Source organism: Saccharibacillus sacchari DSM 19268 (assembly GCF_000585395.1).
In the GTDB taxonomy this organism is placed as follows: domain Bacteria; phylum Bacillota; class Bacilli; order Paenibacillales; family Paenibacillaceae; genus Saccharibacillus; species Saccharibacillus sacchari.
Window position 1 is genome coordinate 2,371,444 of the sequence record NZ_KK073875.1, and the last position, 52,329, is coordinate 2,423,772.

Sequence of the window (52,329 nt, forward strand, 5' to 3'; positions counted from 1 at the left end):
GCCGGAAGAATATGTGGGCGAAGCTTACGGAACGGAAAAAGCCGCTATGTGGATTACCTATTCCGACGACCTCATCCACTGGGACGAACCGAAGCTGCTTGCCAAAGCCGAAAAAATGCCGCCAGCGTTCGTCCTGAGCCAGGATCAAACTCTCCATTAAGGTGGCGACCGAAGTCGCCGTTTAAAAGAAAGCACGATGTGCTCGTTTAAAACGTTGGCGATTCTTGATTGCTCAAGAATCTATATTCTCACGACGATCTTCATCATCGCGACTCACTTACTGTTCAGTTTTCAAGGAGCAAACCGTGTTCATTTGTTTCTTTTGTTCGGCGCCGTTTGTCTCAGCGGCGACTTTTATATCCTATCACAGTTTCAAGCAGTTCGTCAAGCACTTTTTTTAAATTCTTTTTCAGCGCTGATGTTATTGGTTGAAGTTGCGAGGCCTTCGTTTGGAAGAGCCGTTTATTAATGTAGCATGCGAGCATATAGCGAGTCAACACTTTCTTTGCAAATAATCTGATATTTATGCATTTTACTGTGAAAACACGCTTTATTCTTAGCTACAATACATGGATTATACATTGAAAGCGCTCTTCTGTCAGCTATATTCAGCGAATCTACGCAAAAAAGCACCCGCAGCGTTATGGCTTGCGAGTGCTTTTCCTATATCCTGCTGATTAAAGTTCTCGACGTCCTTCCAAAGCTTTGGAGAGCGTTACCTCATCCGCATATTCCAGATCGCCGCCCACAGGAAGACCGTGCGCAATTCTCGTTACCTTAATCTCGAACGGACGAACCAGACGCGAAATGTACATCGCCGTCGCCTCGCCTTCGATATTCGGATTCGTTGCCAGAATCAGCTCTTGCACCCGCTCGTCACTAAGCCGGGTCAACAACTCCTTCAAACGGATGTCGTCGGGACCGATTCCTTCCATAGGAGAGATCGCGCCGTGCAGCACATGATAATAACCGTCGAACTCTTTGGTTCTTTCCATCGCAACAAGGTCTCTAGGGTCCTGAACAACGCAGATAACGGAAGCATCGCGTGTCTTGTCTTGGCAGATTCTGCACGGATCGGTATCGGTAATATTCCCGCATACGGAACAGTAATGAAGATTGCGTTTAACACTGACTAATGCCTTGGCAAAGTCGATCACGTCGTCTTCCTTCATACTTAATACATGAAAGGCCAGCCTCGCAGCCGTCTTCGGCCCGATTCCCGGCAGTCTGGAGAACGCTTCTATTAACTTGGCAATCGGCTCCGGATAATACAAGGCCACACTTCCCTTTTACAAATAGTTTAGAACAGACCCGGGATCTTCATACCGTTAGTGAATTTGCCCATATCTTTGTTTGCCAGTTCTTCGGCTTTGGTCAATGCATCGTTAACAGCGGTCAGAATCAAGTCTTGCAGCATTTCAACATCGTCCGGATCTACCGCTTCAGGTTTGATGTTGATCGCGATGACTTTTTTATGACCGTTGACTTCTACATTCACGACGCCGCCGCCCGAAGTGCCTTCGACTTTTTTCGTGCCGAGCTCTTCTTGAGCTTTCATCATTTGCTCTTGCATCTTTTTAACCTGTTTCATCATTTGGTTCATGTTGTTATTCATCGCAATCTCTCCTTAATAGTGGACCTCGACTTGACTGCACATATCGAATGCGGCGAGCCGGGCGGGATTTATTCTTTGATGACAACCAGATTTTCCCCGAATAGATTCAATGCTTCGTCTACCCAAGGTTCTTTGCTGCCGGACTCCTCTTCCTGTTCGAGCTCCAGCACTTCAGACTTTGAAGAACCGGCAGACTCGGTCGATTCGTTCCAATCCTTTTGCATAATCGTGAGCAGTTGCCATTGGCCGCCCAGGAAATCGGACAGAACCTGCTCGACGACTTGACGATTGGCCTGTTTTTCGATCGTTTCGCGGTGGATGTCATTTTTAAAAGCAACCAGCACGGAATCATCCAATGCGGACACCGGCTCGCCGTTGGTGAACCAAGCGTGAACGGTGACCTTCTCTTCTTTTACCCGTTGCAAGACTTGATTCCACTTGCCGCGAATGTCCTTGAACGAGTCGTCGTCTTTACGCGCCAGATATTGATCCATATGCGGCGGCAGCTTGGCCATGCGAGAGACGCGCGGCGCACTCTGGCGGGTCGCTGGACGATTGCCGCCCGATTCCGCTCCGCCGGAAGCAGATACGCCATTGCGCATCGCCTGCTCCAGCTTTTTCTCCAGATCGGCAATTCGGCCTTCGAGACGCTTCACGGCCTGAGAATCTGCGGGAGGCGAACTTGCGACAGCACCATCTTGCACCGAAGCTTCGGCACGATCACCGAGACTCACCAGGTTCAGCAGCGCCACTTCGAACAGCATTTGCGGATTGGCCGCATACTTCATCTCATTCTGGTACCGGCTCAACGTATCAATAATACGGAATAACTGCTCTTTGGTAAAACGCTCCGCTACTTCATGAAAAGATGCGGCATCGAGTACGCGCTCCGTCATATGCTCGGCGTTCGGTACCATTTTGATCATCAGCAGGTCGCGGAAGTAGAATAGAAGGTTCTCCATGCATTTGTCCGCGCTTTTGCCTTCCTGCATCCAACTCTCGACCGTTTGCAGTACGCCTCCGGCGTCTTTCGCAGAAAGGGAATCAGCCAAAGCGGAAAATTGCTCGGAAGCGATCCCGCCGGTCATGCCCAGCACTTGCTCGTAGGTGACTTTGCCTTCGGTGAATGCGGAAATCTGATCGAGTACGCTCAGCGCATCCCGCATTCCGCCGTCGGATAACCGCGCAATGTACTGCAGCGCGCTTTCCTCGGCGTCGATCTGTTCTTCGCGGCAAATCTCGCTCAAACGACCCGTTTGCTCTTCAAGCGACACGCGCCGGAAGTCAAAACGCTGACAGCGCGAAATGATCGTCGCCGGCAGCTTATGCGGTTCCGTCGTGGCCAAAATAAACATCGCATGCTCCGGAGGTTCTTCCAGCGTCTTCAACAGAGCGTTAAACGCTTCCGTCGTGAGCATATGAACTTCGTCGATAATATAAACTTTACGCCGAACTTCGGTCGGAGCATATTTGATCTTGTCGCGCAGGTCCCGAATCTCTTCCACGCCCCGGTTGGAGGCGGCATCGATCTCGAGTACGTCCATCACCGCTCCGGCCGCGATCCGTTTGCACGTCTCGCATTCGTTGCACGGTTCCGGAGCAGGTCCTTTCTCGCAGTTGACGGCTTTGGCCAAAATCTTCGCGGCACTCGTCTTGCCCGTTCCCCGCGGTCCGCTGAACAAGTAGGCATGGGATACCCGCTGTTCACGGATGGCATTCTGCAGCGTGCGGATAATATGCTGTTGCCCCACCATGTCCCCGAAGGACTGAGGCCGCCAAGCCCGGTAAAGCGCAATATGTTCCATTAGCGGCTCCTTCTTTTTTGGACTATCGTCTTCCCTTAATTATACTATATTTCCGGCCCGATAAAAACGACGCTCAGGTCTTTTCCTCCGATAAAAAAAGAAAAACACCTCTGCCTGCGGCAAAGATGTCGGTCGTATGAAAATTTAAAAGTTAAACCGTGCACCTACCTTCGATACGATGCCATCCAAGCGGCACCTCTACACAACAACTCGGGCTAGGCCACCCTCCGGCACAAAAGCTTGTCTGCTTATGGCTGCTTCCTTCCGGACCTGACCAGGTTCACAGGTGCTCATTGCGGAGGACCCAACCGTCAACATTATGTGTAAAGACCAAACCTTACAGGGCAAGACCTCGAGTAGGAATTCAACCTCGCTATAGCGGATTGCGAGTTACAGGGCACCGCTACCTCCCCATCTAGCACGGCATTCCATATTATACGGGATAAAAAGAGAAAACGCAAACAGGCCGGCATGGTCGCTGCCGGCCGCGGCGCGGGTCCGGTTTCGATCGGCGCTTCCCTTGGTTTCCGTCCCGGAGATTCATTGATCTCCGGGTAAAAGGAAATCCAAAAGTCGCTTCGATTCGAAACCGGACCCGCGCCGCCGTTTCCGACCCCCTCTTTTTATTGAGGGGGCGGAAACTTAGATGAAGAAGCCGGGCGGTTATTTCCCGCGCGGCTTCTTCGTCTTGCTTTGAACGCGCAGCTTCATAAGAAATTCTCGAATAGGATTTAATTCGCCAACCTACCCGCGAGCATAAGTTCGTTCTGGAGCGACTTCGGCTTTGCTTCACCCAACCTTGAGACGAATTTGTCTCAAGGCTGTGAAGCGAAACGAGCGGAGCGGAAGAATGAACTTATTCGAGCCCGCAGAATCAAGTGAGCCTTATGCTAGCCCACCGACACGCGGTTTAACACGCCGTTGACTTTCAGGAGGTACATGCGTGTACGAGCCGATCACGACGTTCGGCAGCTCTTCGCGGAAAATCTCCAGCATTTGCTTCATGCCGAGCAATTCGCTGCGGGCAGGAGGAATCAGCTCCATGTAGCTTTCCGGGTCGATGTTCAGGTTGCGCATCTGGATCAGCTTCAGATCCGTACGGCGCGCGAATTCGATCATGGCTTCGATCTCTTCTTCGCGGTCGGTGACCCCCGGGAAGATCAAATAATTGATCGACGTATAGACGCCCTGCTGCGCGGCATAGATCATCGACTTCTCGACGTTTTTGAGATTATAGGCACGCGGCTTGTAATATGCGTTGTAGTGATCGTCGAGTGCGCTGATCGTACTGACGCGCATCAAATCGAGACCGGCATCGACAATGCCGCGAATATGGTCGGTCAGACCCGCGTTCGTATTGATGTTGATATAACCCATATCGGTACGCGAACGGACTTCGCGCATCGCTTCGATGATGATCTTGGCTTGGGTGGAAGGTTCGCCTTCGCAGCCTTGGCCGAAGCTGATGATCGATTCCGGCGTCGTCAGGTGCTCCATCATGATCTGCACGATTTCGTCCGTCCGCGGACGGAAGTTCATGCGGGTCTGGGGCGCGACGAAGCCGCTGTCGTCAGGCTGTTCGGAAATGCAGCCGAAACAACCCGCGTTGCAGGAATACGACACCGGAACGCCGCCTTCCCAACGTCCGAGGAACGTATTGGAGGACGTCAGGCATTCGTAGCCGAGCGCGCAATTCGACAAATGCTCGTACAGACGGTTTTCCGGATATCTCTCAACGAAGTCGTGGACTTTTTTGTTGAGTTCTTTTTTGTCGCAGTTGTCCGGGTTCCATTTCTCCGGATCGTCGCATTGTTCAGCCGTTACGTAGAAACCTCCGTCTTTCCAGACGACGGCGGAATAACCGAACAACGGCAATTTATATTCTTTATCCGTCTTCACGTAGCCCGGCAACGCCAGACGCGTGAAGCCCTGAGGAAGCAAAGCACCGACGGCTTGCATACCGTCCAGCGCAACCATTTCTCCGGTATCGGGGTCAAGAGCAACCGGCTTGGTGCTCGGAAGGCTGACCAAAGTTGCACCTTCAGGGAGCGGAATCAGTTCATCGTCCATAATTTCCATAATCATATCAGCACTGCGTGCCAGCGACAGCAGCTCGGGGTGATCGTATACGTTGCCGTTCTCATCGGCGTAAACCAAATGCATGGGTGAGGTCTCCTTTTAGCGGGCTTGCGATATTTATTTGGTTGTTACAGGGGCGGAAGCGGTCCGCGCCGGGCGCCGTGTCACGCCGGAAGACGAATTCCCGTTGCTTTTCGAAGAGGATGCGGAAGAGGGCTTGGTACTCCCTTTTTCTTCGGTTGCATCCAACGCCGCGATAAATTCCGCATTGTTTTTGGCGTTTTTCATCTTTTTAAGGAAACCTTCGATAAAGTCGAACGAGTCGTTCATATTTTTACGTACATGCCAAACGGCATCCAGTTCTTCTTTAGACAGCAGCATTTCCTCGCGACGCGTACCGGAACGACGAATATCGATGGCCGGGAAAATCCGACGCTCCGCCAATTTCCGATCCAAATGCAGTTCCATATTGCCAGTTCCTTTAAATTCTTCATAGATAATATCGTCCATTCTGGACCCCGTGTCAATCAGAGCCGTAGCCAGAATCGTCAAGCTGCCGCCTTCTTCAACATTGCGCGCAGCACCGAAGAATCGTTTCGGACGATGGAAAGCAGCCGGGTCAATACCCCCGCTAAGCGTACGGCCGGATGGCGGAATAACCAGGTTGTAGGCACGAGCAAGCCGCGTAATGCTATCGAGCAAAATCACGACGTCTTTCTTATGTTCCACCATGCGCAGGGCACGTTCCAATACCAACTCCGCTACCTTGATATGATTCTCCGGCAGTTCATCGAAAGTCGATGCCACAACTTCGCCTTTGACGGAGCGCTGCATATCGGTTACTTCTTCAGGGCGTTCGTCGATAAGCAGGACAAACAACTCGATATCGGGGTTGTTGTCGGAAATGCTGTTCGCGATCTCTTTGAGCAGCTGCGTTTTACCCGCTTTTGGCGGCGCCACGATCAAACCGCGCTGACCGAGACCTACAGGGGCAATCAGATCGACGATTCGGGCGGACAAGCGATTTTGCGTCGTTTCGAGCGGCAGTTTTTTCTCGGGATAGAGTGCGGTAAGCGCAGGAAAATGCAGACGTTCCGCAGCCGTAGCCGGATCGAGCCCATTGACGGCATTGACTTGAAGCAAGCCGAAATAACGCTCGTTTTCCTTGGGGGCACGGCATTTTCCGGACACGAGATCACCGCTGCGAAGATCAAATTTGCGAATCTGCGAAGCCGAGATATAGATATCTTCCGTGCTTGGCAGGTAGTTGATCGGACGCAAGAATCCGTATCCTTCGGGCAGCACTTCCAGTACGCCCTGCATAAACATCAAGCCGCTTTTTTCGGCTTGCGCACGTAAAATGGCGAAAACCAATTCTTTTTTCTTCATCTGGCTGTAGTACGTAATCTGATGCTGCTTGGCCAGTTTGTAAAGATCAGTCAGTTTCATAACTTCCAAATCGGAAAGTTGCAAATCCATGTAAGATAACCACCTATTCAATTTTATATTGGAAAGCTCCGCGCCACTCTCTCGGGAGTTCTAGCCGGAAGCCGAACGTTCAGAAATCAATGTGCAAAGGAAGATCTTGTCCTGAAATAAACGTGACAGTTTATTAGTCAAATAATCGATCTATATTTAAACGAAGAAATACATTCTCTCGTTACTTTCATCTGGACAAATATATTCTCTTGGGCTGATTGGTGAGTTGCGCGAATTGCTTGAATAAACGTTGTCAATCGAATTTGGGTTCGGATTGGTTCCGAACGAATAGGAGTAAGGTGTCTGGAAATGAGGGAAACGAAGATTAGACTTCCATTTACGATAAGCATTACCCAATTAGGAAAAAGTTGATTCGAAAACGTCCGAAAAAGGTACGGACGCGGCCGTTTGGCCGCGCCTGTATCAAATATCAGGTTGTCTGGCGCCAAACGTCAGCACCCAGACTGCGAAGATTCGTTACCAGGTTGTCGTAACCCCGATCGATATACTCGACTCCTTCAATCTCGGTCACGCCGTTTTCAACAGTTAATCCGGCAATGACAAGAGCTGCTCCGGCGCGCAAATCGGCAGCCTGAACTTTGGCTGCATTTAATTTGCCGCCTTCAATAACCGCAGAGCGGCCTTCAACACGAATTTTCGCGCCCATGCGAACCAACTCCGGCACATGCTTAAAGCGATTGCTGTAAACAAAGTCGCTAAGCACGCTTGCGCCGTTCGCCTGCGTAAGCAGACTGGTCATCGGAGATTGCAGATCGGTCGGAAAACCCGGGTAAACCAAAGCTTTGACATCAACATGCTGATAATCCGGACCTCCGATAATACGGATGCTTTCGTCCATTTCTTCAACCGTGACGCCCATTTCTTGCAACTTGGCCGTGAGCGCCTCCAGATGCTTCGGAATCACGCTGTCAATCAATACGTTGCCCCGCGTGGCAGCAGCGGCAATCATATAAGTACCGGCCTGAATGCGGTCGGGAATAATCGAATGTCGGCAGCCATGCAGTTCCTGAACGCCTTCGATACGGATGGTCTCCGTACCCGCGCCTTTGATGCTGGCTCCCATGGAGTTGAGTAATGTCGCTACGTCTATGATTTCAGGCTCTTTCGCCGCGTTTTCGATAATTGTGGAGCCTTTGGCTTTGGCAGCCGCCAGCATGATGTTGATCGTCGCGCCTACGCTTGCGACGTCCAGATAGATTTTGGTGCCGCGAAGACCTTCCGAGTGCAGATGGATCGCCCCATGCTCATTAACCGCGGTTGCGCCGAGTGCCTCGAAGCCTTTGATATGCTGGTCAATCGGACGAGGCTCGAAGTTGCAGCCGCCCGGAAGCCCAATTAGCGCTTCGCCAAACTTGCCAAGCAGAGCACCCATCATATAGTAGGAAGCTCGCAGTTTTTTAACGGGTCCGTTAGGCATCGGAATCGATTTGACTTTCGATGGATCGATTCGCATCTGGCTGCCTTCCCAGGATACGCGTGCGCCGAGTCCTTCAAGGATCTCAGCATACACCGCTACGTCGCTGAGCAGCGGGAGATTGTCCAATATCACTTCGGAATCTGCAAGCAGCGCTGCTGGAATAAGCGCAATCGCACTGTTTTTTGCACCGCTGATCGTAACCGTCCCTTGGAGCGGACGACCGCCGGTGATCATTAATTTCTCCATAAGTTCAAAGGTCCCCCTACTTGATGTGCAGCCATTCGAAGAAGACTGAAAATTGTGATGACACGGAATTTAAAACAAAATGGAAAGACACCGCTTGAGACGGTGACCTTTCCATAATGAATGAGTGCTTCGGATTTTGCAATAAAAATCGACATTACGCGCAAAAAGTGCGTGATATCGTCCTAAGCGGATGCTTAGGCTTTGTTGCTGGAACCGAATTCTTTGATTTTGCCGATGACCGTAGCTTTGATTGCATCGCGGCCCGGTACGATGAACGTACGTGGGTCGTAAGCTTCAGGCTTGGCAGCCAGAACTTCGCGAACGACTTTAGCGAAAGCGATTTGGTTTTCCGTGTTTACGTTGATTTTCGACGTACCCAGGGAGATCGATTTTTGGATGTCATGAGTCGGGATCCCTGTTCCGCCGTGCAGAACCAGTGGAAGGTTAACCGCGTCGCGGATTTCTTCCATCTCTTTGAAGCCCAGGTTTGGTTCGCCATGGTAAGGACCGTGTACGGAACCCAGTGCAGGAGCCAGCGTGTCGATGCCGGTTTCCTTCACGATGCGTACGCATTCGTTCAGGTCCGCATACTGGATGCCGCCGATTACGTCGTCTTCTTGTCCGCCAACCGTGCCAACTTCAGCTTCTACCGAAGCGCCTTTAGCGTGTGCGTACTCAACGACTTTTTTCGTCATTTCGATGTTTTCTTCGATCGGGTGGTGCGAACCGTCGATCATAACGGAAGTGAAACCAGCGTCGAGAGCTGCTTTACACTTGTCGAAGCTCGAACCGTGGTCGAGGTGGATTGCAACAGGAACGGTGATGTTCATGTCGATCAGCAGACCTTCAACCATTTTCACGACTGTATTGAAACCGCCCATATGACGAGCCGCGCCTTCGGATACACCGAGGATTACCGGAGATTTTTCTTCTTCGGCTGCGCCCAGGATGGCTTGTGTCCATTCCAGGTTGTTGATGTTGAACTGACCTACCGCGTATTTTTCCTCGAGAGCTTTGTTCAACATGTCTTTCATCGAAACTAATGGCATGATGGTTCCTCCTAAATTAAATGTTGGATTTCTTTCTAGTGCCGACATCCATACTTGTTCATTATAGCACTCTCGGTTGAAATACTAAACAGGCAGGTTATAAAGTTAAAAGTATTTTGAGTGTCGGGGGGATGTGCGTTAGGGAAGCGGGGGCGCTGCGGGGGAAATTCGTTTAAGGCGCTGTCTCACCCGGAAAGTTGAATTGGATTTAACTAAGGAATCTTTCCGGGTTCAAAGGCGTCTTAAACTGAATTTCCCCCTCCGCTCGGTGCTTCGCTAGAGCACAAGATTAGGTATGGATAATAAAAAGAACGCCGAAATTAGCGTTCTTAGAGTGTCGAGAAAGTCCAACGTGGCTGGAAGCGAGAAGACGGAGAGAGAAATTCAGTGAAAGACGCCTTTGAACTTGGAAAACAACCACTTAAATTTCAATCCAGTTTTCCAAGTGAGACAGCGTCTTGAACGAATTTCTCTCGGAGTCTTCTCGCTTCCCCCCGCCACCGTGACTTTCCCGATTCACTCGCCGCGCAAATAGCGGCCCACGGCCAAGCGCATTTCGTCGATGTCGAAAGGCTTGGTGAAGTGCATCAGGGCGCCTTGGTCTTTGGCTTCTTTGATCATGTCGAGTTCGCCGTAGGCGGTCATCATGATGACCTTGATATCGGGATCTTGGGCTTTGATGTGGCGGAGAATCTCCAGGCCGTCCATGCCCGGGATTTTCATGTCCAGCAGGACAAGGTCGGGGCGGTCGGTTTGGAGCAAGGCCAGCGCTTCTTTACCGTTGGCGGCTTGATAGGTTTTGTAGCCTTCGCTCCCGAACACTTCGGTTAGCAGCATGCGGATTCCGTTTTGGTCGTCGACGATTAAAATTTTATGTTCGCTCATCTTGGCTAATCCTCCCCCGGTTTCTTTCTGCGATCGGCCCGATGTTCGGGCGTCGAGCGTGCTTTATGTGCGCAGGAGCTTACGCTCGCTGTCGTTTTTGGACTTCAGAGGTTTAATTCGACTTTTAATGGCGGTTTCCTGCTAATTCCAGCAGGAAGTCCGAATATTTCCCAATATCGGACGAACACGGGGAGAATAACACAAAAAGAAAGACCCGGCAGATGCCGAGCCTTTCTTGAAATATGAAGATTTTAGTCGATCGTGTACGTGATCGCCGCTTTGACGAATTCGCGGAACAGCGGTTGCGGACGGTTCGGTCTCGACGTGAATTCCGGGTGGAATTGCACGGCCAGGAACCATGGGTGATTCGGCAGTTCGACGATTTCGACCAGACGGCCGTCCGGCGAAGTACCGGAGATCACGAGGCCTGCCGCTTCGATCTGTTCGCGGTAAGCGTTGTTGAACTCGTACCGGTGACGGTGTCTTTCGTAAACCAGTTCGTCGTCGTAGCATTCCATTGCCAGCGAACCTTCAACGAGTTTGCAAGGATACAAGCCCAGACGCATGGTGCCGCCCAGATCTTCGATGTCTTTTTGTTCGGGCAGAAGGTCGATTACAGGGAATGTCGTAGTCGGATCGATCTCCGAGCTGTTCGCGCCTTCCATGTTAGCCAGTGCGCGCGCATATTCGATAACCGATACCTGCATGCCGAGGCAAATACCGAAGAACGGTACGTTATTCTCGCGCGCATAACGGATCGCCGTAATTTTGCCTTCGATGCCACGATCGCCGAAGCCGCCCGGCACGAGGATGCCGCCGAGTCCGCCGAGCTTTTCTTCAACGTTCTCGTCCGTGATTTCTTCCGCGTCCACCCAACGGATTTTTACGTCCGCGTTAGCGTCGAAGCCGGCGTGCGACAGCGATTCAACCACGCTCAAATAAGCATCGTGCAGCGCGACGTATTTACCGACGATCGCGATTTCAACCGTTTTTTCCAGCTTGCCGATCCGTTCAACCAGTGCTTCCCACTCGGTCATGTCCGGCTGCGGCGTATCCAGCTTCAGGTGCTTCACGACGATCTCGTCCAGACCTTCGGCGCGCAGGTTCAGCGGTACTTCGTACAGGGTCGACGCATCGCGGCATTCCACGACGGCATCTTTGTCCAGGTCGCAGAACAATCCGATCTTCGCTTTCGTGTCTTCGGACAGTTCATGCTCGGTGCGGCAAACGATCACGTTCGGCTGAATTCCGATACTGCGCAGTTCTTTTACGCTGTGTTGGGTCGGTTTTGTTTTGATTTCGCCGGCAGCCTTGATGTAAGGAATCAGCGTAACGTGAATATACATCACGTTATCGCGGCCTACGTCGCTGCGAAGCTGACGAATCGACTCCAGGAACGGCAAGCTCTCGATGTCGCCTACCGTACCACCGATTTCGGTGATGACGACGTCGGAACCGGACTCGCGTCCGGCACGCATGATGCGTTCCTTGATTTCGTTCGTGATATGGGGAATAACCTGTACGGTTCCGCCCAGGTATTCGCCGCGGCGCTCTTTGCTGATGACCGACGAATACACTTTACCCGTCGTTACGTTACTGTTCTTCGACAGGTTGATATCGATGAAACGCTCGTAGTGTCCAAGGTCAAGGTCCGTTTCCGCGCCGTCGTCCGTTACGAATACTTCACCGTGTTGATACGGGCTCATCGTCCCTGGGTCAACGTTAATGTAAGGATCGAATTTCTGGATGGTCACTTTCAGGCCTCTATTTTTCAAAAGTCTGCCGAGTGATGCCGCCGTGATGCCTTTGCCGAGCGACGATACGACGCCGCCCGTTACGAAGATATACTTAGTCACTGTAAAAAACCCCCTGTACGATGATTATGGTTGAATCTTTAAACGTTCCGACGCTCAATTTTACCGATCGGGATGGCATTACTGCCTCGTCAACGCTAAAGGTAGGTTGATATTTGCATGAATCACACCTAAAACGCGTGCGTTTCAGGCGAACATCAACCCCTGATTAAGAGTTGGCAAGGCATTACGTATGGAAATACCCCTATAAAAAACAAAAAAAGTGACACCCGTGTCCACGGGGCACTTTTTATCGTCTTTCCAATATAAATCCGTACTTAAATCAAAAGCCCAAGCAATAGTTTACCTTCTCGCCCGAGGGCTGTCAAGCAGGGAAAGCAGGCATTTTCAGCTTGTTTTCCCGCCTGATCAAAAGCCGAACGGGAAGAGAAAAAGAACGCCTTAGCGCTCGTTTTCTTCCTCGCCGTCGAACTCTTCTTCCTCTTCTTCTTCCTCGTCGAGATCTTCGTCATCCATCTCTTCGCCTTCGATCTCTTCTTCTTCGTCTTCGATCTCGTCGTCCACGATGACGTCTTCGTCCGAATCGTCTTCGTCGGCATCGAACAGATCGTCGTCTTCATCGTTCGCTTCGTCATCCGGCTCGGAATTGAAGGAAGTATCTTCGTCCAAATCGTCGTCGTCCTCGTCGTTGATAATGCGCGGACGCTTCGCGCTGACAACCGGATCTTCGGATTTCTCCAGCGGGTACCAACGTTTCAATCCCCACAGATTCGTGCCTACGCAAGCAAAACGGCCATCAATGTTGATCTCCGTGTACAATTGAGCAATCATGTTTTGCGCTTCTTCGTCAGTCATGCCGCGTTGGCGACCGACTTCCTTCATCAGATCCGGATAGTAGTAAGGTTCGTTGGCTTTTTTCAAAATCAAAAAGGCCAGATCGACCATAGGCATTTCGCGGATTTTTTCATCGTCAAGTGATAGTTCAATCGGTGCAGGTGTCAATTGGACACGTCCTCTCAAAACGTATTGCAATTCGGTCATACAGAAAAAGTCAACCTAAGTAAAACGCATCCGCGCGCAAATTGCAAGAAGCGGAGACGATTTTTCGGCAGAATTCCAATCTTTCGAAACGCTCCGAAGCGGCAAACCGCTCCAAAAGCTTTCGGATCTTGCTCTTACATCCGCTCCGGCGCGGAAACGCCGATCAGACGAAGCACGTTGGCAATAACGGTACGAACCGCGCCGAGCAGGGCAAGACGGGCTTGCGTGACCGCGGCATCTTCGGTGATGAAACGTTCCGCTTTGTAGTAACTGTGCAGCATCGCCGACACTTCGTATACATAACGAGTCAGACGGTGCGGCGCGTAGCCTTCGGCGGCGATCCGGATTTCTTCCGGCAGTTCGCCCAATTTGCGAAGCAAATCGTATTCATGGTTAGCGGTCAATTTGCTCAAGTCGACTTGGTCGAGCGGCAGCACGGTCACGTTTTGCTCGTCGGCCTGGCGGAAAATGCTGCAAATGCGCGCATGCGCGTATTGAACGTAGAACGCAGGGTTCTCGTTCGACGTCGAAACGGCAAGATCCATATCGAAGTCCAGGTGCGAATCCATGCTGCGCATCGTGAAGAAGTAACGCATCGGATCGACGCCTACTTCATCCATCAGGTCTTCCATCGTAACGGCTTTGCCGGTACGCTTGGACATTTTGACCTTCTCGCCGCCTTGGAACAGACTGACCATCTGCGCGATCAACACGATCAACTTCTCGGGATCGTTGCCCAACGCTTGCATGGCGGCCTTCATCCGCGGAATGTACCCGTGGTGGTCGGCGCCCCAGATGTTCATGACTTTGTCGAACCCGCGCGCGTACTTATCGCGGTGGTACGCGATGTCCGGCGTCAAGTACGTATACGTACCGTCGTTTTTGATCAGCACGCGGTCTTTGTCGTCGCCGTACTTGGTCGTTTTCAGCCAAGTCGCGCCGCCTTCTTCGAACACTTCGCCCCGCGAACGCAGCTCGTCGAGCGCGTCCAGCACTTGTCCGTTTTCATACAACGACGTTTCGCTGAAGAAGACGTCGAAATGCACGCGGAAACGATCCAGATCGCGGCGGATTTTCTGCATTTCTTTTTCCAGTCCGTACGTGCGCAGATACTCCATCAGCTCGCCCTGGCTCAAGGACAGCAGACGCTCTCCTTCGCGCTCGACCAATTCTTTCGCGAACCCTTTGATGTCTTCGCCGAAGTAACCGTCTTCCGGCATCTCGGCTTCTTGTCCCAATTCCTGCTTGTAACGCGCTTCGAGCGACAGGCACAGATTCGTCACCTGGTTGCCGGCATCGTTGATGTAGTATTCGCGCGTCACTTCGTAACCGGCGAAATCAAGCAGATTGCACAGCGCATCGCCGACAGCCGCGCCGCGGGCATGGCCCAGGTGCAAGCTTCCGGTCGGGTTGGCGCTGACGAATTCCATCTGCACGCGTTTGCCTTTTCCGTCTTCGATCCGTCCGTAGTTCTCGCCTTGCGCGTGAACGGTGCCGACGACCGGATACAGATAGCTTTTATTCAACGTGAAGTTAATGAAGCCGGGTCCCGCGATGTCTGCCTGCACGATGCCTGCGGCTTCGCGGTCCAGGTTTTCCAGGATGGCTTCCGCAATCATGCGCGGGTTTTTCTTCGCGATCCGCGTAAGCTGCATCGCCGCATTGGTGGACAGGTCGCCGTGCGTTTTGTCTTTCGGCACTTCCAGTCCGATCTCCGGAATATCGGTTTCGGCTACGAGGCCGGCTTTGGCGATCGCCTGGGCGACAGCCTTTTTCACAGTGTTCTCAAGCTGTTCAAGCGGGTTAATCGTCATGTGAGTTGACTTCCTCCTGTATGGTTAAGCTAACGGCAAAATGACCCGAGAGGACGTCGTGGACTTCCAGCTCGTACTCCCAGTGAATTTCTCCCGTGGGGCCCTGCATGCGCACGTTCAGTTCCCGGGTATGGGTAACCATGTCGAAACGCGTGTAAGGCGAACGGTAAAAACCGGGCAGACTGTCCCCTTTGCGGAAGGACTGCTCCGATTCCACCTCGCCGTGGCGGGTAACTTTCAATTCGTTTGGCATGACCTTGAGCAGCGTGCGTACGCCTTCACCGCCGCTTGCTCCAGGCTCTTCGTAACGGATGTATAGCGACTTGTCTTTCTGAAAAACCTGTCCGGCGAGCTTCTGCTCGACCTTCTCTTCGTCCTGCCTACTGGTGATCGTAATCAGGACGCGGCTCATGCCTTGCATAGCGCTTCCGCTCCAATCCTTCTTGATGAAGATTTCTTCTATAATACTATAGCATATTCCGGGATTCGGACCTAGGGCGTATTAGGAAGTAATCCGGCATATAAGCTGATGTTTTCAGGGAAGTTATACAGGAGCAAGCGCTTGGCGTGATCTGCGGCAGGATTGCCGGAAGCGGGTATGATAGCATAGGAAGAAATCACGTATCAAACAGGAGGTGTCACGATGCCGAGCGAATCGCATTCTCCATCAGAGTCATCACTCGCCCCGCACTCCGGTTTCCAACCGCTTCCGACATCTTTGTTTGCTTCCACAGCCCTGGATGCTTCTCCGAAGTTGTTGGGGCAAACGTTGGTGCGCCGCAGCGAGATCGGCGTAATCCGCAGCCGCATCATCGAAACGGAGAGCTACGGCGGAATCGAGGACAAAGGCAGCCATGCTTACGGAGGACGACGCACCAAACGTACGGAGATCATGTTCGGCGCGGGAGGAACGGCTTACGTCTACCTAATCTATGGCATGTATCATTGCCTGAACGTCGTAACGGGCGTGCCGGACGATCCGCAAGCGGTGCTGATCCGCGCCGTCGAGCCTTTGACCGAAGAAGACGAGCGCCGCATGCGCTTGCTTCGGTCCATCAAATCGAAAAAGCCGGCAGATTTGTCGGGCGGACCAGGCAAGCTCTGCCGGGCGCTCGATATCGACAAGTCTTTTAACGGCTGTCGCTTGACCGTACCGACATCTCCGCTATACCTGGAGGCAGGCGATGATATTGCCGGGCTGGATATCGTCTGCGGGCCGCGGATCAATATCGATTACGCCGAGGAGTACGCGGCCAAACCGTGGCGCTTTTTCCTCAAGGATCATCCTTACGTCTCCGTCAACGACAAAGCCAACCCGCCGCAGCCTTTTTATAGGTAAGCCAGTAAGCAAAGGTATTGCGAAAGGCACAAAAAGCGCGACTCCCGATCAGGAAGCAGCGCTTTTTTGTTTTAGCCTATTTTTCAATGATAGAACGGTTAACCGCCGAGTTCATTCTTCAATTCTTCCGGCGAACGTTCCCACCATTCCGCATTGTGAGTCGTCAGCAGCTTTTTCAACGCCGCCTTCGCCTCTTCATCCATCTCGCTCAGGATGATTTTGCGCTTGATCGCATAATCCAGCTTGTTCACGTGGTCAGCCAGAATCTTGAACCCGCGCTTGGTCTCGCTGTTGATCCACATCTCGCAAGCCGTCGCTCCCGCATAGCTGCCGCCTTCTTCCGTCTTGTCCACGGCAACCCAGACCAACCAAACGAGACGTCCGCCTTCCGCGTCCTGGCGTTCCGCCGTAAAGCGAATGCCGCGCTCTACCTTGCTCTTGGCATGCATGGCTCCCACGTCGATTCGGGCCTCGCCTTCATCGATGATAATCGGAGATACGTTATTCAGATTAATGGCTCCCGTACCGAAGCCTTTGTGTTTGCTGCTTTTTTGGCTGCTGCTGATAATGTTCAGACCGAGCTGTTTTTTACCTGTCTGTTTCTCTTCCATAACGGGAATTTACGCCCCTTTCGGCCAATGAGTGCAATCCAAATTCTTGCAAAAAGTTAACCTTTTTTCAGTAAACTCTTCATCTTTCTCTATTCTATCCGATAAAAAGACGAAAGCAAAACAAAAAACCTGGAGTTTATCCGGTTTTCTTGTCGAAAATCGCCTGCTCACTTGCTTGATCCGTAAGAATATATTCGTAAATTTATGTGAACGTCACCTTTTGTAACTTCTATAAAACCTTATAACGGCGCGGCTTTGAGAGCCTTGGTGGAAGGTCCGTGTTAAACACGCATCAAGAAAGCGCTAAATAAAGGTTTGCCAATGGCTAAGTCCTTTGCTACAATGTGACTTGTGAGTAGTAACAACTTTGTAAACTTTGATTGAAGCCATATATGCAAGACGCAAATCAACCAACGACGACACGACAAACGAAGCTTTTCGGTGCAAACCAAGATCTAAGCCGAATTCCGGCACCGGGAAGCGGGGGAACCAGTTATGGGTGAATTGACTTCGCAACGAAGGAGTCATAGGGGGACCTTCTCAACCGAATCCTTAAGCTAACCTCGCAGGCAAAACGGAAGGGGTACAATGTCTTTGAAGAAGAAGCTGACAGCCGCAGTAATGGGTCTCGCCATCGCGTTCAGCGTGGTGACTACAGGAAACGCTCATGCAGACTCCAAATTGGACAACGTAATCGACTCTGCACTCGGAACACCATACCGCACTGCGGGAACTACGCTTAACGGATTTGATTGCTCGGGCTTTACAAGCTATGTGTTCGACAAGCTTGGCATCGACTTGCCGCGTCAATCTTCCGCTCAATACGGAGCCGGAAGCAAAGTGGACAAGAGCGATCTTCGTGCAGGAGACTTAGTGTTCTTTAATACCAATGGCCGCGGTATCTCGCATGTGGGCATTTACGTAGGAAACAACAAATTCGCCCACTCATCGTCTTCGAACGGAGTTCGTTACGACAGCCTGGGCTCCAGTTATTATGCGGAACGTTATGTAGGCGCGGCTCGCGTAATGTAAGCAGCTGCTCTTATAACGAGTTTGCGGGAAGCTAATCTTTTCAATCTATCTCTACCTGATCATAAACTGTTTTTCATAGAGCCGCATTCGGATGACCTCTCATCTTGATGCGGTTTTTTCATGAAGTTTTTTCGGCTTATTATTGATTACCCGCCTGAAAATTGATCAAACGTATTTTTCCCATTTTAATGGTTTTATTTGAAAAGGAGTCGAAACCGCGATGCAAGCTGATTCATTCGAGGTACGGACGATGACAGAGGAAGAAGCCGAAACCGTCAGTAGTTGGCATTACGAAGCTCCGTACGACGTGTACGGCTGGATGCCGTGGGACGAAATGAAAAAGCTCGGGATCGAATTCGGCGATCCCGAGCTGCGCGAACAACAATACGTGACGGTCTATCGGAACAATCTGCTGCATGGGTTCGCTCAACTTTTTCCGCTCGGCGGAACGACCCGAATCGGGATCGGCATGCACCCTGACCTATGCGGACAAGGGATGGGAACGGAATTTGTCCAAGCGGTAGCGGAAGAAGCCTTGAAGCGCATCCCTGGCCAAGAGATTGACCTGGAAGTATTGACGTGGAATCAACGGGCGATCAAGGCTTACCGCAAAGCCGGATTCACGATAACGGACCTCTACGAACGCATGACGCCCGAAGGAATGAAGCCTTTTTACTGCATGGTTTACCGCACATCGGCAGAATAGAGACGCAGCCTATCGGCTTTCTCAGATCAGCGCCACGAAGGTCATTTCTTGATTCCCGATTAAAACATTGATTCGGTGCAGTGCACTATCATGAATCACGACTGCACTGCCGACATCAATGGACGGCTGCGTGCCCAACGCATAGAATAAATCCTCGGCCAAAGCCTCATGCACCTCCAGCCGATCTTCGGGGCCCAGACGCTCCCAATCCTCCGAATCCATTTCGAAAAACAGATAACTATCCGAAATCAATGAGACCGCTTTCGTTAAATCCTGCAAAATCTCCCCGTAATCTCGACCGTGTTTGACTCCCATTTGCGCTGCTCCTTTTTTGTCCATTATTTTAAACCTGCTGTCTTATTTTCATTATAGCGCAATTTGTCTCTTAAAAAAAAAAGCTCCCCCTGTCGATAAAAAACATAGGAGTTGTAGGGTGTTTTTTAAAGCAAAAAGGCCAGCAAACACTCATTTTGTCGATTTGCGCGCTTGTGCTCCTGTTCGCTTACACGGATCGGGGACAAACTGTATCCAGATATGCACAAGTCACCGCTTGGGAAAGGTTGCACGTAGTAGCTGGAAAAGAAGACTCGTCTTCTGTAGTTCGCACAGGCCAGGGATGGCCCACTGTGCTTATGCAAGTTTTATATTCTCATGGATGAGGTGCTTACATGGAATTATCGTCTCTTATCGGTCTGGTCCTAGCTCTAGTTTCCATTTTTGTCGGCATGATTTTAAAAGGAGCACCGCTCGGTTCCCTGATGGTACCGGCGGCGTATCTTATCATTATTGGTGGCACGACCTCAACGATCTTCGTCGGATTCCCGATGAGCGATTTGAAGAACTTCCCGAAGCTGGTCAAGATCTTTTTGTTCAAACCTAAAACGATCGATAAGGCCGAGCTGGTGGGCATGTTCATGGAATGGGCATCGATCACGCGCCGCGAAGGTCTGCTTGCCCTGGAATCGAAAGTCGATGAAATCGACGATGACTTCCTGCGTAACGGCATGCGGATGATTATCGACGGCAACGACCAGGAATTCGTCAGCGATGTATTAATGGAAGACATACACGCCATGGAAGAACGCCACCGGGTCGGAGCCCAAATCTTCTCCCAGGCAGGCATGTACGCGCCGACGCTCGGCGTACTGGGAGCCGTAGTCGGCCTGATTGCCGCACTCGGCGAGCTTGAAGACATGAACAAACTGGCGCACGCCATCGCGGCTGCGTTTATCGCCACGCTGCTCGGTATCTTTGTCGGTTACGTGCTGGCTCACCCGATCTCCAACAAGCTCAAACGCGTGTCGAAAAAAGAAGTGGAAGTGCGCATGATGATGGTTGAAGGTCTGCTCTCGATCCAATCGGGCGTATCGACAATCGCGATCAATCAAAAGCTGGCCGTATTCCTGACTCCTACGGAACGCAAGAAGTTAGAAGAAAAGGGAGGCGGTTCGAGTGGCCAAGAAGGCTAGACCGGAACACCACGAAGAACATGCCGACGAAAGCTGGTTGCTTCCTTATTCCGACTTAATGACTCTTTTACTTGCTCTATTCATCGTACTGTATGCCATGAGTTCGGCTAACGTCAGCAAGTTTGAGGCAATGGCCGAGGCTTTCGATTCCGTATTCAACGGCGGAAAAAGTATTATGGACCACACGTCCGCAACGGATGAAAGCAAAACGCAGGACGGATCGAAGTCCGAAGAGACCCAATCCGTCGAACAAATGGTTCAACAGGCCAAGGACTCCAAAAAAGATACGGCTGACGAAACGTTGGCCAAGCTTAAAAAGAAAGAACAAGAAGACCTGACCAAGCTCAAAAAGCAGCTGGACAGTTATATCGCAAGCAACGGTCTTAGCAATCAGCTGGAAACGAACCTTAACCAGTCTCAACTCCAAATCACGATCAGCGATAAGGCGCTATTCGCTTCCGGCGAAGCGACGGTCAAACCGACATCGCGTACATTGGGTGCGTCGATCGCGAATATCCTGAAAAACTTCCCGGGCTACAACATTCAGGTTATCGGTCATACCGACAATGTTCCGATCTTCAATAACAACTTCAAATCCAACTGGGATCTCAGCTCCGGTCGGGCGAATAACTTCCTTCAGGTTTTATTGCAAAATAAAAATCTGGACCCGCAGCGATTTACGGCTATTGCCGCAGGCGAGTACCAACCTATTGCTTCGAACGCAACGGCTTCGGGACGCGCTCAAAACCGTCGGGTAGAAGTATCTATTATCCGGAATTATCAGGACTCCACGAATACCATCAGTACAAGCAATGCGACTTCGCCGTAAGCGTAGATATTCGATGCCCCCGTTCCTCGGAATGGGGGTTTTATTTATCCACAGGCAATTCACAAATCCACAATTGTCATGTAGAATATGTGCATAACACTGTGGACTACTCGCTAGTTATCCACAATTTTGTACACACCATGTTAACAACACGAATGTTTGTTCGATGGATATCCTCTTTAGCGAATGAAAGGAGCTTTATCGTTTGGAAGCTTTTGATACGGAAAAAGATCATGAATATTGGATGCGATTAGCCATAGAAGAAGCACGGAAAGCCGAAGCCATCGGAGAGGTTCCGATCGGTGCCGTCATCGTCCGTCATGGCGAAGTGATCGGCCGGGGTTATAACTTGCGCGAAACCACGCACGACGCGACGGCTCATGCCGAAATGATTGCGATTCGTGAAGCCAGTGAGAGAATCGGTGCTTGGAGGCTGCTCGATTGTACATTATATGTCACGCTGGAGCCTTGTCCGATGTGTGCAGGCGCCATTGTGCAAGGCCGGGTACCGTTGGTCGTGTACGGAACTCCCGATCCCAAAGCCGGTTGCGCGGGAACATTGATGAATTTACTGCAAGAGCCTCGTTTCAACCATCGCACGGAGTTGATCGAGGGCGTGCTGCAAAACGAATGCGCCGAACTGTTGTCCGATTTTTTCCGGGGGCTGCGCGTTCGGATGAAAGAACGTAAAGCGCTGCGGCAAGCCGAGCAAGCGACGGCGAAAAAGGAGGCAGCCTCCTCTCTGCTCAGCAGCGATCCAATTCTCGGAGACTCCGGTGCTTCCGATCGATGAACGATGTCCGCCGTCGACGTCGACGCCCCTTCTTCTTGCGCTAATCAACCAGAAGCTATGAAGCGCATATTCGCATAATAAAAAAGGCGACCCGCAATGGGCCGCCTTTTTGCTTTTTCGGGATATGCCGATTAGTAGTTCATGTTTTCCAGCTCGTCGAGCGTGATCGTATCTGTCGGGATGCCGACTTCAAACGTTTGCGCTTCGTTGACTTTGCTGTACGTCGACGAACCCGTCAGGGATACTTTACCCGATGTTTCGGATTCCGGATCCTGGAAGTTGACGTCTACCGTCATTTTTTGGTGAACCGGGAATTTATCTTTGTTCAGCGCCGTGTCCAGTTGGAACGTGTTGACCGTCAGATAGTTTTTCAGTTCGTCCAGATCTTGGCTCATTTGCTCGTTGTCCGTCGTGCTCAGCTCGGATTTCGCGTCTTGCAGGTCCTGTTCGGTCAGGCCGAGCATTTCGCGGTATTCCGGCGTATCCAGCGTTTCGATTACTTTAGGAAGCGCTACGTTAACCAGCGTCGTGATCGCGTCTTTCACGTTGTCGTTCGTTACTTCGAAACGTACAACGTCTTCAGCCGTCACGCCTTCAGGCAGACCCGCGTCGCCTGCGGCTACTTTTTTGAAGTATGTGCCTTCGTCGAAGCTGTCCAGTACCGCCGCACTCAGATCCGCGCTAAGTTTTTGCGAGTTTTTCGGATCAAGCATCGCGTCGTTGAATTCCGCGCCTTGCTCGGCAGCCAGTTCTTGCAGGTCGAATTCGATGAATTTGCCTACGATGTTTTCCGGAAGCGGCAGCAACGCGATGTTCGGTACTTTGATGTACATTTTTTCTTTGGTCATGACCATCGGAAGCTTGATCGTCATTTCCATGTCGCCTTTCAGCTTCACTTCAAGGTTCATTTCCGTTTGCATCGGATCGCCTTGGTATACGGTCTTCACGTTGAATTCCGCGCCCTTCAGCATGCTCACTACTTGGTTCACGCTTGTCGTATCCATGCTTGTCGGAGGAACGGTAACCGTCAGCTCGTTGATCGTGAAATTGCTGTCCATCGAGTACGAAGTGGCGCCCATTGCGCTGGTAACCGATTCTTTCAGCAAAGCTTTAGGCGATTGTTCTACCGCGGCAGCCGGACTTGCCGCGTTGTTTCCGCAACCGGACAGTACAAGCGCGCCGGTCATGACCAAAGCGCCGAAGCTTCCGAATAATTTTTTGTTCATGTTTTTGTTCTCCCCTATTCATTCTGTATAATTTTTTTAAAAATTCCTAATACCCACTTACCCGTTCGACCAATCGATGAAACTTCGTCAGATCGACCTATCAAACGTTTCGGACATGCCTAAGTATACGTGAACATTTTTCGAAAAGTTTCAAAATTCTAAAATTGGACACTACGACTTACAAAAAATACAGGACCTGAGAACTAAAACATTTCCCAGGTCCTGTATAAATTATCTGTTATTCCGTTACGAGTTAGTGAATATCTTTTTTCTTGAATCGACCGCCTTTGACGTCATGAATGTTGCCGATCGCCAGAAAAGCGTTATCGTCAAACTGATTCACGATTTCTTTGAGCTTGGCTTCTTCCAGGCGCGTAATGACGCAAAAGATCACTTTTTTCGGATCTCCGGTAAATCCGCCCTCGCCTGCCAAGTAAGTCACGCCGCGTCCGAGACGATCCAGAATCGCGTTGCCGATATCGTCGATCTGATCGCTGATAATCCATACCGACTTCGACTCGTTCATGCCTTCGATCGTCATGTCGATCATCTTGTAAGCGATGTAGTAGGCAAGAATCGAAAATAACGCTCGGTCCCAACCAAAGACGAAACCTGCACCCGACAAAATGAACAGATTGACGAACATGACGATCTCGCCGACCGAAAAAGGCGTTTTGCGCGAAACCAAAATTGCGATAATCTCCGTGCCGTCAAGCGAACCGCCGTTGCGGATGACGATACCCGTGCCGACACCGAGAAAAATACCGCCGAATACGAAGGCCAGCAAGGTATCCGTGACAAAAGCCTGAACCGGATGCAGTAGTACGGTTCCGATCGAGAGTACGGTAATGCCGAGAAGCGTGGATAACGCAAAAGTCTTGCCGATTTGTTTGTAGCCGATAATCAGGAAAGGGAGGTTTAAAACAAACAGGAAAATACCCAGCTTCCAACCGGTGAGGAAAGAGGCCATAACCGATATGCCGGTGATGCCGCCATCGGTAATTTTATTGGGGACAAGGAACAATTCCAAAGCCACGGCAACGAGGATTGCGCCGAGGATGATAAAGATTGTTCGGATTATAATTTGCCTAACCGTCTTCTTCCCGTGCGCTCTGGGCGCAGAAGGCTTACGGGCAGGGGACGGGACTACGGATTCAGTCATTATTCACGTTCCTTCCGAATGATTTGGTTCTTGCTATAGGGTCCTCTCCTTTGCCGATAAGCTGCACAGTATACGACTGCATACATTGACGTATATTCTAATTATGCCATACTCTTGAGCAAATATGTATAATCTTATAGGCATTTTGCATAAACAAAAAACCGCCTTTCCTCATATAAGGAAAAGACGGTTATGCTTTCGTGTAACGGCATTTCGGAAAACTGCTGCACCCTATAAAAGGCCCGTTCTTTCCTTGCCGCTCGACCAATTTGCTTTGGCATCTCGGACATATTCCTGCATTTGCAAGAGCTTCTTTCTCCTGTAGGTTCTGCTTGATGTCAGAGACATGCTTCCTGCGTTCTTTGAGGGTATGATTTTTTGGGGACGACAAGCCTTTTCGAACTTCCCTTACCTGTTCAAATGAAGATAAAGACCGCTAATAGTACATAGATCATTAATCGAATACCCTCCGTTTGCAGCGTAAAAGCAGGAACAATCGCGAACAAAAAAACGCACCGTACCGTCGTAAACGATAATGTGCGTTTTGGTTAGACTCGCCGCAAACACATGCAGCAAGGAAATTTTAAAACTGGCGGAGAGGATGGGATTCGAACCCATGTGGAGTTGCCCCCTAACGGTTTTCAAGACCGCCCCGTTATGACCGCTTCGGTACCTCTCCAGAGGCATAATACATCTTAAAAGTGCAACATGTATTATTCTACTTCATTATTCGGCTTCATGCAAGACAGAAGTCCGCTCTGCGCGCTTTGAGGCGTCGAGAACGGACTTTATCTTTTTCCTTCTATAATGAGATATGACGATTACGCTTGCGGCGCGATCACTTTCACTCCGCGCATGTACGGCTGGAGCACTTCGGGAATCACGACGCTGCCGTCTTCCTGTTGGTAGTTTTCCAGAATCGCGGCTACGGTACGTCCGACGGCCAGACCCGAACCGTTCAGGGTGTGAACGAATTCCGGTTTGCCTTTCGTCTCGCGGCGGAAACGGATACCCGCACGGCGTGCTTGGAAATCTTCGACGTTGGAGCACGACGAGATTTCGCGGTACATGCCGCTCTCCGGCAGCCAGACTTCGAGATCGTACGTTTTCGCCGCGGTGAAGCCCATATCGGCGGTGCACAGTACGATCACGCGGTAAGGCAGACCAAGCAGTTCCAGCACGCGTTCCGCGTTCGCCGTCATTTGCTCCAGCTCGTCGTAGGAATGATCCGGATGCACGATCTTGATCATTTCGACTTTGTTGAACTGGTGCTGACGGATCAGGCCGCGCGTATCGCGTCCTGCCGAACCCGCTTCGGAACGGAAACAAGCGCTGTACGCGATGTATTTTTTCGGCAAAACGTCCGCTTCGAGAATCTCGTCGCGGTGATAGTTCGTAACCGGAACCTCGGCGGTCGGGATCAGGTAATACTCCGTATCCTTCAGCTTGAACAGGTCTTCTTCGAACTTCGGCAGTTGACCCGTTCCGTACAAACTATCCTGATTGACGATGTACGGAGGCAGCATTTCCTCGTAACCGTGTTCTTCGCTGTGCAGGTCCATCATAAAGTTGATCAAAGCGCGTTCCAGACGGGCTCCGAGTCCTTTATAGAAGGTAAAGCGCGAGCCCGTAACTTTAGCCGCCGCTTCAAAATCGAGAATGCCGAGGTTCTGCGCCGTTTCCCAATGGGCTTTCGGCGTAAAATCGAATTCTCGAGGCTCGCCCACGCGGCGAATTTCCACGTTATCGTCTTCCGATGCGCCAACGGGCACTGCATCATTCGGAATGTTCGGAATCGCCATGGTCACTGCGTCGATTTCCGTTTCCAAACCGCGTACTTCTTCGTCCAATTCCTTGATGCGATCGGATACCTGACGCATTTCGGCGATCAGGTCATCGGCGTTCTCGCGGTTCTTTTTCAACTTTGCAACTTCGCCGGACACGGTGTTCCGACGGTTTTTGAGAATTTCAACTTCCTGAAGTTTCTCGCGGCGCGCGCCGTCGAGGCTCGGGAAATTAGCGATCAGATCTTCGGATTTGCCACGGTTCGCAAGCGCCTGCTTGACCCGATCGTAGTCGTTTCTAAGTATTTTCACATCCAGCACGGGAGCTTCATCCTTTCGATTCTCCGGTCTTGGACTGACGTACCATATGCGTGAAATATTCGTGCAGTCGGTAGTCGTCGGTCAATTCCGGATGAAATGACGACACGAGAAGATGCCCTTCCCGAGCCGTTACCATTTCTCCATTATAAACCGCCAGCACTTCGACGTCTGCACCGATTTCGCGAATTAACGGCGCACGTATAAAAACGGCCCGAACCGGCTGCTGAATTCCCGTAATCGGCAGGTCGATTTCGAAGCTTTCCCGTTGGCGTCCGAACGCGTTGCGAGCTACTGTCATATCCATCAGGCCCAGATGCGGCTCTTTCTGCCCTTCGATCTTTTTCGCAAGCACGATCAGTCCGGCGCATGTGCCGAAGATCGGCTTGCCCGCATCCGAAAATTCCCGAACACTTTCGATAAAGCCGTATTTTCGCATTAGCTTGCCGATTGTCGTGCTTTCGCCGCCGGGAATGACCAGACCGTCCAGCTCATCAAGCTGCTCTGTCTTTTTCACGGCAACGGCTTGCGCACCTGCCCGTTCCAAACTGCGAATATGTTCGGAAACGGCGCCCTGGAGAGCCAGGACGCCGATTTTGAGAGATTGAGTTGTCATATTCCGTTTACCAGCCGCGATCCTGCATGCGTTCCGACGGAGCGAGCTGCTTGATGTCGATGCCTTTCATCGGCGCTCCCAGGTCTTTCGACACTTCGGCAATCAGGCGATAGTCGTCGTAATGCGTCGTCGCTTCCACGATGGCGCGCGCGAATTTTTCCGGATTATCCGATTTGAAAATGCCCGAGCCGACAAACACGCCGTCCGCGCCGAGGTGCATCATGAGTGCCGCGTCAGCCGGAGTCGCTACGCCGCCTGCCGCGAAATTCACGACCGGAAGCTTGCCCGTCTCGTGGATGCCCAGCAGGATTTCGTAGGAAACGCCCAGGTTTTTCGCTTCCGCGTACAGTTCGTCTTTGGACAGATTGCGCACTTTGCGAATTTGGCCGTTGATCAGGCGCATATGGCGAACGGCTTCGACGATGTTGCCGGTTCCCGGCTCGCCTTTGGTCCGCAGCATGGAAGCTCCTTCGCCGATTCGGCGCAGCGCTTCTCCCAGATCCTTGGCTCCGCAGACAAAAGGAATCGTGAACTCGTGTTTATCGATATGGTACACTTCGTCGGCCGGCGTCAGCACTTCGCTCTCGTCGATGTAGTCGACACCGAGCGATTCCAGAACTTTGGCTTCGACGTAATGACCGATCCGTGCTTTGGCCATGACCGGGATAGAAACGACTTTCATGACTTCTTCGACGATCGTCGGATCGGCCATGCGGGCCACGCCGCCTGCTGCCCGAATATCCGACGGAACGCGTTCAAGCGCCATTACGGCCGTCGCGCCCGCTGCCTCGGCAATTTTGGCCTGTTCAGCGTTCATGACGTCCATAATGACGCCGCCTTTTTGCATTTCCGCCATTCCTCTTTTGACGCGCGATGTTCCTGCTTCCATGGTCATAGCCCCCTGTGTTCTCCGAATTTTCGGAACTTCTTAAGGCCTGATTCTATAGAAGCAGGTGACGCTTTACAATGGATTTACCGTAACTTAGAACAGGTTTTTGATGCCTTCGAACAGGTCGGAGAAGAATCCGCCGATTGCGCGCATCAATTGCTTGAACCAGCCTGCTTTTTCCACGTCTGCCGAAGCTACGAGATCGACGGTTTTGGTCTGGGCTTCAGCCATGCCTTCCGCCTGGTAGGTGTAAGTAGCCGTACCGACTTTGTCGCCTTTGCCAATCGGAGCTTCAAGCCCGGCTTCGAGGCTGCTTTGCATTTTCAGACCGCTCGCATCCGCGCCTTTAGGCACAACGAAGCTGATCGCTCCCGCCGTCTCGTAAGCTACCGACTCTTCTTTGCCTTTGGCTACCGCTACAGGCTCTTCGCCTTCGATCGCTTGATTGGCTGCGACCATTTCTTTGATCTCGAAGTTGTTGAAGCCGTAGTCCAGCACTTTGCGCGTCTCGACGAAACGCGAACCCTGATTATTGACGTCCGTGCCCATCACGACGCTGATCAGGCGCATGCCGTCGCGAATAGCCGTACCGGTAAAGTTATTGCCGGCAGCTGCGGTATGACCCGTTTTCAGACCGTCCAGACCTTCGTACGCGTAAGCTTTGAAGTTCGGAACCGTTGCGTTAGCTTCGAGCATCCAGTCCAGGTTGTCGATTCTGCCGCTGTCGCCCGGGCGGAACTGATAGGATTGGATTGTCGTGAAGTCGTTGAAGTCCGGATGATCCGTCACGATGTATTTCGCCAGAATTGCGGCGTCCATCGCGGACATCACGGTTTCTTTGCCGTCGGCAGGTTGAGTACCTTGCGGCATATCGGCAATATCCAGACCTGTCGAGTTGGCAAAATGAGCGGTGGTCATGCCCATGCGCTTGGCTTCGCTGTTCATCAGCTTCACGAATTCCATCTCGGTCGGCGCAACAGTCTCGGCCAAAGCGACGGTTGCGTCGTTGGCGGAGCCGATCGCCATGGCGATATACAGATCCTTAACGGTATGTTGGTCGCCTTGGGCCAAGAATACGCGCGAGCCCACTTGGGCAGCGGCATTCGCGCTGGTCGTGACGACATCATCCCACTTCAGTTTTCCTTGCTTGACCTGTTCGGCGACGATATATTCGGTCATCATCTTGGTCATGCTCGCCGGAGGCAATGCGGTCTCGGCATCCAGTGACAGAATGACTTCGCCCGTGGTCGGCTCAAGCAGTACAGCCGACTTTACGGCGAGATTGAGGCTTTCGACAGTCGGAATGGCTTTTGGAGCGGCAGCTGCCGGAGTTGCGGCGTCTTTGGTTTCGGTGGTTGTCGTTTGAGTGGTCGTATCCGCTGCCGCGCTGGCCAGGTTGGCCGGAACGACGGACAGGCAGAGCATATGGATAAGCAGAACGGAAGCGGCGCTTCGTTTCAGGAATTTCGGCTGAGCGAACCGGTTCTTTTCGACTTTGCTTTTATAAGTAGAGGTCATGCGTTTCAATGGATAAGTACTCCCCTCGTGCTGAGTTTCTGGCATACTCCCTTAGTCTACCACACGGTGATGTGGCGTGTCTTCCTGTGCGGCGGCTGAACTGTTACTTCTGTTCGATGGTGAGGCGGCTGCGGGGGAAATTCGTTTCGGTCGCGTGTTGCATTTGGGAAGCTGGATTGGATTTATATAAGGGAGCTTCCCAAATGCAAAGGCGATCGCTAACGCTCCTGCACTGAATTTCCCCCTCCGCCTAGGCTCGACGCTCGGAAGAGCTTTTTGGGAAAAGAGCGGCCCGGATATTTGGCCGGGCCGCTAGGCTGATTTGGCCTTTAAAAATGCAAAAAACTAAAAAAACGCGGGAGCGGAGAGTTTCCGCGCGCCGCGTTCGAATTGCACATGCAACAATGAAAAGATTAGATTACACCGAATAGTTCGGGGCTTCTTTGGTGATTTGAACGTCGTGAGGGTGGCTTTCGCGTAAGCCTGCGCCGGTGATGCGGACGAATTGGGTATCGTTGCGCAGCACGTCGAGGTTGCCGGCTCCGCAGTAGCCCATGCCGGAGCGGAGGCCGCCGACCAGTTGGTTGATCGTGTCGGACAAAGCGCCTTTGTAAGCGACGCGGCCTTCGATGCCTTCCGGTACCAGCTTTTTGTCATCATCCTGGAAGTAACGGTCTTTGCTGCCCTGCTTCATGGCTGCGATGGAGCCCATGCCGCGGTAGACTTTGAAACGGCGACCTTGGTAGATTTCCGATTCGCCCGGGCTTTCTTCGGTTCCCGCGAACATGCTGCCCAGCATGACGGCATGCGCGCCGGCCGCAATTGCTTTGGTGATTTCGCCGGAGTATTTGATGCCGCCGTCGGCGATGATCGGAATGCCGTATTCGCGAGCGACGGTTGCGCAGTCGTAGATTGCCGTGATTTGCGGTACGCCGATACCGGCGATGACGCGGGTGGTACAGATGGAGCCTGGACCGATGCCGACTTTAACGACCGAAGCGCCGGCTTCGATCAGTTCGCGAGTCGCTTCGCCCGTCGCGACGTTGCCTGCGATGATCGTCAGTTCCGGGTAACGAGCGCGGATATTGCGAACCGCGTCGATGATGTTGATATGGTGTCCGTGTGCCGAGTCGACTACGATGACGTCAACGCCCGCAGTTACCAGAGCATCAATACGCTCGATCGCATCGCTGGATACGCCGACGGCCGCGCCGACAAGCAGGCGTCCTTGCGAATCTTTCGCCGCGTTCGGGAATTGGATCGCTTTTTCGATGTCTTTAATGGTAATCAGACCTTTGAGCACGTTGTTCTCGTCAACCAACGGCAGCTTCTCGATCTTGTGTTGTTGCAGGAGGCCTTCCGCTTCGCGCAGCGTCGTGCCGACAGGAGCCGTTACGAGACTTTCCTGCGTCATGACTTCCTTGATCGCGATGCTGTAATCGTGGATGAAACGCAGGTCGCGGTTCGTCAGGATGCCGACCAGCTTTTCCTGTTCATCGACGATCGGAACGCCAGATATCCGATACTTGCCCATAAGGACCTCTGCATCGGAGACAAGATGATCGGGGCTCAAGAAGAACGGATTGGTAATAACGCCGTTTTCGGAACGCTTTACGCGGTTGACTTCGTCCGCTTGCTTCTCGACCGACATATTTTTATGAATGATGCCGATGCCGCCTTCGCGCGCGATGGCGATCGCCAATACCGCTTCGGTTACCGTATCCATGCCGGCACTGATCAGCGGAATGTTCAATTGTACCTTTTCGCTCAATTTCGTGGACACACTGACTTCCTTTGGCAGAACTTCCGACTTTCTCGGAACCAGCAACACGTCGTCGAACGTCAGACCTTCTTTTTCAAACTTGCTATTCCACACCCGATTTTGCCTCCTTTTTTATCTTGTCCTAACCGCCGTTTTTTCCTTATATGGAAAGCTGAAAGGGCTTTTCTGAAAATATATTATTGCAATCTTAGCAAAGGGGGTATGGGCTGTCAAGGTGAAAAAACAGGCGTTTTTCCACGATTTCCAGCTGATTGGAAGAGTCGGAACATTGTCCGCTCAGCATGGACAATCAGGCTGATTTTGAAACGTTTTCTTCATTAATACACGTACGCGAATTTATCCGAGCGCACCCTTATTCGGGGGCACGGCTCCCCATAACCTCAGCCTGAAAACCTCGCATATTTTCATACTCTGTATTCTTAAACATTATAACGTTATATTGTTTTTTCCAAAAAGCGGTGTTATCTTGAAATGGAGACTCCTACCAGAAAGCAGGTGCGCCATGAATCAAGACTTTGTGCTGCGGCATGTTCGGTTCCCGGACGACCGGATCGCAGACCTCAAAATTCAAAACGGCCGGATTGACAGTCTGCATGATCCCGGCACGGCAAGCGGCGGAGACACTCTCGATTGCGAAGGGTTGTACGTATCCAGCGGTTGGATCGATATGCATGTGCATGCGTTTCCGGAGTTCGAGCCGTACGGCGATTCCGTCGATGCGATCGGCGTGAATTGCGGCTGCACGACCATTGTCGACGCGGGAAGCTGCGGCGCGGATCGGATCGGTGAACTAGCCGCAAGCCGTGCGAGTAGCCTCACCCGATTATTCGCCTTTCTTAATGTATCGCGTATTGGTCTCCAACGAACCGACGAGCTGTCGCAGCTGGAATGGGTCGATCGGGAAGCAGTATTTCGAGCCATCCGCGAGCATTCCGACTTTATTGTAGGGTTAAAAGCAAGAATCAGCAGCAGCGTCGTGCGAGGCAACGGCATAGAGCCTTTGCGGCTGGCCGTAGGCTTGAGCGAGGAAACCGGACTGCCGATCATGACGCATATCGGTTCCGCTCCGCCTGCCATCGAAGACGTGATCCCCCTGCTGCGAAAAGGCGATATCGTCACGCATTACCTGAACGGCAAAGCCAACAACCTGTTCGATCATGACGGTTCTCCCCTGCCTGTGCTGACGGACGCGACCAAACGAGGGGTCAAACTGGACGTCGGCCACGGCACCGCGAGCTTTTCGTTTCGAACGGCCGATCAAGCACGCAGTGCCGGAATCGCGTTCGATACCATCAGCACCGATATTTATCGCGGCAACCGTCTGAACGGGCCCGTTTACGGGATGGCGAACGTGTTGACCAAATTCCTTACGCTCGGCTACACGCTGGCAGAGGTCATCGGCGCGGTCACCTCCCGCCCCGCCGCCTGGCTGAAGCGTCCCGAACTCGGTCGGATTCAGGTGGGCGATCCCGCCAACTTAACTTTGTTTTCCATTAAAAATACGCCGTCCGTCCTCACCGATTCGGAAGGCTTCACCCGCACATCGACACAAACTATCCAAGCTGAAGGAGTGGTTATCCATGGCAAGTACCTTGCATGCCAAATACGGGCTTAAACGCGTCATCAACGCCAGCGGAAGAATGAGTATTCTCGGCGTGTCCGCACCAAGCGATACAGTGATGGACGCAATGCGCATCGGCGGTCAAAGCTATGTCGAGATCGCGGATTTGGTCGACAAAGCAGGCGATCGGATCGCAAACCAAATCGGCTTCGAATCGGCGCTCGTCGTCAACTCGGCATCCAGCGGCATCGCTCTCTCCGTCGCGGGCATCGTGACGGAAGGCGATCGCGGCCGCAGCGTGCGCCTGCACCAGTCCCCTATTCTCAAAAACGAGATCGTGATGCTCAAAGGACATAATGTTCAATACGGCGCTCCCGTCGAAACGATGGTTTATCTCGGCGGCGGCCGGATCGTCGAAGCCGGTTACGCCAACGAAGGCACCGTCCGCCAGGTCGAAGAAGTCGTTACCGAGCGCACCGCCGCCCTTTTATACGTCAAATCCCATCACGCCGTGCAAAAAAACATGGCTTCCGTCGAAGAAACGTGGGCGCTGGCGCAAAAACTGCATCTTCCCCTAATCGTCGACGCGGCGGCCGAGGAGGATTTGCAGCGGTATGCATCATGCTCGGACTTGGTCATTTTCAGCGGGTCAAAAGCGATCGAAGGCCCGACCTCCGGCCTCGTAGCGGGCAAACGCACACTTATCGAGCAGGTCAAAGTCCAACTGCACGGCATCGGGCGCAGCATGAAGGTCGGCAAAGAAACAACGTTCGGCCTGCTGCAAGCGTTGGATGAATATCTGGATAAAAAAGACACCAGCGAGCAGGAACGCGAAGCGCTGAACGCACTGCTGCCGCTCGGCGAACTGGACGGCGTAACGGTGAGCATCGTGCAGGACGAAGCCGGACGCACCATTTACCGGGCTCGCATCAAGATCGATCCGATGCTCGCCGGAACCGACGCGGTGCAAACGGTAGACGGTCTGCAAAATGGCGAAATCGCCGTATACACGCGGGATTACGGGGCGCGGCAAGGCTATTTCGATATCGATCCGAGACCGCTGCTGGGCGACGATATGCAAGTGATCGAACGCAGACTGCGCGAACTTTTGCTTTTAAAAGGAGGAAATTAAACCATGACCACTCATATCCAAACTACCGAAGCTCCGATCCTCAAACGCCTCTATAACGGCCGCGCGGCGCTCAACGTGCTGGCGGGAAGCGTGCAAAACGCCAAAGACGTATTCGAAGCGGCCGAAGGCCATGTGCTGGTCGGCGTGCTGTCTAAAGCTTATAAAACGGTACCCGAAGCCATCGACGCGATGCGACAATACGGCCGCGATATCGAAGATGCGGTGTCTATCGGGCTCGGCGCGGGCGATAACCGTCAAGCGCAGGTGGTAGCCGAGATCGCGCGTCACTATGCAGGCAGCCATATCAATCAGGTGTTTCCGTCGGTCGGCGCGACTCACGCGAATCTGAACGGAACGCCGGGCTGGATCAACGCGCTCGTCTCTCCTTGCGGCAAACCGGGTTACGTGAACTTGTCCACCGGACCGTTCAGCGCGGCAGCGCCGGATCAGGCGATCGTTCCGGTCAAAGCCGCGATTGCGCTCGTTCGGGACATGGGCGGCAGCGCGCTGAAATATTTCCCGATGAAAGGATTGGCGCTCGAAGCCGAGTATCGTGCGGTTGCGGAAGCTTGCGGCGAAGAAAACTTCGCGCTCGAACCGACGGGCGGCATCGACAAAGACAACTTCGGTCCGATTCTGCAAATCGCGCTCGAAGCCGGCGTGCCGCAGATCATCCCCCACGTCTACTCGTCGATCATCGATTCGGCAAGCGGCGATACGATCGTGACCGACGTGCGCGAGCTGCTGGAGGTCATGAAAAAGCTGGTCGATCGCCATGCCTAAAACGGTAGCGGCGTTCGGCGAAGTGATGATGCGGCTGGAGACTCCGGGTCTTCGGCTGTTGTCGCAAACGGATACGCTGCAAGTCTCCTACTCCGGCAGCGGCGTTAATGTACTGTCGGCGCTGTCGCGATTCGGTCACCGAGCACTTCCAGTGACGACGCTGCCGGACAACCCGATCGGCGACGCGGCGGAAGCCAATCTGCGCAAACTGGGGCTGCTGCCCGATTTCGTTCGCAGGGACGGCTTGTATCTGGGCATGTATTTTCTTGAAACGGGCTTCGGGGCGCGTCCCAGCCGGGTCACTTACTCCAACCGTCCGCAAAGCAGCTTCAACACCGCCGCCGAAGGCATCTATCCGTTTGCCGATATCGCAAGCTCGGTCGACGCCGTGCATTTTTGCGGCATCTCGCTTGCCATGAACGACACGGTGCGGCGCAATGCGCTGACTTTCGCGGAAGCGGTGAAGGCAGCGGGAAAAACCGTCATCTTCGATTGCAACTACCGTCCTGCGCTCTGGGGCGAAGACGGATATGCGATTGCGCGTCCGTGGTATGAAAAAATGCTGCATTTTGCCGATATCGTATGTATGAACGAAAACGACGCCATCCATATTCTCGGACTGCCGGTTTCTTCAACGGAGCGGCCGGATCAGCTTCAGGAGTTGATTCCTTCCGTGGCCAAGACGTATAATATCGCGACAATCGCCGGAACCCATCGTCACATCGAAGCAAACGGTCAGCACTCTCTGCTGGGCTATCTACATACCGGAGACGCCTTTTATTTTGCCGATCCGTTGACGTTCCCCGTGTATGACCGGATCGGCGCGGGCGATGCGTATGCAAGCGGCATTATCCACGGGACGCTGTCGGACTTCGCGCCGGAGCAGACGGTCCGGTTCGCGTCCGCCGCTTCCATGCTGGCGCATACGATTGCGGGCGACACGCCGTTTTCGTCGGAGGCGCAAATTTTCCGGGCGATGATGGAAGGAATCGGCGATATAGAAAGGTAGGAAACCTTATGGCGACAAGCCGCACCAAACAACCGCTGTACCTCAAAATTCACGGCATTCTCAAAGATCGCATTTTACACGGCCAGTATCCGCTCGACTCGTATTTGCCGCCGGAGCCGAAGTTGGAAGAAGAATTCGCGGTCAGCAAGATTACGGTTCGCAACGCGGTCAAGCTGCTCGTTCAGGAAGGGTATTTGGAGACGAGCAGCGGGAAAGGCACACGGGTCAGCCGCAATACCTCGACCTCTAAACTCTCTACTTGGAAAAGGTTTACGGAGATTCTGGTGGAGGAAGGTCATCGGATCGGCAAACAACTGCTGCACGCGGAAACCATTCGTACCGGAGCGGAAGGCCGGCTGCGGGAATTGTTCGGCGAGTCGTGTTTGCGGATCGAACGGCTGTATACGCTGGATGATGTGCCGTATATTCATTACACGCATTATTTGCCTGCCCGCGCGGAGGACCCGGCGGAGTCGGGGCTTCAAGGACAGTCGCTGTATGGCTGGCTGGAGGAGCAGGGAATCGCGATCGCGCGGATGCGCGACGAATTTTCAGTCGGATCGCCGGACGTCGGGATCGCCGATTCGTTGGGAATCCCGCCGGGAACTCCGCTGCTGAAAAGGTTGCGGTTTGCTTATGACGAGCAGGGTCGGGCCGCGGAGTGCAGCGAAGGGTATTATCGGGCGGGTATGCATCCGTATGTCGTGAATTATGAGGTGTGAGGAGAGCGCATGGGAGACGCCGCGAGCCGGTTTCGACCTGCGCTTCGGTTCGAAACCGGCTCGCAGCTGGGCCATGCGCGGGGAGTTGGGTAAGGGAAAAGAGAAAAAAGCAAAGCAAAAGAAAAAGGACTAAGGTTTGTTGGAGTTGGTTTAAGGGATTAGAGCGGGCTGGGATTTGGCAGGTGTGGAGATTGCTTTTTAGGCAATGTAAAGTGTGGGATTATCGTGTTTTTTGAGCTACGTTGACGAAAAAGCAACGTGTAAAGCTTAGGCGGCATGTATTTTCGTTTATGGGGCTTCCAGGCTGCTTTTTTGTCAATGTAGCTTCGGGATTAGGGTGTCGGAAGGTTGTAGGTTGCTTTTTAGGACATGTAATGTGTGGATGTTCGATGTATAGTTGCAGATTATACAAGATTTTCGGTTCAAAAAGGCTCGTAAGCTTGTTGGAGTTGTAGAAAATGCAACATTATGGGGCACTATTGTGCTTTTGAAGCGGTAAATGGAGTGGAATGTTGTAGATTTTGCAATTTGGACGGGTAAGGTTGGCTTTTTGGAGCGGTAATCTTGCAAAAAGTGCAACTTGGCAGCTCGACTGCGTGAAGCGAGGTAGCTATTTTTCGAAAACGATGCTTGCTGGGATCCGTCGTGCGTCTTTTTGGATCGGAGTCGGCGAGTTAAGGGGTTGCCCTACGCACAGATTGTCGATTAGGCCGCATATGTCGGTAAAAGAAAACCACGACTTCCCAAAGGTTAGGGAAGCGTGGTTTTTTAGTTTGCTTAGATCAGACCAATCCTTTTTCCATCGCTTTCACCACCAGCGTCGCGAACAGGCTGTTGGACCAGGCGAACCATTCGCGGGAGAAGTCGCTCGGGTCGTCGGGGTGGAAGCCTTCGTGCATGTAGCCGGTTCCGGCGTCGGTGGCGAGCAGCGTTTCGATCAGGTCTTTGATTTCCTGGTCGTCTTCGGACGTCAGTCCCTGCATGGACAGCGCCATATGCCAGACGTAGCCGCCGGGGGTGTGCGGGCTGCCGATGCCTTTGGCGTGCTTGCCTTCGAAATAGAACGGGTTATCGAAGCTCAGCGCGAAGCGGCGGGTATTTTGGTAGATCGGATCGTCCGTGCCGACGTAGCCGATGTACGGGATCGACAACAGGCCCGGCGTTCCGGCGTCGTCCATCAGCGAGAAGTTGCCGTAGCCGTCGGTTTCGAACGCATAGATTTTGCCGTGCTTCGGATGGTCGACGATGCCGTAGCGCTGGATGCCGAAGTTGATTTCTTTGATCAATTTCGCGGCACGCCCAGCGAGCTCGGCATCTTTGTAGATTTCCGACGCGATCCGCTCGATATGGCCAAGAATCACCACAGCGAACATATTGGCCGGGATATTGTAGCCGAATTCGCACGCGTCGTCGCTGGAGCGGAAGCCGGACCAGCTCATGCCGGTGTAGTTGGTCGGCATGCCGCGTCCGTCGTTGTACAGCGTCTCGGTGTCCTGCTTCGTATCGCGGCGGAAAAAGTACGGCGATTTCTCGTCATGCCGCTGCTCGGTGGCGATTACGCGCACGACGCTGCTGAGCGCCCGGTAACAATCGTCGTCGAACATGGAGGTGCGGCCCGTTTCCTGCCAGTACTGCGCCAGCAGCTGCACCGGGAAGCACAGCGAGTCGAGCTCGTATTTGCGTTCCCACATCCATGGGCTCAGCTCGCAATCGTCGGAATCGCGGTAATGCCGTCCGTTCGCCGTTTCGTTGAACGCGTTCGTGTACGGATCGATATTGATGTAAAAAAGCTGACGCGCGATCAGTCCTTCGATGATGCGCTGCAAGTCGGCATCATCTTTGGCGAGCGGGATATAATGGCGCACCTGCTCGACCGAGTCTCTCAGCCACATGGCCGGAATATCGCCGGTATAGACGAAAGTCGTGCCGTCGTCGAGCAGCTTGGTCGTCGTTTCCAGCGTATTCGGGAAACAGTTGCGGAAAACTTGCTGAAGCTTGGGATGATGCGCGAGCCGCTTGTCGGTTTCTTCGAGATAACGTTCGACTGCCGCAGGCAGAGTTTTTGTCGTGTTCATGGATAACGCCTCCTGTTGGAACATAGTTAAAAATATCGGATTGCTTGCGTACGGTCTGCTCGCCAACCCTTCTTTCAATCGACCTGAAACGAATGAACAAAAGCGAGTTGGACGAACGTTCGCGTTGAACACGCTTTTTCATAGAAAGAAAATTCAGCGGTGACCGAAAGCGATCAAGCAGACGATTGCGGTTCGTTTTTTAAGCGTTCGGCGTTGTGTCCGGCTGAACCGCCAGCGCGAACGTCACGATTTTGGCTGGGCTGACGGGTACCCGTGTAGCTTGCTGTTCTTGTCGCTGGATATTTTCCGTTACCGCAACGCGTCGTTCCAAAATATCGCTCTCGTATACGGTGCCCGCCGCGAACTCCGGCTCGAACGCAAGCTGCGTGTCTTCGCCGGACAGATTGTACCAGCGCACGATCACATCGCCGTTTTCCTCCGACTGCTTGAACGCGGATAGTGCCAACTTATCGCCGTTCCATGACAACGCCCGGTATTCCGCCGGAAGCGTGCCGGACTGCATCTTGAGCGGTTGGCTGAACCACGGCGTCTGATACTGGTAAGCCTGCGCGAACGCGCCGGAGTCGATCGCGCTACCGGCATGCGGGTACACCGCGTATTCCAGCGTATGCTCGCCGATGCACTGCGCTTCCGGCGTCGGGAATACGCCCCAGTCGCCCATCTCCGATACGCTGCGCAGCAGCGTGACGGCGATCGTGCCCGAACCGTCTTGCAGCACTTCGTATTCGTTCAAGCCTTTATTAGCGACGGTCAGTCCGTGGATGCCGTCGGACAGGCTGACGAAAGCCTGCTGATGCTGGGCGTTGCTCGGATTGATCCACTCCGGCGCCGGCACGATATCGCGCTCCGCCGCTTCGAAGATCGAGTCGGCGAGTACCGTCCGCGTCTGCAAACCGCTCGGCAGCAGCACCCGCAGCCGATGATCGCGCGCTTGGTTGTTAAGCGTCACGGACACTTGAACGCCTTTGCCCGATGCTTCCAGCGAAACGCGGGTGGTCAGCTTCAGCGTTACCGTATCCGCCGAACGGCCGGATCGTCGTTTGCGGAAAGGCACGAGTCGCCGCTTTTCATCTTCGAACAATGCTTCGGCCGAAGCCGGGATCGCCCACTCGTGCACAATCTCGTAGGCGACCCGGTACGGCTGATCTTCGACAAGCGCAATGGTAGCGCTCAGTCCTTTTGTGGTCAGCGTCTTGTCGCCCTCCGGCTGGCGGAACACATACTCGTTGCCGATATCTCCGCAGTCGTCATACACGCCGAGTCCCTCGAAGGTACGCCCTGTTGTTTTGTCCGTGAGGGAGTAGGACCCGTCGTCCGCGAAGCGGACGGCGAGAAATTGATTTTCCATGCCGTAAGGCGTGGAGACGACTTCTTCGATCGAAGACGATTTTTCAAGTTTATCCGCCCGTTCTTGAAGCGCTTTTTCGCCGTTTCGAGAAATAGCCGCTTCATAATCCGCCCCGCTTCCTTCTTCTTCCGGTACCCACGCGTACAATTTGTACCCTAATGCCGGTACGTTCTGCGCTTCGAACGTCAGCCGGAACGTCCGCGCCATGTACGGCACGCGGAAACCGTCGTCCGGCAGATCGTAGCCGAACTGCGCGCCCAGATCCTCGATCTTAGACGGAATCCGATGTCCTTCCGTGTCGATCACATGCCCCGGTCCGATCTTCAGCGCATCCAGCTTGTCCGCGATGCCCTGCGGCGACGGACCTTCTTTGAAGTTGATCCGCGCCGCCTGCACGTCGACGGTCACGACGCCGCTGCGATCCCAGCCTGTCGTATTGAAAAAAGCCGCGGGACGCGCGTTGTCCGGCCATGCCGCGATAGCGTCCGTACCGATCCGCGAACCGATCGCCTGCAAGCTTTCCGCGATCAGCGCTTCGGCCATATGGCGGCTTTTATCGAACCTTCCGATCATCTCGCGATGAATCTCGTCGACGCCGCATCCGCAGATGCTGTCGTGCGGATGGTTTTGCATCAGCGTTTTCCAAGCGTAGGCAAGCGGTTCGTGCGGATACTTCTGCCCCGCCGTCAGATTCGCGATCGTCGCCAGCGGCTCGGCTCCTTTTTCCAACAGCGTCTGTCCGGCCTGGTTCATCTGCTTCAGATACACGCGTGCGGAAGCCGTATTCACCAGCGTCCCCCAACCGTCCGTTCGCGTGCTGCGCAGTTCGCCGTGCACCGTCACCCAATCGTCCGACGGATGCTTCCCGAGCGCTTCCAAGTAGCCATCGAACGTCGTATGCACGAAATCCACGTCCGGATACAGCCCCTTCGCCGTCTCGAGCGCGTCGCCCAAGTCTTTTTGAATCGGCTGATGGTCGCATCCGTTCATGTACAGCAGCTCGGGCGTCGACGCGTACTTTTCCGCATCGGCCAGCTTTTTATCCCAAAATACAGCTGCTTCTCCCGCGTCGACCGGAATCTCGTTGCCGTTGCTGTACCAGTTGGCGAACAGCACGCCGACCACGCTCGAACCGTCCGGCGATTCCCAGAGCATTTCGGAATAAGGAGATTCGTATTCGCCCGGCGCATCCACCACCACGTTATCGAATCCGGTCGGTTTAACGCCGCGTCCGAACACCGCCGCTTCGATCCCCGCCTGCTTCAGCATCTGCGGCGCCTGCCCCATATTGCCGAACGAGTCCGGAAAATAACCCAGCTTCGATACCGCACCCCAACGCGCGGCTTCTTGGTGGCCGATCAGCAAGTTGCGCACGTTCGCTTCCGAGCTGGTCAAAAATTCGTCTTGCAGCACGTACCACGGACCGATGATGATTTTCCCCTGTTCGATCAATTTGGCCAATCGTTCTTTTCCGTCCGGATAAACTTGCAGATAGTCGTCGATGATAATCGTCTGCCCGTCGAGGTGGAAATATCGATAACGCTCGTCTTGCTCCAGCGTATCCATCAGTTCGTTCATCAAAGTCGTCAGACGCAAATGATGCGATTCATACGGCAAATACCATTCCCGGTCCCAGTGGGTGTGAGAAATGACATGCGCGGTTTTTCGTTTCATGGACAATGTCCTCCTTCGCCTTGCTCAGGTTCGGAATCATGTTGGCATACCCCCGGCGTAAGCGCAATATGTGGAATTTCCGGCACTTTTTCGAGCACATATTTCACATAGTTTCATCAAAAGAAAAGCTGACATACCGATTGTCTTTGCTTGCTGCAAACCGCTCTACAGCGCCATTTGTCAGGTTTTTAAGAATGACAATGCGCAATCGACATATTTACGGCGTCAGGAATGCTTCGTTAAGATTCGAATTGTAAGCGCTACGCATTTTGGATAAAGAAGTCGAGCGTGATGCGTGTGTCTACATACGTGTAAACATACGCTTATAGAAGGGAGGAAACGAAATGAAGGCGTCCAAGTCATCCGCCACCGCCGAGCTTCCGCTGCTGAAGAAAAGCTCGAAGCGGGCGAAAATTTTAGCGAACTGGGAACTGTACCTCTTTATGCTCCCGGCGCTTCTGTACTTTTTGATCTTTCATTATTTCCCGATGTACGGCATTCAGATCGCTTTCAAAAACTTCGTTCCGTCCATGGGCGTCACCGGAAGTCCCTGGGTCGGTTTCGACCACTTCGAGCGTTTCTTCAACTCTTATTATTTCTGGGATCTGCTGTGGAACACGTTCAGCATCAGTTTCTACGAGCTGGCGATCGGCTTCCCGCTTCCGATCATTTTGGCTCTCGCGTTTAACGAAATCACAAGCGGCAAGTTTAAAAAGACGGTGCAAACGGTCACGTACGCGCCGCATTTCATCTCCGTTGTCGTCATGGCGGGCATGATCATCACCTTCCTGTCGCCGAGCAACGGCATGATCGTCATGCTGATCGAAGCGCTGGGCTTCAATGCTCCGCAATTCCTGACCGATCCGGCTTGGTTCAAAACGATGTACGTCCTCTCCGGCGTCTGGCAAAGTACCGGCTGGGGCACGATCATCTACCTCGCCGCGCTGTCCGGGGTCGACCCGCAGCTGCACGAAGCCGCGATCGTCGACGGCGCGAGCCGGTTCAAACGCGTACTGCATATCAATCTCCCGACCATTTTGCCGACGATTACGATCATGCTCATTCTGAACATGGGCAATATCCTGACGGTCGGGTACGAAAAAATCCTGCTGCTGCAAAACTCGCTCAACCTGGAAGCTTCCGACGTCATCTCCACCTACGTCTACCGCGCCGGTCTGGTCGATGCGCAGTACAGTTTCTCGACCGCGGTCGGTTTGTTCAACTCGGTCATCAACGTTATCTTGCTGGTCACGGTCAATTGGATCGCCAGACGCACCAGCTCGAACAGTCTGTGGTAAGGAGGGGTTGTCATGGTTAAAGCGATGCAAGAATCGAAAGGCGACAAAATGTTCCTAATCGGCACGTACATTTATCTGTGCATTGCCCTGGTGATCGTGCTGTATCCGCTCATTTATATCCTCAGCGCGTCGATCAGCAGTCCGCAGGCGGTCAACTCCGGGGAAATGTGGTTGTTCCCGAAAGACATTACCTGGGCCGGGTACGAGCTGGTCTTCAACAATCCGAAGATCTGGAACGGTTATCTGAACACGATCATCTACACGGTGGTCGGCACGCTGCTCAATCTGGCCGTCACCCTGCCCGCCGCGTATGCGCTCAGCCGCTCCGACTTCATCGGCCGCAACTGGTTTATGGGCTTTATCCTGCTGACGATGTTTTTCAGCGGAGGTCTCGTTCCGACGTATCTGGTGGTCAAAAACCTCGGTCTGATCGACACGATGGGCGCGCTGATCCTTCCGGTCGCCGCTTCCGTCTGGAACATCGTGGTGGCGCGCACCTTTTTCCAATCCACGATTCCCAAAGAGCTTCAGGAAGCCGCGCATATCGACGGTTGCACGAATATCAAGCTGTTTTGGAAAATCGTGCTGCCGCTGTCGGCGCCGATCGTCGCGGTTATGGCTTTGTTTTACGGCGTCGGGCACTGGAACAGTTACTTCTCCTCGCTGATCTACCTGAACAGCGAATCGAAATATCCGCTGCAAATGGTACTGCGCCAAATCCTCGTGCTTCAGGAAATGTCCGCGGAAATGAACGGAGCGGGCGTCAGCGGAGAGATCGCCCAAGCGATGAACTCCAAAGCCGAAACGGCATCCCTCATCAAATACGGGGTCATCGTCGTGTCCACGCTTCCGATCATCGCCGTGTATCCGTTCCTGCAACGTTATTTCGTACAGGGGGTGATGATCGGTTCGGTCAAAGGGTAAGCTTACGGTACTTACTTAAAATAGAGGGGGATTTACCATGAATATTCGAAGCAAAGCCTGGAAGCTGCTGATGGTTGGAGGGCTTGGCGCTTCGCTGCTCGCAGGCTGCGGCGGCGGAGAAGAAGCGGCCAACAACGCGGAAAGCGTTACGGTAAGCAAAGAAGGTTTCCCGATTGTCGAACAACCGATCACCCTGACGATGATGGCGCCGGACGTCGGCATTCAGAACTGGGAGGACATGGTCGTTCTTCAGGAGATGGAGAAAATGTCCAATATCAAGTTCGAATACAAGAACGCGCCGAAAGACAGTTTTGAAACGAAAAAGAACCTCGTCTTCGCCAGCGAAGATTACCCGGATGTGTTCTATGCCGCCGGCCTGACCGCTTCCGAGCAGCTCAAGTACGGCGAACAAGGCGTGCTGGTTCCGCTGGAAGGCATGATCGACGAGTACGCGCCGAATTTCAAAGCGCTGCTCGACGAATACCCGGACGTTCGCAAATCGATCACCGCGCCGGACGGCCATATCTACTCGCTGCCGGTCGTGGAGTTCAGCCAGCACTGGTACCGCAATCCGATGTGGTATAACGGCGAGTTCCTGGAAAAGTTGGGCGTGGACAAGCTGCCTGAAACGACAGAGGAGCTGTACGATTACCTGAAACGCGTCAAAGAAGAAGATCCGAACGGCAACGGCGAAGCCGACGAAATTCCGATCTCTTCCGTGACCACGCCCGCGGCGAATATCCGAGATATCCGCACCTGGCTTCTGGGCGCGTTCGGCGCTTACGAAGAAGAAATCTACGTGGACGACAGCGACGTCGTGCATTACACCCCGATGGACGAGAGTTTCAAGCACTATCTGGAATACATGAACCGCCTGTGGGCGGACGGCCTGCTTGACCCGGAAAGCTTCTCGCAAACGGCCGAGCAGAAAAAAGCCAAAGGCCAAAACAACCAGCTCGCCCTGTTCTCGGACTGGAACGCGTACATGACCAAAGGCGGCGAGCCTTCGACCGAAGACCCGATGTTCCTGCCGGTGCGCAGCGAGTACGTCGAAAAAGCGGCGATCGCGAAAAACCGCGGCATTACGACCGGCGCTTTCGCCATTACGAAAACGAACCCGCATCCGGAAGCTTCGCTGCGTTGGGTCGACTACCTGTATTCGTACGAAGGCGCCCTGCTGTTCAATAAAGGACCGGAAGGCACGCTGTGGGAATACGAGAACGAAGCGGACCGCACGAAGAAATACCTGCCGGTACCGGACGGTCAAGACCGCGAAGATTACCGTGCGACGTTGACGCCGAACTACGGCATCCCGGCTCCGACCGTAACGACGGACGATATCGGCAAAGGGCTGACGACCGATTTCGATACCTGGGTATCCGAAGAAACGCAAACCAAGCTGCTGGATAACGGCGCGCGGATTCCGTTTCCTGCCTTGTTCCTGACGGTCGAAGAGCAATCGGAGATCAACAGCCTGAATTCCGACCTCAGCACGTACGTGAAGCAGATGGAAGCGAAATTCATTACGGGCGCCGAGCCGATGAGCGGTTGGGACAACTATGTCGCAACGCTGAAAAAGATGGGCGCCGAGCGCGTAGCGGAGATCAACCAAGCCGCTTACGACCGTTGGAAAGCGAACTAAGCGAAACAGCTGAACAAACAACGCAATAAGGCGGGTGGTCACGGAAAAAAGGAAGGCACAACGAGCGGATCTCGAAGCGTCTTTCTTTTCCCGGATCGACCCGCCTGCTTATTTTCGATAGGAAAGGCGTGAATCGAACATGAAGCAAACACCAACGTCCCGCTCCGCAGTCGTCGAAGAACGCATCGGCAAGCTGCTGAAGGACCTGTCGCTGGAGGAAAAAGTCGGTCAGCTTGCCCAACCTTTCGGCTGGACTTGCTATGAAAGAAAAGTGGACGGCTCCGTCGAACTGACGGAATCGTTCAAACTCCGCGTTGCCGAAGGCGGCGTGGGTTCGTTGTACGGCACATTGCGTGCCGATCCGTGGACGGGCGTTACGCTCGAGACCGGATTGTCGCCGGAAGAAGGCGCGAAGCTGGTCAACGAGATGCAGGCGTACGCGCTGGAGCACGGACGTCACGGCATTCCGATCCTGTTCGGCGAAGAATGTTCGCACGGCCATATGGCGATCGGCGCTACCGTATTCCCGGTTCCGATCTCGGTCGGCAGCACGTGGAATCCGGAGCTGTACGAAGAGATGTGCCGGGCCGTCGCGCTGGAGACGCGCAGTCAGGGCGGTGCGGCCACCTATTCGCCCGTGCTGGACGTCGTGCGCGATCCGCGTTGGGGGCGAACGGAAGAATGTTACGGGGAAGATCCGCACCTGACCTCGGTGCTGGGTCGGGCCGCCGTGCAAGGTCTTCAAGGCGCGAGCGGCGACCTGTCCGCGGACGACGCCATCCTCGCGACGCTCAAGCATTTTGCCGCTTACGGAAGCTCGGAAGGCGGACGCAACTCCGCTCCGGTTCATATGGGGCCGCGCGAACTGCACGAGATCGACCTGCTGCCGTTCCGTCATGCGGTGGACGCCGGAGCGCGGTCCGTTATGACTGCCTACAACGAGATCGACGGCATTCCTTGCACGACCAACCGCCATCTGCTGCAAGACATCTTGCGGGACGAATGGGGCTTCGACGGATTCGTCATTACCGACTGCGGCGCGCTCGGCCTGCTGACTTCCGGGCAAAATACGGCGGAAGACGGCGCCGATTCGTCGGCGCAGGCGGTATTGGCCGGCGTGGATATGGAGATGTCCGGCGAGATGTTCGATCGGCATCTGCTATCGGCTGTGCAAAAAGGGCTGTTGAGCGAAGATGACGTGGACCGCGCTGTAAGCCGTGTGTTGGAAATGAAGTTCGATCTGGGACTGTTCGACCGTCCGTTCGTCGACCCGAAGCGGGCGGGCGAAGTGATCGGCAGCGAAGCTCATCGGAAGTTGGCGCGCAAAGTCGCGGCCGAAGGGATCATACTGCTGAAAAACGAAGGCGGGCTTCTGCCGCTGGAGCGTTCAGCGTTTGCGGACGCCAAAAAGATCGCCGTCATCGGCCCCAATGCGGACGCGCCTTACAACCAGCTCGGCGATTATACGTCGCCGCAGCCCGCTGGCGCGATCGCGACCGTCTTGGACGGCGTCCGTGCCGCTCTGGGCGAGCAACCGGGGAGCGATCTCGAATATAGCCGCGTCCTGTACGCGCCGGGCTGCCGCATTCGCGGAGAATCGCGCGAAGGCTTCCCGGCCGCTCTCGCCAAAGCCGGACAAGCCGATACCATCGTGCTCGTCTTAGGCGGTTCCAGCGCCCGCGACTTCGGCGAAGGCACGATCGATCTGCAAACGGGTGCTTCCGTCGTCACCGAAAATTCGTGGAACGATATGGAATGCGGCGAAGGCATCGACCGTTCGACGCTCAACCTGGCCGGGGTACAGCTTGAACTGGCGCAGGAGATTTTCAAGCTGGGCAAGCCCGTGATCGTCGTCTATATCAACGGTCGCCCGATCTCTGAACCGTGGATCGTGGAGAATGCTCATGCGATCCTCGAAGCCTGGTATCCGGGCCAAGAAGGCGGACATGCGATCGCGGACATTCTGTTCGGCGACGTGAACCCTTCCGGCAGACTGACACTCGGCATCCCGAAACACGTCGGCCAACTTCCGGTATACCACTATAAGCGCAGAACCCGCGGCAAACGCTACCTGGAAGACGACTTCGAAGCACAGTACCCGTTCGGCTTCGGCTTAAGCTATACGGAGTTCCGCTACGACAATATACGGCTCGGCGCCGATACGATCGATGCCGACGGACAAACGACCCTTTCGATTGACGTGACCAACGCGGGTAGCCGAACCGGCGAAGAAGTCGTGCAGCTTTACGTCTCCGACCTGGCCGCCTCTGTCGTGCGTCCGGAGAAAATGTTGAAAGACTTCCGCAAAATTTCGCTGTCCCCGGGCGAAAAGAAGACAGTGACGTTCACCGTCGCCCGCGAACACCTTGAGTTTGTCGGACCCGATCTGAAGTGGTGCGTGGAGCCGGGTCTGTTCCGTCTTATGGTAGGTCCAAGCTCGATCGAAGGCTTGACCACCGAACTTCGTGTGAGCGCAAGCGTACTTGCCGCGCGTTAGCGCGGCCGGTTAAAATTTTTGACCATTTTTGAGCAGGAGGCCTTTATCCCATGAAAATTACCCGACATCCCGAAAATCCGATCGTTGTACCGGGTCTCTACGACTGGCGCAAAGCAACTGTTTTCAATCCCGCTGTCATTATCGATAACGGCAAATTTTACATGGTCGAACGTACCGCCGGTTCCCTGACACCGTGCAAAAACTATCTCGGTCTGCTCGAAAGCGAAGACGGCGTTCATTTTACCCACGTCAAAGACGAGCCGGTCCTAACCCCCGACGAGCTGGGCTTCCCGTACGGCAGCGTGCAGGACCCTCGCGTGGTCAAGATCGACGGCACCTTTTACATGAATTATGCCCTGCGTCCTTGCGCCATGAACTATTATCCGACCAACACGGGCGTGCCGGAACGTTCGATTCCCAAGTATCCGGACGGCTGGGGCGAAGAAGAAGGGCATTGGCTGACCCGTTCCTCGATCGTAAAATCCGACAATCTGATCGACTGGGAGTTCGTAGCCGATACGACGCCGCTGGACATCAACGACCGCGACAACATTTTGTTCCCGGAAAAAATAAACGGCCGTTACGCACTGCTGCGCCGGCCGGAAGAATATGTGGGCGAAGCTTACGGAACGGAAAAAGCCGCTATGTGGATTACCTATTCCGACGACCTCATCCACTGGGACGAACCGAAGCTGCTTGCCAAAGCCGAAAACATGGCCTGGGAAGGCCGGAAAATCGGAGGCTCCACTCCGCCCGTGCGCACGGATAAAGGTTGGCTGGTACTCTACCACGGCGTCGACGAGCATATCGTATACCGGGTCGGCGCGCTGCTGCTTGATCTCGATAACCCGGAAAAAGTGCTCGCCCGCACCTGGGAGCCGATCATGGAGCCGGAAACGTATTACGAAAAGTTCGGCTACCAGATTCCCAACGTCGTATTTCCGACCGGCAACGTGATCAAAGACGATCTGCTCTATATCTACTACGGCGTGACGGATACCGCGATCGCTTTGGCGACGGTGCCGGTGGACGAGCTGGTGGAGCATGTGCTGTCTTCCGCGAAAGTTCAGGCGTAAGCCTGAAAATTTTTAAGAATTTCGAGCTTTTTCGGACTACGCGCGTTTGGATGCTTTCAGCTTGCGATACTGTCCCGGCGTGAAGCCCATCTCTTTTTTGAAACGGCGAATAAAGTTGGGCGCGTCCAGATAACCGACCTGCTCGATGATTTCTTTCAGCGGCGCGCTGGTCGTCTCCAACTGCCGGATCACTTCGTCCACGCGGCGGCGCCAAATGTACTGCGAAAAGTTCAATCCCGTTTTCTCCTTAAAGCTGCGGCTCAAGTAAGACGTGGACACCGAATACTTCAGCGCGAGATGTTCCAGGCTCAGCGTATAATCGGAGAATCGGTCGTCCACGTCTTTTACGATTTCGTCGATCAACGTATCCCTCTTCTCTTCCGTGCTGCGCTCGACCTGCTGACAGATCTCCGAAGCCAGCGAGACCAAACGGCTTTCCAGGTCTTCTAACGTTTCAAAAGAAGCCAACACCGAAATATCCGCGAACACTTCTTTCATCCCCAGTTCGGAAGCGGTGCGCAGCAGGGAGTTCAGTACGTCAAAACAGATGCAGCGCAGCAAATGCACGGATAACGGTTCTTTTTTCAGCGTGTCCATAATGTCCGAGATAATCCGTACCGCTACCAGCGTGCTGCCCTGCTTCAGACTTTGATCCAGCTTCAAAATCATTTTGCGAGGAATCCAGAAGCTGCCTTCCTCCGTGCTCTCCGTATCGGATAATTGTTCAAAATAGGTGACGAGCTCCCGTCCGTTCATTTTGCGATACTCCAACGCGGCCGCCGCTTCCACGAACGACTGGTTCAGCGAATCGAGATCCTCGTAAGCCGAACCTACACCGATATGCGGAGACGAAGACAGTGCTTTTTCGGCGATATGCCGTACAGCCTCGATTGTCCGCTCGATGCGGGCAGGCAGCGTCTCTCCTATTTTTTGTTCGTCGAACGCGATGACCAATGCCAGCTGATCGTCCGCGGAAAACTCGACGCCGAACACTCTCGCTCCTGCTTCCTCCACCTCCAGACAACCCAGAGCTTCCCCGATATCGTAACCCTCCTCCGACATGAGTCGGTGATCGGAATGATCGCTCCAGGACAGAATGGCCGTTAAATAAATGCCTTTTCCTTTTGCGAATGCCAGTCCGATCTCTTCGATGGTTTTCATCATTTCCCGATCGTTAGGACGGCCGTGCTTCAACAACAGCAGCAAGCATTGGTTCCGTACAAAAGGCTGCTGCATATCGATCCTTGCGTTATAATCGCGAATCGTTTGCCGGATCGAGTCCCATTCATTGGAGGCTTTCATGGCTGCTCCGCTTTGGATGCCGACAAATTCCATCAGATCCTTAACCGGGTGATACTGCCTCTTGGCGAGCAGCATGGCTGCCGCACTACCAGTCAGAACCACAAGAGCAAACACGATCATGATCAAGGTCTGCACATGCGCCACGCGCCCGAAAAACTGATGGCTCGGCATTGTCATGACATAAGTCCAGTTGTTTTCGTCCGATTTGACCGACACCACCGATTGCATTTCCCCAGCTAGTTCCATGCTATGAATACCTGGTTCCAGTTGAGCAAGCGTCGCCCACTCACCGTTCGGCATTTCCGCTCCTCGGCTGTTGGTCGTCAACACTTCTCCGTTCTCGTTGAAAATATAGTTGCTGCCGTTGACGTCGTTAAGGATCGAATCCATCACGCCGGTCAACTTGGATTCCTTCATTAAATAAACGACGGATCCGTACGGGTACGGATCGTTCGTTTTGATAGGTACGATATAGGTGAGCAGCGGCTCCTGGCGCGAATACATATTCACCATCTCCGCAGCGCGAACCAAAGGTTGGTCGATCTCGTTCAGATTGCTTCGCACCTGTTCCGACGACCAATTTTCGAAACGGTACTCCCTGTTAAACACCACGTTGAGATCTGCAAGGCCCCGGTACGAATAGATTTTCTCATCGCCGTGCATATACAAAAGCAAATCCTCCACGATGCTATTGCTTGCTTTGTAGTTAGCGAGGGTACGGATAGCTTCCTGTGCGGATAACGGATTGGTCAGCATATAAGGCGTCAAATGCTCATCATAAGAAATTCGACTAGCCAGCGCATGCAGCTCACTCATCCGATCATCGATCGTGAGTTTTACCTGGCTCAGTTGGTTTACTTTAGACTGCTCAATTTCCGAACGCAAGTTCTTGACAGCGCTATCATACACAAATACGGTAAGTGCCGTTAAAGGAATCAGGAACGCAAGAATATAAGACAGCGCATACCGAAACAAAAGTCTGGACTTCACGAAGTTCCATCTTTCCTGAAAAACAGCCCGAGACCCGTACAAAGCTTGTATTCGCCGTTTCATGGTTTGTCTTCGCCCCCTTTTTGCCGATGATGTTTTAAACATTATAACGTTATATTGTCGTATTCGCCAGAGAAATCGACGCTTTTCGGCTTGCATGTCAGCTTCTTTGCTGTCTTCCCTATGGAGCCGCGACGTGGAAGACGAAATTCTGCCGCTATGCCGGGAGCTGGGTATCGGTTTTGTTCCTTACAGTCCGCTCGGGCGCGGGTTTTTAACCGGACAAATTCGTTCGTTCGACGATTTGGCCGAAGATGATTTTCGTCGATTCTCTCCTCGTTTCCAAGGCGAGAATTTCCAAAAGAATCTGGATCTTGTCGAACGGATCCGGGAGATCGCGGAGAAAAAAGGATGTGAGCCTTCTCAGCTGGCTTTGGCATGGCTGCTTGCTCAAGGCGATGATATCGTTCCGATTCCCGGCACTAAAAAGGCCAAGTACCTGATTGAAAATGCAGGTGCCGTCAAAGTGAGTCTGACTGCGGAAGAATTGCAACAGATCGATGCCGCAGCGCCGAAAGGCATTGCTGCCGGTGATCGTTACGAGCAAAACGGCATGAGCACGCTCAATCGGTAATTCTCTTCTGCCCAATGTAAAACCATAGCAAAAGAGCCTTACCGATTAAGGTAAGGCTCTTTCTATTGGCTTGGCAGCTTCCTACTCTCCCGGGACCCTGCGGTCCAAGTACCATCGGCGTTAGAGGGCTTAACGGTCGTGTTCGAGATGGGAACGTGTGGAACCCCTCTGCCATCACCACCAAACCATTGTGTCGGGATTAGCGACACGCAACAAGGTTTGCACCTTGAAAACCGGATCCGAAACGATCTCTTCGCGTCTGTTCGAAGTTGTCTTCTTACGAAAACGTTGGATAAGCCCT

General features: G+C 53.3%; 40 protein-coding genes, 1 tRNA gene, 1 rRNA gene, 1 other RNA gene, 3 pseudogenes and 1 riboswitch. Of the genes and pseudogenes, 18 read left to right on the forward strand and 28 right to left on the reverse strand.

Annotated elements, in window-relative coordinates:
* Positions 1-112 (forward strand): annotated as a pseudogene (locus SACSAC_RS28705) (glycoside hydrolase family 130 protein); the annotation flags it as partial.
* A gap of 565 nt (positions 113-677) precedes the next feature.
* On the opposite strand, the gene recR reads toward SACSAC_RS28705, so the two are convergent.
* The 13 genes from recR to SACSAC_RS10205 all read right to left on the reverse strand — a co-directional run bounded on the left by recR (position 678) and on the right by SACSAC_RS10205 (position 15,686).
* Positions 678-1,274, reverse strand: coding sequence for a recombination mediator RecR (recR, locus tag SACSAC_RS10150; protein ID WP_037285864.1), 597 nt, complete (start codon positions 1,272-1,274; stop codon positions 678-680).
* A gap of 26 nt (positions 1,275-1,300) precedes the next feature.
* On the reverse strand, positions 1,301-1,615 hold the full coding sequence (locus SACSAC_RS10155; RefSeq protein WP_037285869.1) for a YbaB/EbfC family nucleoid-associated protein: 315 nt from the start codon (positions 1,613-1,615) through the stop codon (positions 1,301-1,303).
* A gap of 68 nt (positions 1,616-1,683) precedes the next feature.
* Complete coding sequence (gene dnaX, locus SACSAC_RS10160) at positions 1,684-3,420, reverse strand: DNA polymerase III subunit gamma/tau (protein ID WP_037285872.1); 1,737 nt, start codon at positions 3,418-3,420, stop codon at positions 1,684-1,686.
* 156 nt (positions 3,421-3,576) lie between these two features.
* An RNA gene (gene ffs / locus SACSAC_RS27650) (signal recognition particle sRNA large type) lies at positions 3,577-3,844 on the reverse strand.
* 461 nt (positions 3,845-4,305) lie between these two features.
* A complete protein-coding gene (locus SACSAC_RS10165; RefSeq protein WP_037285875.1) occupies positions 4,306-5,583 on the reverse strand; it encodes a radical SAM family protein in 1,278 nt (425 codons plus the stop codon).
* 33 nt (positions 5,584-5,616) lie between these two features.
* Complete coding sequence (rho, locus tag SACSAC_RS10170; protein ID WP_037285878.1) at positions 5,617-6,978, reverse strand: transcription termination factor Rho; 1,362 nt, start codon at positions 6,976-6,978, stop codon at positions 5,617-5,619.
* A gap of 430 nt (positions 6,979-7,408) precedes the next feature.
* Positions 7,409-8,662, reverse strand: a complete 1,254-nt coding sequence (locus SACSAC_RS10175; protein WP_037285881.1) for a UDP-N-acetylglucosamine 1-carboxyvinyltransferase — start codon at positions 8,660-8,662, stop codon at positions 7,409-7,411.
* A gap of 194 nt (positions 8,663-8,856) precedes the next feature.
* The gene (gene fba / locus SACSAC_RS10180; RefSeq protein ID WP_037285883.1) at positions 8,857-9,711 is read right to left on the reverse strand and encodes a class II fructose-1,6-bisphosphate aldolase; all 855 of its coding nucleotides are present in this window, start codon (positions 9,709-9,711) and stop codon (positions 8,857-8,859) included.
* A 516-nt stretch (positions 9,712-10,227) separates the two neighbouring features.
* Complete coding sequence (locus tag SACSAC_RS10185) at positions 10,228-10,596, reverse strand: response regulator (protein ID WP_037285886.1); 369 nt, start codon at positions 10,594-10,596, stop codon at positions 10,228-10,230.
* A gap of 251 nt (positions 10,597-10,847) precedes the next feature.
* Entirely contained in the window at positions 10,848-12,452 is a 1,605-nt protein-coding gene (locus SACSAC_RS10190) for a CTP synthase (RefSeq protein ID WP_037285890.1), read from the reverse strand.
* A 399-nt stretch (positions 12,453-12,851) separates the two neighbouring features.
* Complete coding sequence (rpoE, locus tag SACSAC_RS10195) at positions 12,852-13,451, reverse strand: DNA-directed RNA polymerase subunit delta (protein WP_051507026.1); 600 nt, start codon at positions 13,449-13,451, stop codon at positions 12,852-12,854.
* A gap of 134 nt (positions 13,452-13,585) precedes the next feature.
* A complete protein-coding gene (argS, locus tag SACSAC_RS10200; RefSeq protein ID WP_037285895.1) occupies positions 13,586-15,265 on the reverse strand; it encodes an arginine--tRNA ligase in 1,680 nt (559 codons plus the stop codon).
* On the reverse strand, positions 15,255-15,686 hold the full coding sequence (locus tag SACSAC_RS10205; RefSeq protein WP_037285898.1) for a YwiB family protein: 432 nt from the start codon (positions 15,684-15,686) through the stop codon (positions 15,255-15,257). The genes argS and SACSAC_RS10205 overlap by 11 nt, the downstream gene beginning before the upstream one ends.
* Before the next feature lie 222 nt (positions 15,687-15,908).
* On the opposite strand from SACSAC_RS10205, the gene SACSAC_RS10210 reads away from it, so the two are divergent.
* On the forward strand, positions 15,909-16,604 hold the full coding sequence (locus tag SACSAC_RS10210; protein ID WP_051507027.1) for a DNA-3-methyladenine glycosylase: 696 nt from the start codon (positions 15,909-15,911) through the stop codon (positions 16,602-16,604).
* Positions 16,605-16,702: 98 nt separating this feature from the next.
* Here SACSAC_RS10210 and SACSAC_RS10215 read toward each other — a convergent pair whose 3' ends face one another.
* Positions 16,703-17,215, reverse strand: a complete 513-nt coding sequence (locus SACSAC_RS10215; protein ID WP_037285901.1) for a YwhD family protein — start codon at positions 17,213-17,215, stop codon at positions 16,703-16,705.
* 448 nt (positions 17,216-17,663) lie between these two features.
* A riboswitch (cyclic di-AMP (ydaO/yuaA leader) is annotated at positions 17,664-17,802 on the forward strand.
* Positions 17,803-17,809: 7 nt separating this feature from the next.
* Here SACSAC_RS10215 and SACSAC_RS10220 point away from each other — a divergent pair.
* Both SACSAC_RS10220 and SACSAC_RS10225 read left to right on the forward strand, forming a co-directional pair.
* Positions 17,810-18,247, forward strand: a complete 438-nt coding sequence (locus SACSAC_RS10220) for a C40 family peptidase (RefSeq protein ID WP_037292606.1) — start codon at positions 17,810-17,812, stop codon at positions 18,245-18,247.
* A gap of 220 nt (positions 18,248-18,467) precedes the next feature.
* Positions 18,468-18,953: a GNAT family N-acetyltransferase gene (locus SACSAC_RS10225; protein ID WP_037285904.1), complete on the forward strand. Its 486-nt coding sequence runs from the start codon at positions 18,468-18,470 to the stop codon at positions 18,951-18,953.
* Positions 18,954-18,974: 21 nt separating this feature from the next.
* Here the strand turns inward: SACSAC_RS10225 and SACSAC_RS10230 are convergent, their stop codons facing one another.
* A complete protein-coding gene (locus SACSAC_RS10230; protein WP_037285907.1) occupies positions 18,975-19,268 on the reverse strand; it encodes a hypothetical protein in 294 nt (97 codons plus the stop codon).
* 353 nt (positions 19,269-19,621) lie between these two features.
* Between SACSAC_RS10230 and motA the strand changes: the two genes are divergently transcribed.
* The 3 genes and pseudogenes from motA to tadA all read left to right on the forward strand — a co-directional run.
* The gene (gene motA, locus SACSAC_RS10235) at positions 19,622-20,422 is read left to right on the forward strand and encodes a flagellar motor stator protein MotA (RefSeq protein WP_037285910.1); all 801 of its coding nucleotides are present in this window, start codon (positions 19,622-19,624) and stop codon (positions 20,420-20,422) included.
* Positions 20,406-21,251, forward strand: coding sequence for a flagellar motor protein MotB (locus tag SACSAC_RS10240; protein WP_037285913.1), 846 nt, complete (start codon positions 20,406-20,408; stop codon positions 21,249-21,251). The genes motA and SACSAC_RS10240 overlap by 17 nt, the downstream gene beginning before the upstream one ends.
* A gap of 205 nt (positions 21,252-21,456) precedes the next feature.
* Positions 21,457-21,951, forward strand: a pseudogene (gene tadA, locus SACSAC_RS10245) (tRNA adenosine(34) deaminase TadA); the annotation flags it as partial.
* Positions 21,952-22,175: 224 nt separating this feature from the next.
* Here tadA and SACSAC_RS10250 read toward each other — a convergent pair.
* From SACSAC_RS10250 to guaB, 9 genes are all read right to left on the reverse strand, one after another.
* Entirely contained in the window at positions 22,176-23,270 is a 1,095-nt protein-coding gene (locus tag SACSAC_RS10250; protein ID WP_037285919.1) for a hypothetical protein, read from the reverse strand.
* A gap of 253 nt (positions 23,271-23,523) precedes the next feature.
* Positions 23,524-24,432, reverse strand: a complete 909-nt coding sequence (locus tag SACSAC_RS10255) for a YitT family protein (RefSeq protein ID WP_037285922.1) — start codon at positions 24,430-24,432, stop codon at positions 23,524-23,526.
* Positions 24,433-24,622: 190 nt separating this feature from the next.
* Complete coding sequence (locus SACSAC_RS28645; protein WP_084778000.1) at positions 24,623-24,823, reverse strand: topoisomerase DNA-binding C4 zinc finger domain-containing protein; 201 nt, start codon at positions 24,821-24,823, stop codon at positions 24,623-24,625.
* Between the two features lie 199 nt (positions 24,824-25,022).
* A tRNA-Ser gene (locus SACSAC_RS10260) sits at positions 25,023-25,111 on the reverse strand.
* 142 nt (positions 25,112-25,253) lie between these two features.
* Positions 25,254-26,537, reverse strand: coding sequence for a serine--tRNA ligase (gene serS / locus SACSAC_RS10265; RefSeq protein WP_037285925.1), 1,284 nt, complete (start codon positions 26,535-26,537; stop codon positions 25,254-25,256).
* 7 nt (positions 26,538-26,544) lie between these two features.
* Positions 26,545-27,150: a pyridoxal 5'-phosphate synthase glutaminase subunit PdxT gene (gene pdxT, locus SACSAC_RS10270; RefSeq protein WP_037285928.1), complete on the reverse strand. Its 606-nt coding sequence runs from the start codon at positions 27,148-27,150 to the stop codon at positions 26,545-26,547.
* A gap of 7 nt (positions 27,151-27,157) precedes the next feature.
* Positions 27,158-28,039: a pyridoxal 5'-phosphate synthase lyase subunit PdxS gene (pdxS, locus tag SACSAC_RS10275; protein WP_037285930.1), complete on the reverse strand. Its 882-nt coding sequence runs from the start codon at positions 28,037-28,039 to the stop codon at positions 27,158-27,160.
* 93 nt (positions 28,040-28,132) lie between these two features.
* A complete protein-coding gene (locus SACSAC_RS10280; protein ID WP_037292611.1) occupies positions 28,133-29,557 on the reverse strand; it encodes a D-alanyl-D-alanine carboxypeptidase family protein in 1,425 nt (474 codons plus the stop codon).
* 418 nt (positions 29,558-29,975) lie between these two features.
* Positions 29,976-31,433: an IMP dehydrogenase gene (gene guaB, locus SACSAC_RS10285; protein ID WP_037285933.1), complete on the reverse strand. Its 1,458-nt coding sequence runs from the start codon at positions 31,431-31,433 to the stop codon at positions 29,976-29,978.
* A 409-nt stretch (positions 31,434-31,842) separates the two neighbouring features.
* Here guaB and SACSAC_RS10290 point away from each other — a divergent pair, with 409 nt between their 5' ends.
* From SACSAC_RS10290 to SACSAC_RS10310, 5 genes are read left to right on the forward strand one after another with little or no spacing between them, the layout of a single operon-like run.
* Entirely contained in the window at positions 31,843-32,955 is a 1,113-nt protein-coding gene (locus SACSAC_RS10290) for an amidohydrolase/deacetylase family metallohydrolase (RefSeq protein ID WP_037285936.1), read from the forward strand.
* Positions 32,921-34,033: a DgaE family pyridoxal phosphate-dependent ammonia lyase gene (locus tag SACSAC_RS10295; RefSeq protein ID WP_037285940.1), complete on the forward strand. Its 1,113-nt coding sequence runs from the start codon at positions 32,921-32,923 to the stop codon at positions 34,031-34,033. The genes SACSAC_RS10290 and SACSAC_RS10295 overlap by 35 nt, the downstream gene beginning before the upstream one ends.
* Positions 34,034-34,036: 3 nt before the next feature.
* Complete coding sequence (gene dagF / locus SACSAC_RS10300; protein WP_037285947.1) at positions 34,037-34,816, forward strand: 2-dehydro-3-deoxy-phosphogluconate aldolase; 780 nt, start codon at positions 34,037-34,039, stop codon at positions 34,814-34,816.
* On the forward strand, positions 34,809-35,825 hold the full coding sequence (locus SACSAC_RS10305) for a sugar kinase (protein ID WP_037285950.1): 1,017 nt from the start codon (positions 34,809-34,811) through the stop codon (positions 35,823-35,825). Before dagF ends, SACSAC_RS10305 begins: the two co-directional genes overlap by 8 nt.
* Positions 35,826-35,833: 8 nt before the next feature.
* Entirely contained in the window at positions 35,834-36,547 is a 714-nt protein-coding gene (locus SACSAC_RS10310; RefSeq protein WP_037285953.1) for a GntR family transcriptional regulator, read from the forward strand.
* 782 nt (positions 36,548-37,329) lie between these two features.
* On the opposite strand, the gene SACSAC_RS10315 is transcribed toward SACSAC_RS10310, so the two are convergent.
* A complete protein-coding gene (locus SACSAC_RS10315) occupies positions 37,330-38,622 on the reverse strand; it encodes a glycoside hydrolase family 125 protein (RefSeq protein WP_037285959.1) in 1,293 nt (430 codons plus the stop codon).
* A 199-nt stretch (positions 38,623-38,821) separates the two neighbouring features.
* Complete coding sequence (locus SACSAC_RS10320) at positions 38,822-41,665, reverse strand: alpha-mannosidase (protein WP_037285961.1); 2,844 nt, start codon at positions 41,663-41,665, stop codon at positions 38,822-38,824.
* Positions 41,666-42,009: 344 nt separating this feature from the next.
* Here SACSAC_RS10320 and SACSAC_RS10325 point away from each other — a divergent pair, with 344 nt between their 5' ends.
* From SACSAC_RS10325 to SACSAC_RS10345, 5 genes are all read left to right on the forward strand, one after another.
* Positions 42,010-42,963 carry an ABC transporter permease gene (locus SACSAC_RS10325; RefSeq protein WP_037285963.1) on the forward strand — a complete coding sequence of 318 codons (954 nt, stop codon included), beginning with the start codon at positions 42,010-42,012 and terminating at the stop codon, positions 42,961-42,963.
* Positions 42,964-42,975: 12 nt separating this feature from the next.
* The gene (locus tag SACSAC_RS10330; protein ID WP_037285965.1) at positions 42,976-43,887 is read left to right on the forward strand and encodes a carbohydrate ABC transporter permease; all 912 of its coding nucleotides are present in this window, start codon (positions 42,976-42,978) and stop codon (positions 43,885-43,887) included.
* A 37-nt stretch (positions 43,888-43,924) separates the two neighbouring features.
* On the forward strand, positions 43,925-45,529 hold the full coding sequence (locus SACSAC_RS10335; protein WP_037285969.1) for an extracellular solute-binding protein: 1,605 nt from the start codon (positions 43,925-43,927) through the stop codon (positions 45,527-45,529).
* A 139-nt stretch (positions 45,530-45,668) separates the two neighbouring features.
* Positions 45,669-48,026, forward strand: coding sequence for a glycoside hydrolase family 3 N-terminal domain-containing protein (locus SACSAC_RS10340; RefSeq protein ID WP_037285973.1), 2,358 nt, complete (start codon positions 45,669-45,671; stop codon positions 48,024-48,026).
* A 50-nt stretch (positions 48,027-48,076) separates the two neighbouring features.
* Positions 48,077-49,102, forward strand: coding sequence for a glycoside hydrolase family 130 protein (locus tag SACSAC_RS10345; RefSeq protein ID WP_037285976.1), 1,026 nt, complete (start codon positions 48,077-48,079; stop codon positions 49,100-49,102).
* Positions 49,103-49,138: 36 nt separating this feature from the next.
* On the opposite strand, the gene SACSAC_RS10350 is transcribed toward SACSAC_RS10345, so the two are convergent.
* Positions 49,139-51,394: a helix-turn-helix domain-containing protein gene (locus tag SACSAC_RS10350; RefSeq protein WP_245608618.1), complete on the reverse strand. Its 2,256-nt coding sequence runs from the start codon at positions 51,392-51,394 to the stop codon at positions 49,139-49,141.
* A gap of 178 nt (positions 51,395-51,572) precedes the next feature.
* Here SACSAC_RS10350 and SACSAC_RS10355 point away from each other — a divergent pair.
* Positions 51,573-52,028, forward strand: a pseudogene (locus SACSAC_RS10355) (aldo/keto reductase); the annotation flags it as partial.
* A gap of 68 nt (positions 52,029-52,096) precedes the next feature.
* Here the strand turns inward: SACSAC_RS10355 and rrf are convergent.
* Positions 52,097-52,213, reverse strand: a 5S ribosomal RNA gene (gene rrf / locus SACSAC_RS10360).
* Between the last annotated feature and the right edge of the window lie 116 nt (positions 52,214-52,329).

Coding starts and splice junctions, on each gene's coding strand:
- SACSAC_RS10155 (WP_037285869.1), bottom strand. CDS start 1,615: ATGAATAACAACATGAACCAAATGATGAAACAGGTTAAAAAGATGCAA.
- dnaX (WP_037285872.1), bottom strand. CDS start 3,420: ATGGAACATATTGCGCTTTACCGGGCTTGGCGGCCTCAGTCCTTCGGG.
- SACSAC_RS10165 (WP_037285875.1), bottom strand. CDS start 5,583: ATGCATTTGGTTTACGCCGATGAGAACGGCAACGTATACGATCACCCC.
- rho (WP_037285878.1), bottom strand. CDS start 6,978: ATGGATTTGCAACTTTCCGATTTGGAAGTTATGAAACTGACTGATCTT.
- SACSAC_RS10175 (WP_037285881.1), bottom strand. CDS start 8,662: ATGGAGAAATTAATGATCACCGGCGGTCGTCCGCTCCAAGGGACGGTT.
- fba (WP_037285883.1), bottom strand. CDS start 9,711: ATGCCATTAGTTTCGATGAAAGACATGTTGAACAAAGCTCTCGAGGAA.
- SACSAC_RS10185 (WP_037285886.1), bottom strand. CDS start 10,596: ATGAGCGAACATAAAATTTTAATCGTCGACGACCAAAACGGAATCCGC.
- rpoE (WP_051507026.1), bottom strand. CDS start 13,451: ATGACCGAATTGCAATACGTTTTGAGAGGACGTGTCCAATTGACACCT.
- argS (WP_037285895.1), bottom strand. CDS start 15,265: ATGACGATTAACCCGCTTGAACAGCTTGAGAACACTGTGAAAAAGGCT.
- SACSAC_RS10205 (WP_037285898.1), bottom strand. CDS start 15,686: ATGCAAGGCATGAGCCGCGTCCTGATTACGATCACCAGTAGGCAGGAC.
- SACSAC_RS10210 (WP_051507027.1), top strand. CDS start 15,909: ATGCCGAGCGAATCGCATTCTCCATCAGAGTCATCACTCGCCCCGCAC.
- SACSAC_RS10215 (WP_037285901.1), bottom strand. CDS start 17,215: ATGGAAGAGAAACAGACAGGTAAAAAACAGCTCGGTCTGAACATTATC.
- SACSAC_RS10225 (WP_037285904.1), top strand. CDS start 18,468: ATGCAAGCTGATTCATTCGAGGTACGGACGATGACAGAGGAAGAAGCC.
- SACSAC_RS10230 (WP_037285907.1), bottom strand. CDS start 19,268: ATGGGAGTCAAACACGGTCGAGATTACGGGGAGATTTTGCAGGATTTA.
- motA (WP_037285910.1), top strand. CDS start 19,622: ATGGAATTATCGTCTCTTATCGGTCTGGTCCTAGCTCTAGTTTCCATT.
- SACSAC_RS10250 (WP_037285919.1), bottom strand. CDS start 23,270: ATGAACAAAAAATTATTCGGAAGCTTCGGCGCTTTGGTCATGACCGGC.
- SACSAC_RS10255 (WP_037285922.1), bottom strand. CDS start 24,432: ATGACTGAATCCGTAGTCCCGTCCCCTGCCCGTAAGCCTTCTGCGCCC.
- pdxT (WP_037285928.1), bottom strand. CDS start 27,150: ATGACAACTCAATCTCTCAAAATCGGCGTCCTGGCTCTCCAGGGCGCC.
- pdxS (WP_037285930.1), bottom strand. CDS start 28,039: ATGGAAGCAGGAACATCGCGCGTCAAAAGAGGAATGGCGGAAATGCAA.
- SACSAC_RS10280 (WP_037292611.1), bottom strand. CDS start 29,557: ATGACCTCTACTTATAAAAGCAAAGTCGAAAAGAACCGGTTCGCTCAG.
- SACSAC_RS10290 (WP_037285936.1), top strand. CDS start 31,843: ATGAATCAAGACTTTGTGCTGCGGCATGTTCGGTTCCCGGACGACCGG.
- SACSAC_RS10295 (WP_037285940.1), top strand. CDS start 32,921: ATGGCAAGTACCTTGCATGCCAAATACGGGCTTAAACGCGTCATCAAC.
- dagF (WP_037285947.1), top strand. CDS start 34,037: ATGACCACTCATATCCAAACTACCGAAGCTCCGATCCTCAAACGCCTC.
- SACSAC_RS10305 (WP_037285950.1), top strand. CDS start 34,809: ATGCCTAAAACGGTAGCGGCGTTCGGCGAAGTGATGATGCGGCTGGAG.
- SACSAC_RS10310 (WP_037285953.1), top strand. CDS start 35,834: ATGGCGACAAGCCGCACCAAACAACCGCTGTACCTCAAAATTCACGGC.
- SACSAC_RS10315 (WP_037285959.1), bottom strand. CDS start 38,622: ATGAACACGACAAAAACTCTGCCTGCGGCAGTCGAACGTTATCTCGAA.
- SACSAC_RS10320 (WP_037285961.1), bottom strand. CDS start 41,665: ATGAAACGAAAAACCGCGCATGTCATTTCTCACACCCACTGGGACCGG.
- SACSAC_RS10325 (WP_037285963.1), top strand. CDS start 42,010: ATGAAGGCGTCCAAGTCATCCGCCACCGCCGAGCTTCCGCTGCTGAAG.
- SACSAC_RS10330 (WP_037285965.1), top strand. CDS start 42,976: ATGGTTAAAGCGATGCAAGAATCGAAAGGCGACAAAATGTTCCTAATC.
- SACSAC_RS10335 (WP_037285969.1), top strand. CDS start 43,925: ATGAATATTCGAAGCAAAGCCTGGAAGCTGCTGATGGTTGGAGGGCTT.
- SACSAC_RS10340 (WP_037285973.1), top strand. CDS start 45,669: ATGAAGCAAACACCAACGTCCCGCTCCGCAGTCGTCGAAGAACGCATC.
- SACSAC_RS10345 (WP_037285976.1), top strand. CDS start 48,077: ATGAAAATTACCCGACATCCCGAAAATCCGATCGTTGTACCGGGTCTC.